General features: G+C 51.1%; 48 protein-coding genes and 1 pseudogene (1 of these 49 running past the window's edge). 32 read left to right on the top strand and 17 right to left on the bottom strand.

Going from position 1 to position 57,671, the window contains the following annotated elements; all coding sequences use genetic code 11:
* The 5 genes from HY774_02160 to HY774_02140 all read left to right on the top strand — a co-directional run.
* A protein-coding gene (locus HY774_02160; protein ID MBI4747262.1) for an NCS2 family permease crosses the window boundary here: on the top strand, nucleotides 1-940 show its 3' portion. 434 nt of this gene lie to the left of the window's left edge; 940 of the gene's 1,374 nt are visible here — the last part of the coding sequence; its start codon lies off the left edge, out of view; its stop codon occupies nucleotides 938-940.
* 379 nt (nucleotides 941-1,319) lie between these two features.
* Entirely contained in the window at nucleotides 1,320-1,793 is a 474-nt protein-coding gene (locus HY774_02155; GenBank protein ID MBI4747261.1) for a hypothetical protein, read from the top strand.
* A 213-nt stretch (nucleotides 1,794-2,006) separates the two neighbouring features.
* Nucleotides 2,007-2,564: a ClbS/DfsB family four-helix bundle protein gene (locus HY774_02150; protein ID MBI4747260.1), complete on the top strand. Its 558-nt coding sequence runs from the start codon at nucleotides 2,007-2,009 to the stop codon at nucleotides 2,562-2,564.
* Nucleotides 2,565-3,488: 924 nt separating this feature from the next.
* Nucleotides 3,489-4,235: an SDR family oxidoreductase gene (locus HY774_02145; GenBank protein ID MBI4747259.1), complete on the top strand. Its 747-nt coding sequence runs from the start codon at nucleotides 3,489-3,491 to the stop codon at nucleotides 4,233-4,235.
* An 86-nt stretch (nucleotides 4,236-4,321) separates the two neighbouring features.
* On the top strand, nucleotides 4,322-5,062 hold the full coding sequence (locus HY774_02140) for an MOSC domain-containing protein (protein MBI4747258.1): 741 nt from the start codon (nucleotides 4,322-4,324) through the stop codon (nucleotides 5,060-5,062).
* Nucleotides 5,063-5,375: 313 nt separating this feature from the next.
* Here the strand turns inward: HY774_02140 and HY774_02135 are convergent, their stop codons facing one another.
* Together HY774_02135 and HY774_02130 are read right to left on the bottom strand one after the other, a co-directional pair.
* Complete coding sequence (locus HY774_02135; protein ID MBI4747257.1) at nucleotides 5,376-6,650, bottom strand: helix-turn-helix transcriptional regulator; 1,275 nt, start codon at nucleotides 6,648-6,650, stop codon at nucleotides 5,376-5,378.
* Nucleotides 6,651-6,731: 81 nt separating this feature from the next.
* Entirely contained in the window at nucleotides 6,732-8,273 is a 1,542-nt protein-coding gene (locus HY774_02130) for a long-chain-fatty-acid--CoA ligase (GenBank protein ID MBI4747256.1), read from the bottom strand.
* Between the two features lie 286 nt (nucleotides 8,274-8,559).
* On the opposite strand from HY774_02130, the gene HY774_02125 reads away from it, so the two are divergent.
* The 5 genes from HY774_02125 to HY774_02105 all read left to right on the top strand — a co-directional run bounded on the left by HY774_02125 (nucleotide 8,560) and on the right by HY774_02105 (nucleotide 12,950).
* Complete coding sequence (locus HY774_02125; GenBank protein MBI4747255.1) at nucleotides 8,560-8,697, top strand: hypothetical protein; 138 nt, start codon at nucleotides 8,560-8,562, stop codon at nucleotides 8,695-8,697.
* A complete protein-coding gene (locus tag HY774_02120) occupies nucleotides 8,698-10,038 on the top strand; it encodes an aldehyde dehydrogenase family protein (protein ID MBI4747254.1) in 1,341 nt (446 codons plus the stop codon).
* Complete coding sequence (locus tag HY774_02115; GenBank protein ID MBI4747253.1) at nucleotides 10,038-11,354, top strand: aspartate aminotransferase family protein; 1,317 nt, start codon at nucleotides 10,038-10,040, stop codon at nucleotides 11,352-11,354. The genes HY774_02120 and HY774_02115 overlap by 1 nt, the downstream gene beginning before the upstream one ends.
* A gap of 497 nt (nucleotides 11,355-11,851) precedes the next feature.
* The gene (locus tag HY774_02110) at nucleotides 11,852-12,199 is read left to right on the top strand and encodes a DUF5335 family protein (GenBank protein ID MBI4747252.1); all 348 of its coding nucleotides are present in this window, start codon (nucleotides 11,852-11,854) and stop codon (nucleotides 12,197-12,199) included.
* Nucleotides 12,200-12,458: 259 nt separating this feature from the next.
* Nucleotides 12,459-12,950, top strand: a complete 492-nt coding sequence (locus HY774_02105) for a hypothetical protein (GenBank protein MBI4747251.1) — start codon at nucleotides 12,459-12,461, stop codon at nucleotides 12,948-12,950.
* A 292-nt stretch (nucleotides 12,951-13,242) separates the two neighbouring features.
* Here HY774_02105 and HY774_02100 read toward each other — a convergent pair whose 3' ends face one another.
* The 5 genes from HY774_02100 to HY774_02080 form a co-directional block, all read right to left on the bottom strand.
* Entirely contained in the window at nucleotides 13,243-14,229 is a 987-nt protein-coding gene (locus HY774_02100; protein ID MBI4747250.1) for a ChaN family lipoprotein, read from the bottom strand.
* 285 nt (nucleotides 14,230-14,514) lie between these two features.
* Complete coding sequence (locus tag HY774_02095; protein MBI4747249.1) at nucleotides 14,515-17,202, bottom strand: response regulator; 2,688 nt, start codon at nucleotides 17,200-17,202, stop codon at nucleotides 14,515-14,517.
* A gap of 391 nt (nucleotides 17,203-17,593) precedes the next feature.
* Nucleotides 17,594-18,607, bottom strand: coding sequence for a metallophosphoesterase (locus HY774_02090; protein ID MBI4747248.1), 1,014 nt, complete (start codon nucleotides 18,605-18,607; stop codon nucleotides 17,594-17,596).
* A 276-nt stretch (nucleotides 18,608-18,883) separates the two neighbouring features.
* The gene (locus HY774_02085; GenBank protein ID MBI4747247.1) at nucleotides 18,884-20,218 is read right to left on the bottom strand and encodes a glycosyltransferase; all 1,335 of its coding nucleotides are present in this window, start codon (nucleotides 20,216-20,218) and stop codon (nucleotides 18,884-18,886) included.
* A 119-nt stretch (nucleotides 20,219-20,337) separates the two neighbouring features.
* Entirely contained in the window at nucleotides 20,338-20,997 is a 660-nt protein-coding gene (locus HY774_02080; protein MBI4747246.1) for a TetR/AcrR family transcriptional regulator C-terminal domain-containing protein, read from the bottom strand.
* 76 nt (nucleotides 20,998-21,073) lie between these two features.
* On the opposite strand from HY774_02080, the gene HY774_02075 reads away from it, so the two are divergent.
* The 5 genes from HY774_02075 to HY774_02055 all read left to right on the top strand — a co-directional run bounded on the left by HY774_02075 (nucleotide 21,074) and on the right by HY774_02055 (nucleotide 25,137).
* Nucleotides 21,074-21,808 carry a sterol desaturase family protein gene (locus HY774_02075; protein ID MBI4747245.1) on the top strand — a complete coding sequence of 245 codons (735 nt, stop codon included), beginning with the start codon at nucleotides 21,074-21,076 and terminating at the stop codon, nucleotides 21,806-21,808.
* A 594-nt stretch (nucleotides 21,809-22,402) separates the two neighbouring features.
* On the top strand, nucleotides 22,403-23,089 hold the full coding sequence (locus HY774_02070) for a sterol desaturase family protein (protein MBI4747244.1): 687 nt from the start codon (nucleotides 22,403-22,405) through the stop codon (nucleotides 23,087-23,089).
* Nucleotides 23,086-23,733, top strand: coding sequence for an acyl transferase (locus tag HY774_02065; GenBank protein MBI4747243.1), 648 nt, complete (start codon nucleotides 23,086-23,088; stop codon nucleotides 23,731-23,733). Before HY774_02070 ends, HY774_02065 begins: the two co-directional genes overlap by 4 nt.
* A 360-nt stretch (nucleotides 23,734-24,093) precedes the next feature.
* Nucleotides 24,094-24,579: a hypothetical protein gene (locus tag HY774_02060; GenBank protein ID MBI4747242.1), complete on the top strand. Its 486-nt coding sequence runs from the start codon at nucleotides 24,094-24,096 to the stop codon at nucleotides 24,577-24,579.
* 351 nt (nucleotides 24,580-24,930) lie between these two features.
* Nucleotides 24,931-25,137: a hypothetical protein gene (locus HY774_02055; GenBank protein ID MBI4747241.1), complete on the top strand. Its 207-nt coding sequence runs from the start codon at nucleotides 24,931-24,933 to the stop codon at nucleotides 25,135-25,137.
* A gap of 135 nt (nucleotides 25,138-25,272) precedes the next feature.
* Here the strand turns inward: HY774_02055 and HY774_02050 are convergent, their stop codons facing one another.
* The 4 genes from HY774_02050 to HY774_02035 form a co-directional block, all read right to left on the bottom strand.
* Nucleotides 25,273-26,010, bottom strand: a complete 738-nt coding sequence (locus HY774_02050) for a Uma2 family endonuclease (protein ID MBI4747240.1) — start codon at nucleotides 26,008-26,010, stop codon at nucleotides 25,273-25,275.
* Between the two features lie 141 nt (nucleotides 26,011-26,151).
* Entirely contained in the window at nucleotides 26,152-26,526 is a 375-nt protein-coding gene (locus tag HY774_02045) for an ATP-grasp domain-containing protein (GenBank protein ID MBI4747239.1), read from the bottom strand.
* 718 nt (nucleotides 26,527-27,244) lie between these two features.
* Nucleotides 27,245-28,177 (bottom strand): HlyD family efflux transporter periplasmic adaptor subunit, encoded by a 933-nt coding sequence (locus HY774_02040; GenBank protein MBI4747238.1) that lies wholly within the window; start codon nucleotides 28,175-28,177, stop codon nucleotides 27,245-27,247.
* A 342-nt stretch (nucleotides 28,178-28,519) separates the two neighbouring features.
* Nucleotides 28,520-29,386 carry an SDR family oxidoreductase gene (locus HY774_02035; GenBank protein MBI4747237.1) on the bottom strand — a complete coding sequence of 289 codons (867 nt, stop codon included), beginning with the start codon at nucleotides 29,384-29,386 and terminating at the stop codon, nucleotides 28,520-28,522.
* 434 nt (nucleotides 29,387-29,820) lie between these two features.
* Here HY774_02035 and HY774_02030 point away from each other — a divergent pair, with 434 nt between their 5' ends.
* From HY774_02030 to HY774_02005, 6 genes and pseudogenes are all read left to right on the top strand, one after another.
* The gene (locus HY774_02030; protein MBI4747236.1) at nucleotides 29,821-30,693 is read left to right on the top strand and encodes a CoA transferase; all 873 of its coding nucleotides are present in this window, start codon (nucleotides 29,821-29,823) and stop codon (nucleotides 30,691-30,693) included.
* Between the two features lie 191 nt (nucleotides 30,694-30,884).
* Nucleotides 30,885-31,898 (top strand): hypothetical protein, encoded by a 1,014-nt coding sequence (locus tag HY774_02025; GenBank protein MBI4747235.1) that lies wholly within the window; start codon nucleotides 30,885-30,887, stop codon nucleotides 31,896-31,898.
* Between the two features lie 203 nt (nucleotides 31,899-32,101).
* Complete coding sequence (locus HY774_02020) at nucleotides 32,102-32,890, top strand: ParA family protein (GenBank protein ID MBI4747234.1); 789 nt, start codon at nucleotides 32,102-32,104, stop codon at nucleotides 32,888-32,890.
* A 165-nt stretch (nucleotides 32,891-33,055) separates the two neighbouring features.
* Complete coding sequence (locus HY774_02015) at nucleotides 33,056-33,883, top strand: ParB/RepB/Spo0J family partition protein (protein ID MBI4747233.1); 828 nt, start codon at nucleotides 33,056-33,058, stop codon at nucleotides 33,881-33,883.
* A gap of 369 nt (nucleotides 33,884-34,252) precedes the next feature.
* Entirely contained in the window at nucleotides 34,253-35,326 is a 1,074-nt protein-coding gene (locus HY774_02010; GenBank protein MBI4747232.1) for a Glu/Leu/Phe/Val dehydrogenase, read from the top strand.
* A gap of 193 nt (nucleotides 35,327-35,519) precedes the next feature.
* Nucleotides 35,520-35,651: pseudogene (locus tag HY774_02005) on the top strand (YHS domain-containing protein).
* Nucleotides 35,652-35,780: 129 nt separating this feature from the next.
* Here the strand turns inward: HY774_02005 and HY774_02000 are convergent.
* From HY774_02000 to HY774_01975, 6 genes are all read right to left on the bottom strand, one after another.
* A complete protein-coding gene (locus HY774_02000) occupies nucleotides 35,781-37,331 on the bottom strand; it encodes a serine hydrolase (protein ID MBI4747231.1) in 1,551 nt (516 codons plus the stop codon).
* Between the two features lie 256 nt (nucleotides 37,332-37,587).
* Nucleotides 37,588-39,585, bottom strand: a complete 1,998-nt coding sequence (locus tag HY774_01995; GenBank protein ID MBI4747230.1) for a cation:proton antiporter — start codon at nucleotides 39,583-39,585, stop codon at nucleotides 37,588-37,590.
* Entirely contained in the window at nucleotides 39,585-39,761 is a 177-nt protein-coding gene (locus HY774_01990) for a hypothetical protein (protein MBI4747229.1), read from the bottom strand. The genes HY774_01995 and HY774_01990 overlap by 1 nt, the downstream gene beginning before the upstream one ends.
* Nucleotides 39,762-39,830: 69 nt before the next feature.
* Entirely contained in the window at nucleotides 39,831-40,313 is a 483-nt protein-coding gene (locus tag HY774_01985; protein MBI4747228.1) for a hypothetical protein, read from the bottom strand.
* Between the two features lie 492 nt (nucleotides 40,314-40,805).
* Entirely contained in the window at nucleotides 40,806-44,171 is a 3,366-nt protein-coding gene (locus HY774_01980) for a TonB-dependent receptor (GenBank protein MBI4747227.1), read from the bottom strand.
* Between the two features lie 250 nt (nucleotides 44,172-44,421).
* Entirely contained in the window at nucleotides 44,422-47,610 is a 3,189-nt protein-coding gene (locus HY774_01975) for a tetratricopeptide repeat protein (protein MBI4747226.1), read from the bottom strand.
* Between the two features lie 393 nt (nucleotides 47,611-48,003).
* Here HY774_01975 and HY774_01970 point away from each other — a divergent pair, with 393 nt between their 5' ends.
* The 11 genes from HY774_01970 (at nucleotide 48,004) to HY774_01920 (ending at nucleotide 57,473) form a co-directional block, all read left to right on the top strand.
* A complete protein-coding gene (locus HY774_01970) occupies nucleotides 48,004-48,453 on the top strand; it encodes an Lrp/AsnC family transcriptional regulator (GenBank protein MBI4747225.1) in 450 nt (149 codons plus the stop codon).
* A gap of 26 nt (nucleotides 48,454-48,479) precedes the next feature.
* A complete protein-coding gene (locus tag HY774_01965; protein ID MBI4747224.1) occupies nucleotides 48,480-49,472 on the top strand; it encodes an EamA family transporter in 993 nt (330 codons plus the stop codon).
* Nucleotides 49,473-49,989: 517 nt separating this feature from the next.
* The gene (locus HY774_01960) at nucleotides 49,990-51,012 is read left to right on the top strand and encodes an ankyrin repeat domain-containing protein (GenBank protein MBI4747223.1); all 1,023 of its coding nucleotides are present in this window, start codon (nucleotides 49,990-49,992) and stop codon (nucleotides 51,010-51,012) included.
* Between the two features lie 129 nt (nucleotides 51,013-51,141).
* The gene (locus HY774_01955) at nucleotides 51,142-52,638 is read left to right on the top strand and encodes an NCS1 family nucleobase:cation symporter-1 (GenBank protein MBI4747222.1); all 1,497 of its coding nucleotides are present in this window, start codon (nucleotides 51,142-51,144) and stop codon (nucleotides 52,636-52,638) included.
* A 4-nt stretch (nucleotides 52,639-52,642) separates the two neighbouring features.
* Nucleotides 52,643-53,515 carry an acyltransferase gene (locus HY774_01950; GenBank protein ID MBI4747221.1) on the top strand — a complete coding sequence of 291 codons (873 nt, stop codon included), beginning with the start codon at nucleotides 52,643-52,645 and terminating at the stop codon, nucleotides 53,513-53,515.
* Nucleotides 53,516-53,685: 170 nt separating this feature from the next.
* Nucleotides 53,686-54,486: a Uma2 family endonuclease gene (locus tag HY774_01945; protein MBI4747220.1), complete on the top strand. Its 801-nt coding sequence runs from the start codon at nucleotides 53,686-53,688 to the stop codon at nucleotides 54,484-54,486.
* A gap of 92 nt (nucleotides 54,487-54,578) precedes the next feature.
* Complete coding sequence (locus HY774_01940) at nucleotides 54,579-55,958, top strand: NAD(P)-dependent oxidoreductase (GenBank protein MBI4747219.1); 1,380 nt, start codon at nucleotides 54,579-54,581, stop codon at nucleotides 55,956-55,958.
* A 9-nt stretch (nucleotides 55,959-55,967) separates the two neighbouring features.
* Nucleotides 55,968-56,216, top strand: coding sequence for a hypothetical protein (locus HY774_01935; GenBank protein ID MBI4747218.1), 249 nt, complete (start codon nucleotides 55,968-55,970; stop codon nucleotides 56,214-56,216).
* A gap of 39 nt (nucleotides 56,217-56,255) precedes the next feature.
* Complete coding sequence (locus tag HY774_01930; protein ID MBI4747217.1) at nucleotides 56,256-56,693, top strand: cytochrome P460 family protein; 438 nt, start codon at nucleotides 56,256-56,258, stop codon at nucleotides 56,691-56,693.
* 129 nt (nucleotides 56,694-56,822) lie between these two features.
* Entirely contained in the window at nucleotides 56,823-57,071 is a 249-nt protein-coding gene (locus HY774_01925; protein MBI4747216.1) for a hypothetical protein, read from the top strand.
* Nucleotides 57,072-57,101: 30 nt separating this feature from the next.
* A complete protein-coding gene (locus tag HY774_01920) occupies nucleotides 57,102-57,473 on the top strand; it encodes a cytochrome P460 family protein (GenBank protein ID MBI4747215.1) in 372 nt (123 codons plus the stop codon).
* Nucleotides 57,474-57,671 lie beyond the last annotated feature (198 nt).

The raw sequence follows: 57,671 nt of genomic DNA, 5'->3' as shown, positions 1-57,671 counted from the left end.
TGGTCTGTATGAAACCGGCATTGTCACCAGTTTTGTCGCCGGGATGCCGGCTGAAGCGCTGCTGACGCCCGGAACACAAATTCTCCGAACACCAGATGTCCCGGTGAAAATTGGTAACCTCCGCGATCCACAAACGTTGCTGGCGATTTTTGGCTTTCTCATTATGGTGACCCTGCTCTATCGCAAGGTCCGGGGCGCGATCTTTCTTGGAATTGCGGTTACTGCTGTTGTTGGGGTCCTGCTTGGGTTTGGGAAAGCCCCAACCGGGATTGCGGCCATTCCGTTCACTGGTGAGTACAGCCTGGCGCCGCTGGCATTCAAACTCGATCTTGCTGGTGTACTCCGGTTGAGCTTTCTGCCATTGTTACTGACCTTATTTCTCATGGGATTTTTGGACACGCTTGGCACACTCGTCGGAGTTGGCGCGGCGGCAAATATCCTTGACGAAAAAGGCGATTTCCCTGAAATTGAACGCCCGATGACAGTTGATGCACTGACGTGTATGTTCAGCGGTTTGATAGGAACATCAACGAGCGGTGCCTATATTGAATCGGCAACCGGCATCCGTGAAGGTGCACGGACTGGTTTGGCTGCGATTACCACGGCGGTACTCTTTGCCGTGTCACTCTTCTTTATTCCACTGGTGTCTCCACTGCAACAATTGCGATTTGCCTACGCTCCGGCACTGATTGCGGTCGGATTGTTGATGGTGGGATCAATTACCAAAATCAACTTTGACGACTGGACCGAACTCGTCCCAGCCTGTGCCACCATTGCCATGATGGTGTTTACCTACAACATCGGGAATGGACTGACGGCGGGACTGGTTTTGTATCCGGTTCTGAAAGTGCTCACTGGTCGTGCCAAAGAACTCAATGGCGGCTCAGTCGTCCTGGGCGCCTTGTGTTTTATCTACTATGTGTTTGGACTACCACACTGAAAACTAAATGAAGAATTGAGGAATGAAGAACGAAGAAAGTGGTTAGTGGTTAGTGGTTAGTGATTAGTAATGCGAATGAAGAGTTGAAAAGAGAGCGGATTTGAGCCCAGGAACTCCCGCGTAGGTATGTAGCCCAGGTGCAAACCCTGGGAAAACGTCGCCTCCTCATCCCCGGCTGGCCGGACAGGGAAATTTGGAGATGACCCGCATCCGGTGGTGGCGCGTCCAAAGCGACGCTGACCACCGGCTCACCTGACTCCATCCCAACGGGGATGAAAACCAAAAAACACTTCAACCCTTAACTGGCATCACTAATCACTAATCACTAATCACTAATCACTAACCACTTTCTTTGTTCTTCATTTAAAAAGGGAGTTTTATGCTTTTGAAAGTGTTGAAATTCATCCAGTTGCCACTGGTGATGATTGTAATTTTTACGATTGGCCGGTTCTGGCTCGGGTTAGCTGGTGTTCCCTATGCACCACGAGGAACTGGCACGTTTTCAATCGTTGTGTTGACCGAAATCAGTGCGATTTATTATGGCGCGATGTCTGGGAAAATAGCGAAGATGTCCTGGATTGAAACGGCGCTGGTCGGGGTGATGCTCGGGTTGTTTGCCCAGATCCTGATCTTTTCGGCCACATTTGCCAGCTATGCCTTAAATTTGAATACCTACTTTGTTCACTGGGACGCGCTCAATGTGAAGGAAGGAACGGTTCTCACCATGTCGGAAGGCATGATGCGACGGGCACCAGCCCTGGTGGTTGGTTCAATTTTCACGATGATTTTTGCCTTGCTTGGACGCGGGGTTTTTGGATTTTTTGTGACCGACCCGAATAAATCCGAGGGCTGAAAACCAGGGTTGAAGACTCGCAAGCTCCGGGCTGAAGAAAACGGGCTTGGGGCTGAAGAAGTTGGGCTGAAGAAAACGGGCTGAAGAAAATGGGACCAGGGTTGATTGACCCGAAATCTTCAGCCCAATATCTTCAGCCCGCTTTTTTCAATGGGTTTGTCGTCGAATGATGCAAAGTGTGAAGCGGATACCCAGGAACAGGAGTTCGCGACGATGCGATATGAGTCAAAACAGGCGTTGATTGACGATATTCAAACGGAACACGATTCGCTTTGCGCGCTGCTTCGGGAAATCCCGGAAGCACGGTTCCAAGAGCAAGGTGTGTGGGGCGATGGATGGACGGTGGCTGATCTTGTTGCTCATCTGGCGGAGTGGCAGCACCTGTTCCTGACCTGGTATGAGGATGGGCGAAAAGGGGAAATGCCTGAGATGCCGGCCCCTGGCTATAAATGGAACGAGACCCCAAAGCTCAACCAGGCGATTTGGGTGAAACATTGTTTGCGGTCTCCGGCGGAAGTCCAGGCCGACTTCGAATCTGGATACCGTCAAATCCTCCAAATTGTGGAGGACCTGTCCCCTGAGCAGCTTCTCAAGAATGGACATTTCGAGTGGACGGGCAAACATCCCCTGACGACCTATCTTGGTCCAAACACCGCGAGCCACTATCGGTTCTCAATCAAGGTGCTCAACCGCTGGTTGAAACGCACTGCGGCGACCAAAACGTCCGTCAGGCGGACGCACAAACGTAAACCAACCCCGCAATCAGCGTAGCGTCGAATTACCGCCATCAAATACTCCGCCAAAAAGTCTTCGATTGGACGCCAGTTCAAAACCACACATCCAGGGCCAGGGTTAAAGCCAATAAACCGACAGCACTGAGAACAACTCACAAAACACGTTTTTTGAGCAGGGACAGCCTGAATTGATCTAACCAGGAAAAGCTTACTCAAATAACATGGAAATACATATTTCAACGACAAGACTTTTCATCTATCCGGATGTTGTATTGATTTGTGATGAATCTAGGTTTTACTATGTTAAGCAAAGTATCTTTTTCAATCTACGGATAGTCGTCAAAATGCTTTCGAATTCAGCTAATAATGATGACTGGTATACAATTTAGACAGTATCAAAATGTTGGAATAACTACAGAATATGTTTTAGTGCTATATCAACGACTGAAGACCGAAATGATTCGCTCTCTCTATATATAAATTGTTTATATACAATTATTTTCTAAATCAGTGCCTCTCCAAGCTTTTCAGATTTTATATCGCTTCCCACTTACGGATATCTCTAATAAGGTGATATTATTGGACGTTTGATACCTGGCATAAAGTGTTAGATAATCGCTGATCACGATAATACCTGGCAAATTGTGTCTTCCCACTTATCCGGCATAGTAAATAGTTTGGATAACTGCCTTTGATAAAATTTGATTTGGCAATGACAGGAATTCGGCTCAAATCAATTTACAAACTTGCTTGCCAGAGTCAGTTTTTATTCATAATATGCCGTCACACCGCAAAAGTTTGAAAAGATCCCTCATACGCGTGTTGGACGACTGAAAGCCGGAAAACATGCTCAATACCCCTGTTATGCACCATTGTGGCGCATAATCACTGGCTAGGTGTCCTCTGATGTGCGCATCGAAGATTTCCACGCAGCAAGCAACCATCAAATGAGGAGAGCTATATGAAAATCATCGTCATCGGCGGTACTGGACTCATTGGAGCCAAAGTCGTTAAGAAGCTTCGCGACAAGGGTCATGAAGTTGTGGCTGCCTCACCCTCGAAGGGAATTAACGCGGTGACCGGCGAAGGGCTGGCTGAGGCGCTCGACGGCGCAAAAGTCGTCGTTGATGTCGCGAATGCACCCTCCTGGGAAGACAAGGCAGTTCTGGAGTTTTTCGAAGTGTCGAGTCGAAACCTCCTGGATGCGGAAGCTGCGGCAGGTGTCGGTCATCATGTAGTGTTGTCAGTGGTCGGCACCGACGGCTTGCTTGAGAGCGGGTACTTTCGGGCGAAGATGGCTCAGGAAAATCTGGTCAAGGCTTCCCCAATCCCGTACACCATCATTCGTGCCACGCAGTTCTTCGAGTTTGTGGGCGGTATTGCCCAGGCAGCGACTGAAGGGCAAATAGTTCGACTTCCACCAGTTTTGATGCAGCCCATTGTGTCGGATGATGTCGCCGACGCCATGGCCGAAGCAGCCCTCGCGGAGCCAGTGAACGGCATAGTTGATCTGGCCGGTCCTGACCCGATCCGTCAAGACGACCTCGTGCGACAATTTCTGAACGCGACTGGAGACGCACGAACGGTCATCGCTGATCCCACGGCACTTTATTTCGGCATGGCACTCAACGATCAAAGCCTGATGCCTGGCGACAATCCGCGCCTCGGGCCGACGCGGTTCTCGGACTGGCTCAACCGCAACACTTAATCCTCGGCTGCGGCGACCGGCAGGGGGCGTCGCGATTGCAATCGGTACCGTCGTCGCTGAGCCGGGGTGTGACAGGGAATGACTCTATGATGAAAGAACTTGGACACGTTTGCGAACTTGTGCGATATCCCGTCAAGTCCATGGCTGGTATTGTGACGGAGTCGGCATTTCTCGGGTGGCACGGTCTCGATGGTGATCGGCGCTTTGCCTTCCGGCGACTGGGAGATGACAGCGGCTTTCCCTGGCTTTCAGCGAGTCGTGTTCCGGAACTCCTTCTCTACCAGCCCATTGGTCTCAACGAACGTTCCGGCGAGCCCCTGCCAACGCACATTCGAACACCATCCGGAGCGCAGATGGAACTTCACAGCCTGGAACTCCAGCGCGAGATCGCCGAGCGGTTTGGGGGCAGTGTGGAATTGATGAAGCTCAAGCACGGGACCTTCGACGATGCTCCGATATCGGTGATTAGCCTTGCAACCATTGCCGGAATCGGTGGCGAGGTGGGAATGAACCTCGACCGCAGGCGCTTTCGAGCCAACATCGTGCTTGAGACTCGCGACCGCGAACCGTTTCACGAGGATAAATGGGTAAGCGGGACCCTGGTATTCGGCACCACCGAGCCACAGCCAGCCGTGAGGGTGACGGCGCGTGACGTCCGATGCATGATGATCAACCTCGATCCAGACACGAGCGTGCAAGACAAGCGGGTGATGAAGACCGTCGTCCGACTCAACCAGAACAACGCGGGCGTCTATGGAACAGTGGTGCAAACCGGGACCATCCGCGTTGGCGAGCCAGTGAACCTTGTATGGGATGCCTGGAGCTGAAGAAAACGGGCTGAAAACCAGGGCTGAGGGCCATAAGCGCCAGGATAAGGAAATGAGAGCCTGTTTGAGACAAGGAGAAGAAGAGACAAGGAGAAGAAGAGACAGGGAGAAGAAGAGACAGGGAGACAGGGAGACACCGAGGCAATTTCACAGAGTGTGTCAGCTTGAACGGACTCCGGTTGGGAGCGGAGGAATGAGACTCTTGAAGGTGTCTCCTTGTCTGCTTGTCTTTGTGTCACCTTGTCCAGATCAGACGTTGTTCCCTTATCCTGGCGCTTATGGCCCTCAGCCCTGGTTTTCAGCCCTGGTTCTTTCAGCTTCGGAGCCACGAAATAAACTTGGCCCGCAATGTCGGGCCAATTTGTTTTTCAGAGACCCGTCCGCTTTCAATTTTGGAAAGGTAGGCTTGCCCAATGCCAAGTTCTTCGGCGAGTTGAATTTGGGAAAATCCACGATCTTTGCGGGCCTGCCGGAGACTCTTGCACAAGTCAACCGGTTCGGCCAGGAGGGCGGCCACCGGGTTCTCGCGTTCCATTTCCTCTTCGATCAGGACGTAATGTTCTTTGAGGGCGTCGGGGGCTTCGATCACGACCGGGGCTTCAAACCATTTTTCACGCCAGCCGCGTTCGGTGGCAATCTCCTCATCCCATTGCCCATATTGCCAGTCACAAATGGCCCCATCGGCTTTTAATGTGTCGAGGGCGCGTTCAAAACGGTCGCGGGTTCGATGGGCTCGTTTTCCAACCACATCATCACCAACTGCGGCCAGGAGTCGCGACACCCGAAATTCCTTGGTCCCGCAATCGCTGCCTTCACATTTCCAAATCCAGGCCAGATACCGAAGCAGACGTTTTTCCCACTTTTGTCGGTACGGGTCATATTTGAGTGCCTGGGCACTCAACAAAGCTACCTGTCGCCCTGGGCCTTCAAGAAAATAGCCGAAGACTTCGCCGGGGCGGGCCACAAAGCGCTGGACATCCATCAAGCCGTCAATTCGGCGTTGCCCCAACACGTCAGTAATCACAAAGGCCCGGCTTTGAACGGTGATGTTTTTCTTTCGCCCACGCCCGCGAGTGGCTTTGCCATTGGGTTCATAAATCGTCATTTCCGACATTTCGATCCAGATGGTTGAGAGTCGGTCAAACGCGGAGAGCATTTCCCGCCGTTGTTCCTGCTCAAACCCACCGCGTCGGCCCTGTCCATTGACCTTTGGTTTGAGACCACGCATTTTCAGGCAGTCATCAATGTCAATCACGACACCACCTTTGGGTGTTTTCTGACCCGTCAGCCACGAAGCACACAGCATATCGAGGGCATCCGCTTCCAAATCAGTCAATTTTTCTCGTTGGGCCCACATCGCCTGCGACAGCCGCGCCAGTTCATCCGGAGGAATCAACGGACGTTCATCGAGCACGACGGGACGCATCTCAATCGTGCCACGCGCGTCTTTGTGTTCGACACTGGCTCGTGGCCAGGGATACCCTTCCTCTTTTTTGAATGATTCCTTGCTGACAATCGCGCTCCGGGTAGCCTGGGCGGCGACACAGCCAAAAATCTGGTGGTATTTCTCGTCAGATTTGTTGGACATAAATCACTCCAGGGCTTGGGGCTGAGGGCTGAGGGTAAAAATCGTTGAACCCCTAATTCCCTATCCTCTATCCCCCACTCCCTATCCTCTGTTTTTCAATTGTTTGGCTAATTCGCGTTTGAGAACTTTACCGGTTGGACCTTTGGGAAAATCAGCCACAAAATACACCACTTTGGGGCATTTGTAATCTGCTAATTCCCCACGACAAAATTGGAGAATGTCTTCTTCCGTAGCGTGGCAGCCATCTTTGAGGACAATAAACGCCGCCACATCTTCGCCGTAAAGCGGATCGGGCATTCCAACTGCCGCACCAGCCGCAACCGCTGGATGTGAGTACAGAACTTCATCAATTTCACGCGGATAAATATTTTCACCACCCCGGATGATCATGTCCGACTTGCGATCCACGATGAAGTAAAAGCCGTCCGGGTCGCGGTAGCCGACATCTCCGGTGTGAAACCAGCCGTTGCGAAAGGCGATGGCGGTGGCATCCGGGTTCTTGAAATAGGCTTTGAAGATATTGTCGCCCCGCATCACGATTTCACCAGCTTCGCCATCCGGAACATCCTGGTCATCTTCGTCAACCACCTTCATTTCATTGCCGATGGGCATTCCGCAGGAGCCAGGTCGGCGGCGGGTATCAGGCGGATTAAAGGTCGAACGGCAGGTGGATTCGGAAAGCCCGTACCCTTCAATGATGAGAAAGCCAAAACGTTCTTCAAACTGGCGCATCACTTCAGCCGGAACTGGCGCCGACCCACACAAGCCAAACCGGAGTTGAGCGGTTTTGAACTCAGGTGGAATTCCATCGGGGTAGGTTTTCAGAAGCATTGACAACATTGTCGCTACCGAGCCAAACGAGGTGATCTGGTAGTCAGAAATGATTTGCCAGAATTTGGTGGCTGAAAACTTTGGACTGACGACACTTGACCCACCCGCAAACAGTGCCGTGACCGTTGTGACGGAAACCGCATTCATATGAAACAGCGGCATGATCGTCAGCAACCGGTCCGATTCGTCAAAGCCAAGCCAGGTTTTAATCTGGCGCGCATTGGCCAGCAAATTGCCGTGGGTCAACAAACAGCCTTTGGGTTTTCCGGTTGTGCCTGAGGTGTAAATAATGATGGCTTCGTCTTCGCGGTCAATCTCGGGTTCCGGGCACTTTTCCACTCGAAGATCAGCCGTGGCGTCTGATTCCAGGTCAAACCGAATGATGGATTTCAGGTCAGGCAAGTCGTGTTTGATCTCATCAATCATCGGCTCAAACTGACTGTTGACCAGGATGGCTTTGGCTTCCGAATTACCGATGACATAGGTCAGTTCGTGGGCTTTGAGCAATGAATTGACCGGCCCCGCGAGTGCCCCAAGCTGAAAACAGGCAAAGTAGGCAATCACATACTCGACGCTGTTGGGCATCAGCAAACTGACCACATCGCCTTTTTGAATTCCATGACCAGTAAGCAGATGGGCTGTCCGGTGAATCGCCGTGGTAAATTCGGCATAAGTGAATGTTCGGCCATCAATTTCTGAAATGAGGAAGGTTTTGTCGGGTTGTCGGCAGGTATGAAAATGAACCAGTTCAGGGAGATTTCGGCACTGGTCAGCGGTTGTGTGATTGATCATTTATTGTCGGTCCTCGCGCCAGGTGTGGTATAGTTGCCGCTCGCCAAAATTGAAATGTGAATACCGAATGAAGAAAAACGAATAAGTTATCTCCTTGAATTCCAAGTGGTTAACAAATTCTTCATTCTTCATTCCCCATTCTTCATTTCGATCACGCTCGCTTTCCAACAACATCATACACCATTCCGGCAACCACTGGGCGCACACTTTTTTCACCACTTGAACCCCTTTCCCACTGGCGCTTCGTCGGTTGCCGATCATTTTCCCACGAGGCGAAATCGAGGCTATGGAAACTTATCGCAATTTTATTAACGGCGAGTGGGTCGAAGGCACCTCCTCACGCACCGCCGAAAACCTGAATCCAGCCAATATTCAAGATGTGATCGGAACGGTGCGGCTGGCTTCGCGCGAAGATGCCCGGTAGGTGGTCGAAGTCGCCGTCGAAGCCTTACGCTGCTGGCGGTCAACACCGGCCCTGGCGCGCGACAAAATTGTCGCTCGGGCTGCCAGTCTGCTCGAACAACACAAAGAAGAACTGTCGCGCATCCTGACCCGCGAAGAAGGCAAATGCCTGTCGGAATCACGGGGCGAACTTCAACGTTCGATCAATGTGGCCGATTTTTGTGCTGGCGAGGCCCGCCGCATGAATGGTGAGACAATCCACTCTGAATTGCCCCGGAATTTTATCTACACGGTCAAACAACCGCTGGGCGTGGTGGCTTGTGTGACTCCCTGGAATTTTCCGGTGGCGATTCCAATCTGGAAAATCTGTCCGGCACTGGTAGCTGGAAATACCGTGGTTTTCAAACCGGCCACGATTACCCCCGGCACCGCTGTGCGGATGGTTGAACTTTTTCAGGAAGCCGGGATTCCGAAAGGCGTCTTAAACCTGATTATCGGCGCGGGTTCCGATGCTGGGGACGAAATCATCAACCACCCGGCGGTCAAAGCGGTGTCGTTTACCGGTTCAAACGAGGTCGGCATTCGGTTGTATGAAAATGTCTCGCGGCGCGGTGTGAAAGCTCAGTGCGAAATGGGCGGCAAAAACCCGGTGATTGTGATGCCGGATGCCGATATGGAACTGGCGGTTGAATCAACCGCCCAGGGCGCGTTTGGCTCCACCGGGCAACGCTGCACCGCCACCAGCCGGGCGATCATTCACGAAGCCGTCGCGGATGAATTTGTGGCCCGCCTCCGGAAAAAAGCTGAAGCCCTGGTGTTGGGCGATGGAATGGATCCAGGGACTCAGATGGGGCCGAGCGTGGATGAATCCCAATTTAAAACCGTGCTCCGCTACATTGATATTGGAAAAGAAGATGGGGCCACGCTGGTTTGTGGCGGCGAACGTCCGACCGATGACCGCCTCCAAAACGGCTATTTCGTGCAGCCAACCATCTTTGACCATGTGACGCCGGATATGCGCCTGGCCCGTGAAGAGATTTTTGGGCCGGTCTTGTCGGTGCTGCGCGCCAGTTCGTTTGAGCAGGCCATGGACTTTGCCAACGATTGCGAATATGGCCTGTCGTCTTCGATTTTTACCAACGATGCCAATTATGTGTTCCGCTATGTGGATGAAATTGAAACCGGGATGACCCACGTCAATTCACCTACCACTGGCGGCGAAGCCCACGTCCCGTTTGGTGGCATTAAATCAACCGGGATTGGCGACCGCGAGCAGGGTTCAACTGCTCTGGATTTTTATACCGAAATCAAAGTCGTCTACATTGACTACACAGGACGCAAACGAGAGGGGAATCTGTACTAATGAGCACACCAGAACCAAAACCAGCACAATCCGAAATCGTCCGCAAACACAAGGAATTTTTGTTTCCCGCCGTGACGATGTACTACAAAGAACCCGTGGCCATTGTCCGAGGCGAAGGCATGCACGTCTGGGATGATTCAGGCACCAAATACCTTGATTGTTTTGGCGGCGTGTTGACGGTGTCGGTGGGCCACGCCCATCCGAAAGTCACCGAAGCCTGGGTCGAACAGGTCAAAACGTTGACCCATATGTCAACGCTCTATGCCAACAAACCACAGTCGGACCTGGCTGAAAAACTGGCTGAAATCACTCCGGGCAAACTGAAAAAATCCTTTTTTACCAGCAGCGGCACCGAGGCTGACGATACGGCGATCATGGCCGCCAAACTCTATACCAAACGCCATGAAATCGTGGTGTTACGGCATAGCTACAGCGGACGCTCGGCCACGTCGCTTTCCGCAATGGGTCATGCCCCCTGGCGATTGCTCCCAACGCAAGTAGCCGGGTTTGTTCACGCCGCGGCGCCCTATTGCTACCGCTGCCCGTTCAAACTGACCTATCCAAGTTGCGAACTGGCCTGTGCCAATGACATCGAAGAACTCATCCGGACGACAACTTCCGGCCAAATTGCAGCCTTTATGGCGGAACCAATTCTTGGCGTTGGTGGGTTTGTGGTTCCTCCACCAGGGTATTTTGAACGCGCCGCCGAAATTGCCCGACAATATGGCGGCTTGTTTATTGCCGACGAAGTCCAGACCGCCTGGGGCCGAACCGGCGACAAATGGTTTGGGATTGAACATTGGAACGTGGAACCCGACATCATCACTTCCGCCAAAGGCTTGGGAAATGGCGCCCCGATTGGGTTGACGATTGCCACACCTGAAGTGGCAGATGCCGTTCCAAGTCCAACGTTTTCAACCTTTGGCGGCAACCCGGTTTCGATGGCGGCAGCTCTGGCAGTCATCAAAACCATTGAAGAAGAAGATTTGCGCACCCACGTCAAAGTGGTCGGCAATTACCTGCGTGAAAAGCTCGACGGACTCAAGGAAAAATACACCATGATTGGCGATGTCCGGGGAATGGGCTTGATGCTTGGCCTTGAGCTGGTCAAGGACCAGACCACCAAGGAACCAAATCCGCAAGGACTGGCCGAAGTTTTTGAAGAAACCAAGAAACGAGGTGTCTTGATTGGAAAAGGCGGACTGTACGGAAACGTCATCCGCACCGGTATGCCGATGATTGCCTCAAAAGACAACGTAGATGAGCTGGCCGAAGCCCTCGACGCCTCGTTTGCGGCGGTTTCCAACCGATCCTGATTCCTGTGGAGTGCGGCGGGCTTTGCCGCTTTCAACCGCAACCTTGTGCTGTCGCACTCCACCAACCTGTTTCGTTGTTATTGAAGGGCATTCTTGTCGGGCTTGGGTCTTGTCCTGGCCGTGACCGTGGGCTGCGCACCACGGCTATTACATGACGACCCTGCGGGCCTCAACTCTTTCTCCTGGCACGTATGCCTTGTCCCCTTGTCCTCTTGTCCTCTTGTCCCCTTGTCTTCTTGTCCCCTTGTTCCCCTTGTCCAAGATCAGACTCCGCTCCCTTCTCCTGGCGCTTATGCTCCACCAACCTCACCCGGTGCGCACTTTTTCCCGCCTGCTGAATTTTTCCTCATTTCCCGTTCCAAATTCCCCCCAAACCGGTGATATCCCGCTCGTTTCGTCCTGGCATAGAGTTTGCTCTCTTGAAGAACCGCAGGCACCCAATCTGAAAAATCCACAGTTCATCAACCGCTTTCGGGCCGTCCGGAGGGAGAGAATTTATGTACACATCGGTCATTCCATCCGAAGAATGGGTTAATTTCTTTAATAGCTTTAGTTGCGAACACCACGGCTGGCTGGTTTCAATGGAAGTGTTTACCGAGGAAATCGGCGCGCAAGTTGAAGCCAAAAATGTGCCGTTGGCTGGAATTGCGGTTGATATGAAAGGAAGTGGTGCCAATAACATCCTGATTACAGTCGGCGAAAAAGCCGGGGCTCAGGTGACGCATACCATTCGAAATCCAAAGCAGGTGAGTCTTGAACGCTCAAACGGTGGGTGTGACGAAGCGCTGCAAATTGAATCTGTCTCAGGTGAACAAACCTTACTCCGGTTTTGTGGAGCGGATTAAAGCGAACTCATACCATTTTGGGCTGAGGGTATCGGGCTAAGGGCTGAGGGAAATACAATTTTTTCAATAATTTAGATTTCCCGTAGTACGAGGCGCTCATTCCAAAATGGTCTTATAACCAATTTTATCCAAACGATTAGAAATATCGGTTATGCAAAACCAACTGCAACTCAAATCAGCTCGACCTTTTGAATGTCCGGAAATTCCCTCCGTGTTGCCCCAAGTTGAAAGACGTCAAGTTGAGAAGCGAGAGTACACTATGTTTTTCCTTCATCATTTGCACACCATGTACTTTGATGCGGTGCAACTGGCTGAGCTTCTGGATCATATCCCCGACGATTGTGCCTTTTGGAAAAAAGGCCCCGATCAAACCATGCACTGTACCAACCTCAAACAGGAACCCACCATCGGCGAATTTCCGCTGTGTATGTGGTCATTGGGGCAGTTGACCACGGTTCGGGAGCAAATGAATGCCTTGAATGATTCGTTGGAGCGGGAAATTGACCAGCTCCACCCGGAAGATGTCAGCCGTGGGTTGGAATCGCAGGTTTTCCGGTTGCGTCGGATTTTGATTCGAATGCGGAGAGCGATGGATGACGTCAGAGACTGCCTGGCTGGGCTGTACGGAAAATGCGGAGAGCAAGAGCGAAACAAGTTAACTGAGGCAACACGCAATTTTCGGCGGAGTATTTCCGACATGGAATCAATTTTAGAAATTTCACAATCACGCAAAGCCTCGATTGTTGCCTGAACAACATTCGAACCCGTGGGGGCACTGGCTTGTCGTGCGCCCTTCATTAAACGCTCAAATTTTAGAACAACCCTGAAATCGACAGTATATCCACCGCTGAAACGGAAGGGATGAGACGCAGTGCATTCCTGTCAGATTTCAGGGTTTTTTTCTTTTAGGGCTGAGGGCTGAGGGTATTGAACCCGTTTTCTTCAGCCCTGAGCTTGCGAGTCTTCAGCCCCAAGCCCCAAGCCCTGGTTTTTTCTTTTTGTTGTCTTCAGCCCCAAGCCCCAAGCCCCAAGCCCTGGTTTTCTCATTTATCCTCATAACTCCGGGGCAATTTTGAATCCGTCAAAATGACAAAATCCCCCAGTCCTTTGTGTTTTTCAGTGAAAGCGGTGATGTCATCGGCAGGCTCAACCGTGACGACCAGAAATTTTGTCCCTGGCCGATAGCGAAGCAAATGGTCAGGGATGCCCATCCGATTTTCACAGTGAAATTTTCCAACCACGTGAACAATCAAGGAATTCGGATGACGTAAGAATTCTTCCGCCATGGAGAAGGCCATGGTGGCATCCCAGAGCGACTGGGCATCCAGTGTGTATTGCAAGTTTCCCATTCCGTGTTGGAGCGACCCTGTGCTCGACAGACTCGGTGGGAGCGGTTTTCCAGGTTGAGCAAACAGGGCCTCAAATTTTGCTTTGTACGCTGGGCTTGGGAATCCATATGGAACCGGCGGCAACCATTGGGCAGCTCGGGGTAAGGCGGCGCTCAGCGCATTGCGCCCCTGACGCGAAACCAGGTTGGCATAGCGTTTGGGTGCATTGGCGGCTAAAACCGAAAGTTTCTGTTCGCGAGCAAATTCCACGAGTGGACGATAGTCGCCCTTATAGTTTGTCCAGGGACGACTGCTTTCCAAAAAATGGCGCTCTGAAATGATACCGGCCAGATATTCATCCAGAACTGGTTGGGTGTCCCGTTCAAACATCTCCATTGATAACACGGCATTTCGTCCACCGGCATCGCTTGGGCTGGATGAAGCGGCTTCATGCGCCCGTTTCAAAATGGCCAGTTCCAGACTGTGAGCCATTGGGTCATTGTGTGTTTCTCCCACAAAGACAACGTCAACTCCGGCCATTGCCTGGGAAATATCAGCCATTGCGACGGGTTTTCCATCGCCGGTAAAGACGCGAAAATAGGGTGAAAATTGCGGCGAGTTTCCCTCTTGCTGACTGTGAACTGGGAAAATTGAAGTCAACGTGATCAGGCAGGATAAAAAGAAAATGGTGAGTAATCGCATAGTTTTTTCATTCGAATTGAGATCAGTGACAAAATGACAAGGTGACAAGGTGACAAGGTGACAGGGTGACAGGGTGACAAGGTGACAAGGTGACAAGGTGACAAGGTGACAGGGCATAAGCGCCAGGATAAGGATTTCAGGCCCGCAGGGTCGTCGTGTAATAGCCGTGGTGCGAAGCCCACGGTTCCGGCCAGGACGAGACCCAAGCCATGCAAAGAATGACAAGGGGACAATGGGATTTTTTCAGCCCTCAGCCCTTTCAAAAACCCGGAACCCGGCTTTGGATTATCCCTTTCGCTGTTTGATTTCCTTGAGAAAGTCCTGAATTTCTTCAACTTTATAGCTGCTCAACAGGAGTTTCAACCGGGCGACCAGTTGTTCATTGTCAAATTTGACCTCCTCGAGCAAAGCCATTGACAACTCAATATCACCCTCATCGAGAGCGTTGTTCATTCGATCAATCCAGTCATCAGGCAGGATGGGGTTTTCATTTGGAATCGAAATCGGGTCGGAATTGATGACCCCAAACATGTCGGGCGAAAAGGAAACATCCTCTTCATAGATAAACTCAAGGCCGAGATGGTGTTCAAGGAGTTCAAACAATTCGATTTCGTGAAAGGGTTTGGCCAGGAACGCATCACACCCGGCTGACAGAATTGCTTCCCGATCAGTATCAAACACCCCCGCTGAAATAGCAAAGATCGAGGTTTGGGGAGCAAAGGCCCCTGGATTGGGAGTCTGGGTCAATTCCAGACGCCGGATAGCACGGGTTGCTTCGTAGCCGTCGGATTCCGGCATCCGCACATCCATCCAAATCACATCCGGGTGCCAGGACTTGTAGATTTCAACCGCTTCCAGCCCGTTGCGGGCCTCACGAACTTCAAACCCAATCGGCGTCAAAATCTCTTTGAGGAGCAATCGGGAATCGTTTTGATCGTCCACCACCAGCATTTTTGGAATCATTTGATTATCGCCAAGGCACACCACCCGCCGGGCTTCTTGATAAAACGTATCTTTCGACGCCGGCACCAGCATTACCTCAAAATTCACCGTGGTCCCACGTCCAGGAGAGCTTTGAATCCGAATACTACCGTTCATGAGACGGACATAGTTTCGGGTGATGGTCAGTCCAAGGCCAGTTCCTTCCGCCGATTTCACGCCACTTTCGGTTTGGGTAAACGGCTCAAACAGGGTTTGGATTTCGTCAGCATTCATTCCAAGGCCAGTGTCGGTGACCTCGCATTGGAGCTTGTCGGCCAGCCACTGAGCCCGAAGGGTAATGCCACCACAGGCCGTAAACTTGACCGCATTGTTCAGCAAGTTAATCAGGATTTGACGGAGTTTTCCTTCATCTCCATATACATAGCGCGGTAAGTCCTTTGATAACTCAAAGTTAATCACCAGTCGCTTGGCCTGGGCGCGGATCCGAAACATGTCCTCCAGGGTTTTAAGCAACCGTGGAAGCTTAAAAACGGTTTCGGTCAGGGTGACTTTTCCGGCTTCTATTTTGGAAATTGAAAGCACGTCATTGATGATTCCAAGCAAATGCTCACTGCTGCGACGGATGATGCCTAAATGCTCGCGATCATCAGCCTCACGGGGTTCCTTGCGCTGCAGCATCTGCACAAATCCGATAATGGCGTTGAGTGGGGTTCGCAACTCATGGCTCATATTGGCCAAAAAAACGCTTTTAGCCCGGCTGGCTTCAAGGGCTTTGCGTTCAGAGAGTTGCAACTGGTCAACGGTGAGATTCAGGCGTTCGACCAGCCGGGCCAGTTCGAGGGTGCGTTCCTGGATTTTGGCTTCGAGCATTGTCTCACGGGCTGCAATTTCACGTGCCATTTGGGTAAACACCCTGGCGAGGCGACCCAACTCACCTGGATGGGCCGTGACTTCTTCGAGCTGACTTGGGTGAAAAGCTCCTGATTCAACGGCGGCGGCGGCGCTGGTCAATTTCGAAACCAGTTGTAAATATTGCAGTTCTTGATCGTGGAGGCGCTTTTTTTCAAGGCAGGCATCAATGCGGGCCCGCATCAGCATGGAATTAAACGGTTTCGGGAGGTAATCCTCCGCCCCCATCTCAATACACCGGGCAACGCTTTCGATTTCGGTCAGGGCTGAAATCATAATCACCGGGATATATCGCATTTTCTGATCGGCTTTTAACCGCTTGAGGACCTGAAACCCATCCATTTCGGGCATCAAAATGTCGAGCAAAACCAGGTCAAACTCCTTTTCACCCAGGATCTTGAGGGCATCCAACCCGCTTTGAACCGTTTCCGCCCGATAGCCCTGGCGGACCAGTCTTCGCGCCAGCACATCACAGTTGAGTTCGTTGTCGTCAACCACCAGGATCGTGCCTCGAAACACCGTGGAGGGAAAATCCTGATGTTTGATCGCCTCGCGCATGGCTCGAACGGCTTCACTCAGGCTGGCAGGGGTGACAACTGATAAATGACTGGTTTCCAGGCGCGACAGACGGGAAACCTGCTTAAAAAAATGGAGCATGTGTTCCGCTGCCGAATGAACATTCATCAAATCAGGCACTAGCAGTCGCAGCTTTTGCGCTTCGGCCTGTTCCAACAATTGCTCGCTGGTGCTGCTGACGGTCAGGAGTGAGGTCCGAACTTCCTGATACAAATCGGAAATACATTCTTTTAAATCGAGTTCCTGGGTTGCCGAAAGCTGTCGTGAGGTATTGAGCCGTTGAGCCACCAGCGTGACCAGTTCTTCACCAAGCGCTTTGATTTGTTCAAGTTGAGGTAGAAATTCCACCACCATCTGGGCACGCACTTCATCAATTAAAATGTCGGTATAACCAAGGATGATGCTGATCGGAGTCTGTAAATTATGGTGGAGGTTCTTCAGAAACGTTTCTTTGGCAGCCTGAGATTCCGGCTGCGGCCCTGCTTTGTCCGGCTGGGTTTTGTGATACCTCTCGGGAGATCGAATATCATCATCGGCAGAGTTCATAGAGTTCTTCTCCGATCAGAAGTGTGCGACGAGCAGCGAACTAAAAGCGAGTAGCGAGTAGCGAGTAGCGAGTAGCGAGTGATAAGAAAATGGTGTCACTGCTTTCGCTTGCTCATAATCTAATTGAGCATCATCACAATAGTAAGGAAGTACTTTAAAGAATGAACATAAAATAACTCATCAACGGAAGTTGATTGATAGGAAAATGAAATCTCACCACAGAGGACACAGAGGAACACAGAGGAACAGGCAGATTCAGAATGAGTAATTTTTCGCTGTGACCGCTGTGGTTCAAAAATGATGAAATTGTTTTGGTTCCAATCCTAACACTACAGCGAGGGGTTTGGATTGACTCCTTGCTACTCGCCACTCGCCACTCGCTCTGAACTTGCTATTTGGCCAGTATCGAGTGGGTGTAGGCAATCTGATATAAGTGGTCTTTTCCGGCAAAAAATTCCAAATTGAATACCGTCGGCGTTACCCGAAACCAGGCAAACCCCAGGTCACTGGCGGCAAATTTGGTAAACGGGGTCAGGCCGACTTTGCGAGTGAGTGCGCCGCCACCGCTGACCACATAGTTCATTTTTTCAAAAACAATATGCTGCAAGTCATGGTCGTGCCCGCACAGGTAAAGGTCAACTCCATATTTCTTCAACAGCTTATCAACCTTGACCATATGTTCGCTCCGCGTGGAACCGTGTGCTCCGCCGGAAACAATGGGGTGATGGCCAAACACGATTTTCCAGACCACTCTGGGTGACTTTTGCGTTGCCGCTTTTTTCAATTCGGTTTCCAGCCAGGTCAATTGCTGATTGATTTGGGCGGGTGTCATGGGCTTTTCGGGTTCTTCACAGAGCGGGTCGGTGTCGAGTCCAAAGAACCGGACTTCGGACTGGTCATCCAGTTTTTTTGAGAAGGCATAGTACCGATCCGGCATTTTCCACCGGGTGCCAGGCTTTTTCGAGTATTCGACCTCCGCATCTGGGTTCAGTCGGTAGTCATGGTTTCCGAGCACGGCATAAAAATCAACATTCAGACTGGGTTGTGAATATATGGATTCAAACTTGGTTTGCCATTGTGGGTCATCCACACTCTGGACTCCGGCGGGGTAGAAATTATCTCCTAGAACCAGCGCAAATTGAACTGGTGCCCGCGTGGCCTTGGCAGCCATGGCTTCAGCAACCAGTTTTTGGTCGGGTAGGGCGGTGCCAAAATCGCCAAAGGCCAGGAACTGAATGCCTTGACTTCCTTCAAGTTCAGGGATTGGTGGGGCTTCAGGTTTTGCAGGTAGTGCCGGAGTCGTCGGAGCAACCGTCGGAGGTGTGGAGGTGGGTGACTGACACCCCACCGTTACCAGGACGCTGAGCAAGGTGAGAGTAAGGAAGAAAAGTTTTTGATTCCGCATGATTTCAAAACACAAAAAATGGTTGAAGTGGTCTTATACCATTTTGGGCTGAGGGTATCAGGCTAAGGGCTGAGGGAAATACAAGTTTATCAATAGCTTAGCTTTTTGCTGGTGCGATAGGATCATTCCAAAATGGTAGTAGAATGGGTATGAATTGATTCTAAGGGATGAACCGGGGGCACTGCACTGTGGATTTGTCCCCAAACAAATATCTTGTTCTACACAAACTTGCAACAACTCATTGGAAACACTCTCGGACCAGAATAGCTCAGAGGGTTAAAGACTGGAGAAAATCCTGGCCAGGGAGCGCGTTTGGTCATAGCGGTTGAACTGATTCACGAGTTTCTCGGACGGAGGTGGGCAAAGCGTTCCGGCCTGCCACTCTGAAAACAGAGTTTCAATCGCAGCTTCAATTCCGGCCTGATCATCCGGGGCGGCCACCAGCCCCAGATTGTGGTCACGGACCAGGTTTGAAGCCTCGCCTTCCGGAACTATGGCCAGGAGTGGTTTTTGGGCCGCGACATATTCCCCAAATTTCCCGCTCAAAATGCTGTCATTCCCAAATTTCTGATCAAAATTGATCAGAAGCACCAAAACATCGGCGGCTCGCATATGGTCAATGGCTGTTTTATGAGAAACAACACCGACAATTCGGCACATTGACGCGACTTTATATTCCTGGAGCATCTGTTCAAGCGGAACGTCATAGACCAGACCCACAAATTCAAGGCGGGCTTTTTCCCGAAAAGCCGGGTTTTTTGAGGCCAGCGATTGTACTGCCCGCAGCAGGATCTCTGGTGTTCGACGGGGTTTAAGCGAAAGCGAGCCAACGTAAGCAATGGTAAATTCGCGTTTTTGTGGCGGGCCGGTGTCCCGGTTTTCAAAGTCCGCCGGGTCAAATCCATTGTAAATCGTATGAATTTTTTGGCGAATGTCGGGGTAATCGCGGCAGAAGTCCTCAACTGTCCGCGGGGTGGTGCAAATAATGCGGTCCGCATTGCGGAGAATCAGGCGTTCACAGCGTCGGTCAAAAGCCCGCCGCACCGCCGAACTGGCCACAAACATCTCAAATTGCATCCAGCCGTCGCGGAAATCCGCAACCCAGGGAAGTCGAAATCGCTTTTTCAACGCCCAGCCGAGCAGATGGACATTATGCGGCGGCGATGTGGTGAAAATCAGGTCAATTGACTCGCGCTGGATAATCCGGCATGCCTCGGACCAGGCGTGGGGAAGCCAGAAAAAACCATAATCCTGGATAACGCGCAGATTTTCAGGAATCAGAGCTTCCAGAATCTGGCGAAGGTGGTTGCCATTTCCTCTGACTGAAGAAGTCTCGGTCTTTTGGCTTGGAATCTGGAGTTGATAGGGACCAATTGAGGTCCGAGTCCGATACATCGGGGTCGAAACTGGGATTTCATCGAGTAATGATTGATCGAGCAACGCTGGCGGATAAAAGGCCGGATCAACGGTCAACACCACTGGCCGCCAGCCAAAAGACTCCAGATGTTTGACGAATTTGAGGGCTCTGATGACCCAGCCTCCACCCAGCGGAGGAAAATCATGCACGATAACCAGAACATTTTTCGGTGCCGCCTGCGAAGTGACTGGCATGAAGTGAACCTGGGGGAATAAAGGTGTGGCTGAAGGGAAACAGGTCTTTACCAGTGAATGACCAGAGTTGCAAGAATTTTGCGTCTATTGAAAGCTGAAAAATCCAGCAAGCGTCCGTTTCAAGGTTGATCTGAAGCCATTCGCGGGGCGTTCCGAACCTGTGCCAGAATCAGTTCTAAGGCAAAGTTAAAATAGGAATCAAAATAGGTGTCTCCCAAATATGGAGCGACCGCCTGAATGTGACGAAAATGGTCGGAAATGACCACGGCGGTCGGTTCGGGCTGCAGATGTCGAAGCGCAATTTCGTTTAAAAGTGCCCCATTGACGAAATGGCCGATCATTCGCACCATTCGCACCCGCATGAGTTCGTCAAATCCAGCCAGCTTCAAGATTTCCAGATTGGTTTCAAGAAATTGAAATGACTGATCAGAGTTAAATCGGCGTGTGGCCAGCAAGATAAACGCTTTTGGATGGCGTTCGGCGACTTTCCGGTAGGACTGGGCAATCGTCCGCAACTGCAGTAACCAGTCCTGTTCGCCAGGCACAGGCAACTCAATTTCTTCCATCAACAAATCAACAACTAAATCCAGAAGATGCCCTTTGCTCGGAACGTGGTGGTACAACGACATCGCCTCACATTTGAGTTCCGCTGCCAGCCGACGAATACTCAAAGTTTCCAAACCATCACGATCAATCAAGCCCAGTGCCGTTCGGGCAATTCTCAGCGGAGTCAACGAGTCAATTGAAGTTCTTAGCTTTTTGGGAGATTGAGATTTCATAGCCATCACCTTACAGCGTAAGGTGATTTTTGAAAACCACTTTGATTTAACCTGAACTTTGGAGGAACGCCTGTTTATGAAAACTGAAGATTTGTTGGGACTACTGATTCCCGTTACTTACGTGGTCATGTTGTGCATCGAACTGTGGAAACCAGCCCGGATTTTTCCCCCTATTCGCTGGTGGCAAGGCATTGGGGCAGTCTTTGTCATTATTTTAATGGCAATCAATATTGTGTTGCCCTCGTTGCTTCCAGTTGAATGGATTGCTGGCCACAGTGTGATTCATGGTTCAACCCTTCCGCTTGGAGTACAGATTGGACTTGGTTTTGGGCTGGTGACACTGGCGAATTATTCATTTCATGTGATTCAACACCGATTTACCATTCTTTGGCGATGGCAACACCAGCTTCATCACAGTCCGCAACGGGTGGATATTTCCGGTGCGGCATATACGCATCCATTTGAAGTGATTACTTTTACCCTGATGTTTTTGACCGTAACCGTTTTCATTCTTGGACTTTCCCCGCTTGCTTCAGCCTGGATTGGATATTGTGGGGCTTTCCTGGCAATGTTTCAGCATTGGAATATCCGCACTCCCCGCTGGCTCGGCTATTTTATTCAGCGCCCCGAATCGCATTGCTGGCACCACGAACCAGGGCAGGCCCGGTACAACTTCGGCGACCTTCCGTTGTGGGATCTCATCTTTGGTACTTTTTATAATCCGGAAGAATTTTCAGGCCCGGTTGGGTTTGAAGAATCAGTCGCCAAACGGGTCAAGGATATGCTGCTGGGTCGTCAGGTTTCGTTTTGAGCATTTCAGAAATCATCAATTTTTAAGCAGCCGGAAGCTTTGTCTCAGGTTTCCGGCTGAACTTTTTCCTTCTGTAAATTTTTCCGTGATGGATTCGATGAATTGGAAATTGAGGGTTTCAACCTGCGAAGCAGGTGGGAGACAGTAGCCCCCGGTGCAACCGGGGGATTCGGTCGGTCGTTCCTCCCAGCCTGCGAAGCAGGTGGCAGAAAGTGCCTGAGGAAGTTCACGGCAATCAAGGGATTACCGGTGACGGCACATGACCTGGCGAGTGTTCGTTTTTCTCTGTCACCTGCTTCGCAGGCTGGGATGTGGCGGCATTCGAATCCCCCGGTTACACCGGGGGCTACTCTCTTGTACCTGCTTCGCAGGCTGAACCTGAATTTCCACCTTGTTCCAAAGAAACCCATCACGGAAAAATTTACAGAAGGAACTTTTTTATAAAGTCACACCTTCTTTCACTTTCCAGGAACTCTCAGTCATAATTGCTCAATCCTAAACTCTCTTTTTTCGCTGTCACACTCCATGCTGGTATTCCTGACCTTTTGTGGATTGGTTTTGGCCACGCTGCTCAGCCCAGTGGCGCGGAGTTGGATGCTGTCTCGAACTGCAGGTGAGTGGGTACTTGACTCGCTGGGATTGTGGGTTCAGGGTGTGGTGATTCCATTGCTTCAAGTCTGGCTAGTGGTGCGTGGGTGTGCCGGGCTGTTCCCATCCCTTCAGGGATGCCTGCGCCTGCCCTTCTGGCTGGCGTTTTTGCTTAATTTCGTCGTGATTGATTATGCCTATTACTGGAATCACCGCCTGTTGCACAGTCAAAGATTTTGGCCAATCCATGCAGTCCATCACTCGGCGACCCGCTTTGACGTCTTGATTACCAGTCGCAATACCCTCTGGGCATCGCTGGTGATTGTGTATGTCTGGTTCAATGGGATATGTACTTTTTTGCTGGCTGACCCAGGTCCGTTTCTGACAGCGGTGGCACTCACGGCGGCGCTGGATTTATGGCGGCACACGCGGGTTACTCCTCCTGCCGGGAGCCGCTGGCACCGGATGCTGGCCAGCCTCTTGATTACCCCGCTTGAACACGAATGGCACCACAGTACAACGCTGGTAAATCGGAATTTTGGCGCCAATCTCTCAATGTGGGATCGAATCCACGGCACGTACCACTGGTCTGTCGCTTCACCCGAGACACTGGGTGTTGCAGGTTCACTGTCGCTGGTTCGGCAACTGGTCTTCCCGTTTCAAGTGCCTGAAAAGGAGAATCCTGCCCGATGACACTCCTGGGAAGGTTCATGGCACTCTATCCCACCTTGTTACTCTTGCTTCTGCTTGGGTTAATTCTCTGGTTTGGTATCCGTCCGTCGGTTGTTCAACCCTGTTTGATGGTTCTGGTGGTGTATGTGCTCCCGCCCGTGACGCATCGGTTCCACTCGCTGTTTTTTCCATTGCGGGAAAAGACCTCTGATCTCAGTAAACCGGAATACTCCCCGTGGTGGGGGAGCCATCAAATTCAGGTGATGTATATTGCCCTGCCGGGGCTTGAAGCTGTACTCCGACTTGTGCCGGGTCTGTATAGCGCCTGGTTGCGATTGTGGGGTGCCAGGATTGGGAAAAATGTCTACTGGACGCCGCTGGTCCAAATTACTGACCGGACACTGATCGAGATTGGCGACAATGTCCTGATTGGTCACAAGGTTGAGTTCCTCTGCCATGTCATCAAGCCCAACCAAACCCGGATGGTGCTCTATCTCAAGAAAATCAAAGTGGGAAACAATGTGTTTCTCGGCGCCGGAAGCCGACTGGCACCGGGGGTTGTGATTGAAGATGGCGTGTATTTACCAATTTTGTCTGATATTTACCCAAATCAAAAAGTTGAGCAATCAGACCTTGAACAAGAGTCAGTAGGCAGTGGTCAGTAATCATATAATCGGTAAGTTTATTTAATGAAATGAGTTGTAGCATTTTAGGAAATGATTTTTGTTTAGAATTCAAGCTTTAGCTTGCGAAAACCGCCCGTTCGCATCATTTAACTCCATTGCGGAAAAGGTCAGTTTTCGCCTTCCAGGCGGGGAGTGGAACAAATCGAATTTCACTCTTTATCTTAATGAAACGTGTACCAGGTTCATTCAAAAATTGGACAGTTCCTCCTTCAAGCGGCCCCGGTGTCCCTTCAGACCAAATTTGGGATACAAACCCCGCCTGAAGGCGAAACTCTTCACTCGTTCTTCATTTCCAAACGAAGAATTGCTGAACCTCATTCAAACACTCTGGAGGAAAACATGAGGCAAGCCGTTTTCATTACCTGTCTGATTGTTTTGGGAGTGATGCCGCTCTTTGGTCAAACACCCACACCGGAGGCAAGTCAGCTCTCCACGCAACATGTTCGATATGGCTCGGAAGTCATCTGGTTCATCCCCAACAAATTCACCCTGACTCGAACGGCATGCCGTCAACTGGATGCCCTTGCCAGACTCATTCCCCAAGATGGCAAGTTTATAGTTGTGATTGATGTCCAGGTAATTCGCAAAACCCAGGCCGAGCGCCGGTACAGTTTTAGTGTTGAACAGGCTCGCGCTGATGAAATCAAACGCTATCTTTATTACCAGAAAGAAATTGATCTCTATCGGGTAAAGGAACAGTTCACTTCGAAAGTTGATCCCCAGGCACCCAGATCCGAGCGAGACACGATCAAGGTTGAAATCTGGTCTGGACCGCCTGAAACATCCCTTCCATCGCCACCAGTAACGCCGACACCTGACCATTAACGGGAATGCGCGGTCCCAAAATTGACACAACATCAACTTTCTCTCACCGGGTTGTTGTGGGTTCAACTCCTGCCCTTATTGAGCAAGTCAAAAGCTGAACCCCTGAATTGTTTCAATATTTTGTATTTTTTCAGGGGAAGATGACCGTTTCTCCCCAGGCTGTGGAACGCCAGTTGTGCAGACCCAACCAGGTCCACCATGATTTCCCCCCGATAGTCAATTTATTGATTCTATTTGCCAGTGACCATTTTCAATTCTCTCCCTTCAACAAGCGGTTCGAACAGGATTGAAAATGGGGCATTGCCAGATTGTCTGATGACCAAATATCGAGGGAACAACATGGAAACGAGAGTGCAAGATTTGGTTTACAACGTGCGGATGTTATTGAAAAACAAGGTTTCAACCGTGATTGCGGTTGGGTCGCCGGCACCTGGCATTGGCGTAGCGGCAACCATCTTTAGCGTAGTGAATGCCCTGTTGATGCGTCCGCTCCCATTTGCCAGCCTTAATCAACTGGTGATGGTGGGTAAAGTGATGCGCGGGCAGGGCCTGGGCTGAGAACCAAAACGGCTTCAACTCTTAACTGGCATTACTCACTGGTATCACTTTGGATTTGGCGGAGCCCGGAAAGATAGTACTTTGCGGCAATATCGTAGCCGCTTTTTCCCGCCAACGAACTGTACTTCAAGCCATTCATTTAGGGGGTGTCGCTGGACTTTTTGAAGTTCTGGTTTCAACCAGGGCTCGATGTTCGTCTGAAGCCAGCCCTCGATTTAAGACGTCAAGGGCCTGAGCTGCATTTCCGGCAAGCAGATTCTGGGCATCAATCCACAACCCTGGAAACTGACGACTCCGAAACATCCCGTTGTCATTTGGAAGCGGCTGGTACACTTCGTTTTCAAGGATAAACCAGTCAATTGCCTGATCCAATACTCGCCAAATGACATATTCAAAGACTTGATTGCGACGATAAATTTTGATTTTGTCGTGCAGGTCATAGGAAACACTGCTGGCGGCAACTTCCAGGATCAATTCCGGTGCCCCCTCAAGATAATCATCCTGGCTGATTTTGACACGACCACCGAAATCAGACGACAGAAACAACAAGGCATCGGGCTGAACTTCATTGTCTGGATCTAATCGAACTGAGGCATTGTCGGCAATTTCAACGCCAGGTGTTTGGGAAGCATAGGCAAAAAGCAATCCCATCATCAGAGCATGGGGTTTGGCATGGCTTTTGAAACGAGTTGGAGATGGCATATACACAATTCCTTCAATCAGTTCAGCTTTTTTGACATCCGGCATCGCGTGATAGCGAGCTTCGAATTCATGGCGTGTCAAGCGGTCGCCAGTTTCCAGCAGTTGAATCAATGAAGGGGGAGAGACGGAAAGTTCCGCCTGAGACGGTAAATGTTTGATCTCGGTTGCCATAAAGCTGCGCTCCGGAATTGTTGAAGTTGGGGAGTTTTGAGATTGTACCGGAACCCTGGACGGAAGAGGTATCGAATTTCAGACAAAGAAACCAGGCTGGGAGCGCTGGCATCTTGCCGGCACCAGGCGGTGAAGGCTCAATCAATTGCCGGCAGGATGCTGGTGCTCCCAGGGAATATTTATCTCACGTTTTATTCCACTTGCTGTGGCCAAAACCTGCAAAACCTGGGTTGGATCACATCCATACATCCCGGATCCAAACGCGGCGTTCGCTTCAACCACGGCCCAGCCTTTTCCAGAGATGACACCCACATCAATCACCACGGCTTCGGGAACCGAGACCGCCGGATCATTCAAAAGTGAAGTTGTAAACTGGCGTGCCTGTGCAATTTCATCAGGTGTCGCGGGCCAGTTGCCGTTTGAGTCGCGAGCCAGTTGCCGTTTGAGTCGCGAGCCAGTTCTCCACATCGGGAGTAGGGCGAAAGCGTCGCAATCGTTCGATGATGGACAAAACATCGAAATTCGACTTCCCAGGTGACTGGTTCGGAGGCCAGAACTGGAACGTCATCCTCCAAATAGCCAAAAGCGGTTAATTCCGAACCCGATTGATACACCTTTGCGGGGAAGCATTTGTCATCCGCCGGTTTGAAAAACGTCGGGTGATTGATCAATTTGGCTTCGCCAAGTGACAGGAACTCAATGTTTCGTTGGCGATATTGAACGGGAAGCGTCGTCAGCCAGTGAAAGGGTGGTTCAACCAGCGTCAGACCTGATTCGTTGGCGATAACCGCAGCAAAGAGTGGTTCGCCATACAAAACAATGGATTGTGCTTTCAACCCGTCATTTGGACGCCAGTTCATACATCGTTCGACCGTCCATCCAAGTTGGGTTGCTGCCCCAGCCAGGGCAATTGAATCTGGAGTAAACCGTGGTGACAGCACCAGCGTGGGAAAAACCATTTGAAAAACCTTTTGGGGTGAAACAGAAAATAACCCGTGATCCAGCACCATTTTTGCAGACCGTGGGCTTCGCACCACGGCTATTACACAGCGACCCTCCGGGCCTGAAATCCTCTAACTCTTCACTCGCATCACCAATCGCTAACCACTAACCGCCTTCTCATACCATTTTGGAATGAGGTCATCGTATTATGGAACAGTCAAGTTATTCGATCAGATGGAGTTAGTGGACTACTGACTACGATCTACCGACTACAATCTAGTATCATTCTTCATCACTTTGTTTCTAACCGAACCTCAGCCGCCATACCGGACTTGAAAATGTTCTCGGGATTATCCACCCGGACTTTCATGCCAAACACTTGATGATTGCGTTCGTTGCGGCTCTGGACGTTGCGCGGGAGAAACTCAGCCTGATCTGAAATTTGTTCAACCGTTCCCGAAAAAGGACGGTTGGGAAAGGTATCAATGGTCACACTGGCCTTCTGGCCGACTTTCACCCGGCCAAGTTCAGGTTCGGGCACAAAAACGCGAACCCACAACTGGTCGCCTTCCAGCAAAACGGCAATTGGTTTGTTTGGCGGGAGCAAGTCACCGGGGCGAACGCTGAGCACTTCGACGCGAGAGGTGACCGGAGCTTTGACGATTCCTTCGGCCAGTTGAACCGCATTGCCTTCAAGGAGTGCTTTGGCTTCATTGAGCCGGGCCGTGGCTTCGGCAATATCTTCTTTTCGGGCACCGCTCCGCATCATGTGCAAATTTTCCCGTGCCTGGCGCAGCCGCTCGTTAGCGGCACGCAAGTCTTCCTGACGTGTCCCGGCTTCAAGTAAGGACACCCGTTGTTTGAGTGATTCGAGCCGTTCAGCCGCCGCCTGCTTTCGAGTTTGGGCATTGTCAAGCACCTGTTTTGAAACGTCCCCTGACTGGTAGAGTCGGTTGACTCGATTCCAGGAGAGTTCCGCATTTTCCAAATCAGCCCGTGCCGCCGCCATATCCGCCCGAGCCTGGGCAATTTCCTGTGGACGCGGGCCATTTTCAAGACTTTCCAGGACAGCTTTTTCGCGTTCAACCGCCGCCTCGGCCTGGGCAACTTCTTCGACCCGAAATCCATTTTTGAGCTTACTGACCACTGCCTCGGCCTGGGCAATTTTGGCAAGGAGTTGCTCCCGTTGGGCTTCGAGTTCGGCCACGTCAAATTTGACCAGCACCTCACCGGCTTTGACGGTTTGGCCTTCGACAACGGTAAGCTCAAAAATGAGTCCAAAAGCCCTAAAAATGGCCTGTTTTGAGCTGTTTTACCTGTTACCCACAAAAACGTGGGTTAGCTAAGTCATTTGTTTTCAATAGAGGACTAATCACCCTACAAAATCCGGGGGGATTAGCAGGGTTCAGGGTTCAGGGTTTGGAAACCTGTGTTTAAAAGATCTGATATTTCTTGAAATTCTGAAAGGTCATGGTGATCAACTGCTTCAGATTCAACACTTTTGAACCTTGAACCCTGTCTTTCAAAATCTGAACCCTGAACCCCGAACCCCGAACCCTGATTGGTATTACCGCACGGGTTTGGTTTTAAAGATCTTGTGAAAGGCTTTGGAAAAAATTGCATTTGCGGCCCAGGCCGGGAGCAGTCGTTTCAACGCGTAGACCTGCTTGGCATCCGTGCCACAGCGAACCCGCAACGGCATGGTCTTCATTTCGGCCAATCCGGCAATCGCGTTAATAACAGGTGTGACTGGATTGCCTTTGCCCGTGACCATTTTATTGCGGAGTTCGTGGTAGGCCGCGGTTTGGGCAGCATAAGGGGAATCGGCCTCAAAGCAGCCTTCACCCCAAACCTGCTTCTGACCAAAATCGGTTCGAAATCGCCCCGGCTCAACAATTGCCACCTGTACGCCGTGGGGCTGAAGTTCGTGATAAAGGGCTTCGCTCAATCCTTCGACCGCAAATTTGCTCGCGCAGTAAAGTGACGAGAGCGGCATGCCCAGATAGCCGAGCACCGAAGAAATGTTGATCACCCTTCCTTTGGCTTTGCGAAGCGTCGGGAGCAAATCCTTGGTCAACAGGAGCAACCCAAAAAAGTTGACATCCATAATCTCCCGGATTTGAGCTTCGGAGAGATCTTCCATCGCCCCAAACAACCCATAGCCGGCATTGTTGACCAGACAATCGAGCTTTCCCTGGCAATGGGTTTGAATGAGTGCGGCGGTGACTGCCCGGTCCCCAGCGTTGGTTACATCCAGCGAAATAATCCGCAACCGGTTGCCATATTTGGTTTGCTCAGATTGAAACAACGACTGGCGTTCATTGGCCCGACGCATAGTGGCAATCACCGTCCAGCCTTTTTCCAGAAAGACGGACACCAGTTCGCGTCCAAACCCGGAAGAGCAGCCGGTAATTAAAATGGTTCGATCACTCATTGGCAATTTTCCTTGAGAGTGTTTGATGTCGTTTGGGGTTCGGGGTTCAGGGTTTCGGGGTTGTTGAATATCATGAAGTCGTATACAGGAAAGCCCTATTAAATGTATACACTTTCGGAAACAAAAAGTGAGCGAACGGTGTCAACCTCAAGGTTTCCAGCCAGAGATTATCCTGGCTCACACGATCAGTTTGTTGTGCGAGCGAAGTCAGGATTTATCAAATGACCCAGGCGGGGTAGGGGATGATTTGGTTCATTTGACCTCTCGGACTCTCTTCCAATTGTGTCTCCCCTTTGCCTGGGACCAATTGCACCTGATTGTTCTGGTTACTCTCTTAGCTGGATCATTTTCCTGATACCTCACAGTATATCCAATTTATGACACTTTCCGTGTATATGATTTAATGATACTCAACAACCCTGAACCCTACGCCTATGTCCAATCTCATTCTTGATCTCACTCGATTATTGCCGGGACCGCTGGCGTGCCGGATGCTTGGTGAACTTGGTTTTGAAGTGCTCCGCGTGCTGCCACCCAGTGGTGATATGGCTGACGTCATGATGCCGGAACTCAGTGCCTGGCTCAATTCAGCTAAACGCACTGAGATCATTGATTTAAAAACTCCTGAAGGCTGTCAACGACTCAAGATTCTGGCCTCCGAAGCCCTGGCACTGGTTGAAACCAATCGGCCAGGCGTGATGGAAAAGCTCGGGGTCGGGCCGGAAATATTGCGCCAGATCAATCCGAACTTGACTTATGTCCGGCTGGCGGGGTTTCGCGATCCTGAACAGCGAGCCGAACCAGGCCATGATTTAACCTATCTAGCGGCAACTGGACTCCTTTCTCGCTTTGAACCGGCATGGCGGTCCGTCCAACTGGCTGATATCAGTGGCTCTTTTTGGGCGGTGATTGCCACACTTCAGGGGTTGCGGCACGGGGGAGGCTTTTATGAGGTTTACCTGGAGGAAGCCGCGTTTCCGTTTTCTTATCCACCACTGACGTTTTTGGATGGCAGCATTCTGTGTTACCGAGTTTACACCGCACGGGAAGGTCAAGTTGCTCTAGGTGCCTTGGAGCCACACCTCTGGGTCAGGTTTTGCAAAGCCGTCAATCATCCCGAATGGCAGACCGAAGGATTTTCGCGTGCCGAACCGACCAATGCTACATTTTTGGCGATTTCGGAATTCTTTCTCGAAAAAACAGCCCAGGAATGGGAAACTGTGGCGCGGCGAGACGGATATCCATTGCGTGCAGTACAAACCTATTGCCCTGCCGATCATCTTGTTCCGTGGAATCACACAGAATGAAGAAACCAATTAGTGGTTAGTGGTTAGTGGTTGGTGGTTAGTGGTTAGTTTTTTGTGCCTGGTGCCTGGTGACTGGTAACTGGTTCTTCTTCAAAAGAATTGATTTCTAACCACTAACCACTAACCACTAACCACTTGCTTCAGGCTTCATCCACCAATCAACCAATCTTTTATTTGGGAAGTGTTCAACCATGCGTTATCTGGCGATTCTTTCCCTCCTGTTTTGCACTTCGTGTCATATGGGAATTCCAAAATCTTCAACTGCGGTGGCAAATGTGTCGTCGTTGACACCTCCTTCGACAGTTGCTCCACCCCTGGTGACTCCAGGCTTATCAGAATCTGGGAGGGAAAGCGGAGCATCGTCAAGCAAACGGACAAGCGTGCGAGTTGGAGGCGGTGATATTTCCATCGTGTTTGACAGTGACAGCTATAGTTTGACCAAAGAGGAATTAACATCCTGGGTTGGAACTGGTGCCAGGGCGGTTTCGGCATATTTTGGACGGTTTCCCGTGAAAAATCTGACCGTTCGAGTCCGCTCATCACGCGGCAGCGGCGTCCATCACGGAGAGGCTGCCGGATATCATGGGCGGCCTTCGATCAAGGTGGCGGTTGGGTATTACTCTGATCAGGAAGACCTCAAGTCAGATTGGGTGATTACCCACGAGATGGTTCACCTTGGCTTTCCCTGTGTGGCTGAACGACATCACTGGATTGAAGAAGGAACGGCCACGTATATTGAACCAATTGCCCGCGAGCGAATCGGTGTGATTTCACCCCAGGAAGTCTGGCGGGATCTGGTCGTAAATCTTCCCAATGGGCTTCCAAAACGAGGTGATCGGGGGTTGGATTACACGCCAACCTGGGGGCGGACCTACTGGGGCGGGGCTTTATTTTGCCTGCTGGCGGATGTGGAAATTCGCAAACAAACCCATAATCGCCAGGGGTTGGAACATGCCATCCGCGCCATTACCGAAGCCAACGGGGTCATCACTGAATATTGGGACATTCGAGAGGTGCTTCGCACCGGGGATAAAGCGACTAAAAGCACGGCCTTGGAGACGCTTTACGACAAAATGCGTGACAAACCCGCTCCAGTAGACCTTGATGCCTTGTGGAAACAGCTTGGCGTCGAACTCCGAGGCAATACAGTTGTCTTCCACAACGACGCACCGCTGGCACACATCCGCAAAGCCATTTGTGGCTAGATAAGTGGCAAGGTAGTGAAGTAGTGAAATCGTGAAGTAGTGAAATCGTGAAATCGTCATTTAGTCAAAAGTTGCTTGCTTTTCCTGGGCACGATTCGGTATTCACTTCCTGCAATTCATCACACAAAAAATTCTGCTTTACTACTTCACGATTTCACTACTTCACGACTTCGCTACATTGCTTCCTGGAGCTTCCTTTCTTTATGACCCGTTCGATTGCGGTGTTTAACCATGCTGGTGGTGTCGGAAAAACCACGACCACCCGCGACCTTGGCTATGAAATGGCCTCGCGAGGCCGCAAGGTGTTGCTCATTGATGCTGATCCACAGGGAAGCCTGAGCGATTTTCTTGGCCTTGATCCGCATAGCCGACCACATCAGGAGATATTCTGGCAGGCGCTCCTGGGTGAAACCGGAGATGCGACTGACCTGCCGGCACCGCCGCATTTAGAGTCGGCATTTGGCATGGATATCGGTTTGGCCAACCTGCTGGTGTTCCAGATGGAACAACGGCTGGCCGAAATGAAAAACACCCAACGATTGCTGGATGTGCTGGAAAGCATTAAAGATCGGTATGATTTTATCCTGATTGATTGTCCGCCGAATGTTTCAGAAATTACGGTTCAGGTGTTGATGGCCGTGGATGAAGTCCTGATTCCGGTTCAAACCGAACATAAAGCCACCATCGGACTGGTCATCGTTCAGAATGAAATTTTAAAAGCCAATCAGCGGCGCCGTCGAATCCGACCTGAATTGCAGATTTCAGGGATTGTTCCAACCATTTTCAGCAGCACAAAGACCGAACATCGAAATTACCTGCAAGCCATTCACGACTTTGCCAGACAGCTTTCCCGTCGCGTGCTCCCGCCAGTGTCAGACCGCATCGCCGTGGCCGAAGCTTCGTCTGCCGGAAAACCACTCAAAGTCTATGCCCCAAATTCTCCAGCCAATGCCGATATTGAACAAATAGCCAATTTGGTGTTTGGCAGCTAATACTGGGGCTAAGAGTTAGGGCTGAGGGTTTGGGGCTGGGGGCTAAGGACAATTGAAGGGATGAGGGATGAAATAAAACAAATTCTTCAGCCCCCAGCCCCAAACCCTTAGCCCCAAACCCTCAGCCCCAAACTCTCAGCCCCAAACCCTCAGCCCTAAACCTGTATGAGCAAAAAGAAACCTCCGGTTCGATTACCGAAGCAATTGATGACCAACCTTGCCTATCAATCTGTCGCCAGCCAGAGCGGTGATGTGTTGTTGCACGTCGAAACCTCGCACATTCGTCCAAATCCGCACCAGCCGCGAAAAATATTTGACCCTGAAACAATTGCCGAACTGGCCGCCAGTATTCGCGAGCATGGCATTTTAGAGCCACTCATTGGCCAGGAAGCCTCGGACGGAACGTACACCTTAATTGCCGGTGAACGCCGGTGGCGGGCCGCCCAGGAGTTGAATCTGAGCCGGGTGCCGATGGTGCTGCGTGGTGGAAGTCAGACGACTGATACCGGACTACTGGCGCTGGTCGAAAACCTTCAGCGAGCCGATTTACATCCCGTCGAGGAAGTTCAGGCACTGGCCCGGATTGTCGAACAATGCGCCACTCAGGACGAAGCGGCCCAACTGGTCGGGTTTCAGCGCTCGACATTGGCGCGATTGATTCGACCAGCCGGATTGGAAGCTGAAATCCTTGACCTGTGTTTAACCATTCCACAAGTGACCCGCAACACGCTTGCCAGGCTACTTGATTTGCCAACGCTGGCAGCCCGGCTGGCTTTTCTGGAGAAATTTAACCCCAAAGAGCAATCAGCCGAAGTCTCGAAACGTCGGCCATCCGCGAAGGTAAAACCAAATCAATTTCGGTTCTCGCAAACCCAGGCTGGGGCTTCGTTTCAGGTTGAAGTCAAATACCGCAAACGTGAAGCATCGTTGCCAGAGATCATATCTGCTCTGGAACTGGCTCTGGTTGAAGCAAAGCGCCAGGCAAGTGAATAGGTGAATGTGTGAGAAATCCTCTGATTTAGAAAATGTTCAAGGTTGAACAATGATCTAAATGCTGTATTTCAAATAAATTCCAGGGATTGGTTTGTCTTCAAACAACCGGGCAGTGTCAAGCGTTCCGCCTTCAGGCGGGTTTAGTATCCCAGCTTTGGTCTAAACGGGTGCTGGAGCCGCCTGAAGGCGGAACGTTTGACTTTTGGCTGCTTTTTTCTGCGCAAAAAATTTGCTTTATTTTTCTGGTTGGGGCGTGTATAGGATAGGTATCTCAACTTTTCGGGTATCACAAGAAATGTTACCCTGCACGAGCCGTCACCTATTTCATTTCATTTGATGGTTATAAATCTTGTCAGCCAGGAGGTGTATATGAAGCTATTTCAACAGTTGGAAGAATTTAGCCACGAGCAGCTAGTGTTTGCTCAAGATTCAACCATTGGATATAAAGCGATTATTGCCATTCATAGCACAGCCCTTGGCCCCGCCGTCGGCGGGACCAGATTTTGGAATTATGAAACCGAGGAAGACGCCACGATTGATGCCCTCCGGCTGGCACGTGGGATGACTTATAAAAACGCCATGGCCGGTTTACAGCTTGGTGGTGGAAAGTCAGTTTTGATCGGAGACAATCGCCGCACCGACCGTGAAGTCTTGTTCCGGGCCCATGGGCGCTTCATTGACGGGCTGGGCGGGAGGTACATCACGGCGGAAGATGTCGGCACCAGTCCGGCGGATATGGAATTGATTCATCGGGAAACCCGCCATGTCGCTGGATTGGCAAGCCGTAACGGAGATCCGTCTCCCTGGACCGCTCGCGGTGTCTTTCGGGGAATCCAGGCAGCGGCCAAATATCGCTGGGGAAGTGATGATCTGGCTGGACGGCGGATCGCGCTCCAGGGACTTGGCAATGTCGGCCATCATCTGGCCCGGCAACTCCACCAGGCTGGCGCCAGCCTGATTGTGACAGATGTGAGTCAAAATCGAGTCAAACGTGTTGTGACCGAACTGGATTTCCAGGCAGTTGACCCAGCCGATATTTTTTCAGTTGAGGCCGATATCTTTGTTCCCTGTGCCTTAGGCGCGGTGATTAATCCAGAAACCATTCCGCAGTTGAAGGTTGAAATCGTCGCCGGTGCCGCCAACAACCAGCTTTTGGACGCTCAAAGCGGTGATGAACTGGAAGATCGGGGGATTTTGTACGCTCCCGATTATGTCGTGAATGCCGGAGGAATTCTCAGTGGCAGCGTGGATCTGGTCGGTTGGACGCCTGATTTTGCCCGTTCCAAAGTCGAAGCCATTTACCAGACGGTGCTTGAAGTGTTTGAGTACGCGGAACGTGAAAACATTCCGACGTACAAAGCGGCTGACCGACTGGCTGAACAGCGGATTGCGCTCGCCAAAGCCACACCGCCGAAAAAAGCTCGCTCCGTTCCTGGAAATTAGGCTGGCGCAGATGGGCTAAGATGAGAATAATTAACGCTTTTCATCTTTTCATTCCTATTTTTCAGGAGAACCAACCATGTTTCGAAAGTTAACGCTCGCCGCTGTGGCAACCCTGACCCTGTCTTTTTCAGTTCCGGCTTTTGCTCAGGACCAGACCAAACCCGAACCCAAACAAGAAAAAGAAGAAGTCGTGATGTGCCCGGTGATGAAGGAAGAAGTCCTGGACACGGCATCGGCTGCCTTTAGCGAGTACAAAGGCAAAAAGTATTATTTCTGCTGCCCCGGCTGTAAGCCAAAATTTGACAAAAACCCTGAAAAATACGTCAATACTTCACTACTTCACTACTTCACTACTTCACTACTTCACTACTTCACTACTTCACTACTTCACTACTTCACTACTTCACTACTTCACTACTTCACTACTTCACTACTTCACTACTTCGCTCTTTCGCTATCGCCTCAATTCCAACTCCCCAAAATCAAAATCCGGGTTCGGACAATCAATCTTGAGTTCAGTTGGCTTTCCACTGGCATTGATGGTGAAAGTCACCAATCCCTTTGGAAACGGATAGCTGACACTGGGCCGCCATTTCAGGCGGAAGGTATCCAGGTGCCAGTGTTCCAAATCTCCGACAAAATTTGGCGCTGGAATGAGCCGAAGCACCAGTTGGCCGTTTTCTTCCGTGATGGTGGCATTACCATAGAGCGGCCCCGAATATTTCCCAGCATATTTGGCCAGGGGAAGCGACGGCTGAGTATTGGGAATGCGGGAGGCTTCGATGTGCTGGGTTTCCAGTTTTTCGACTTCTTTGCGTCTCCGGGTCAGCTCCAGGAATTCAGCACTCCAGTCACGCTGGGGAGCACCCAAAAACACATCGAAAATTTTGTTGGAAACAATGGTTGCCAATGATGTTTCGCTGTTGGTCAGAACCACCAGCCCAAGATTTTCTTCTGGAATCATGGCCGTGCGCGAGATCATCCCATCAAGTCCACCACCATGCGAAATGACTTTGCGGCCCTGATAGTCGTTGAGCGACCACCCAAGACCATAAGCACTGAAATGTTGGGTTGGATTGAGTTTCTCAGCCACCTCACTGATGGGTTGAAGGGTGTGCGCCGTCCACATTTCACGAGAATTTTTGGCGCTGAAAATGACTTTGCCCTGATATTTTCCACGACCCAGTTGCAGTCTGAGCCACTCAGCCATATCCGCCACGCAGGAGTTGAGCCCGGCTGCCGCCGCACCACTGTCAACGTTGGAATAGCGAATCACACGCATTGCTCCGTCTAGCTCATTGTGCGGGGCGGCAATGTTGTCGCCGGGTTTGAAGGCGGTGACGGTGGTTGTGGTCGAGGTCATTCCAAGTGGGGCCAGAATCCGTTCTGTGACAAATTCGCTCCAGCTTTTACCGGTCACCACTCGAACAATTTCACCAGCGGCAATAAACATATTGTTCTGGTAGCCAAACTGACTCCGAAAACTTGAGGTTGGTTTGAGATAGCGCACCCGGCGCAGAATTTCCTCGCTGGTGTAAGTTGTTTCATACCACAGCAAATCACCGCTAAATGTCGCCAGACCACTCCGATGACAGAGCAGGTCCCGAACCGTCATTTCGTGGGTGACATAGGGGGTATACATCTGAAACCAGGGCAGATATTTCGTCACCGGGTCATCCCATTTGACCTTGCCTTCGTCCACCAGAATGGCCAGGGTGGCAGCGGTAAAAGCTTTTGAATTTGAAGCAATGGCAAACAAGGTGTGGTCGTCAACCGGAGTTGATTCACCCATTTTTCGAACGCCATAGCCTTTGGCCCAAACGACTTTGTCATCTTTGACAATGGCCACGGCACAGCCCGGAACATTCCAATCCTGAGCGGCTTTGGCGATATAGGCGTCAATTTCGGTCAGTCGCGGGTCGGCGGTCTGAGCCTGAAGGGGAACGGAAATCAGAAACAGGAGCGCAAAAAGAAAGAGAAAGGTCCTCACACGAAGCGATTTCATGCAGCCAGTACTCCATCATAAAAGAGTTGATATGTGCGAATCGGTGACCCGAGGATAGTTTGAGATGCGGCATTTCACCAGACAAAAAGTTCGGAGTTCAAAAAGTTTAGAGTTCCGCCTTCAGGCGGTTCCATCGTCCTTCAGCACAATGTAAGGACTTTGAAACCGCCTGAAGGCGGAACTCTAAACAAGAATCTTAAACCGCCTGAAGGCGGAACTCTGAACAAAAATCTCAAACCGTCTCCAGGTGGAACGCTCACTTCTTTTTTGAACTGGATTCAATCAAATCAATTGCTTGTTCGATGCTGGCTGGTGAACCAAGCAGCACCACGATATCGCCTCCGGCAAAGGCGTACTCTGGGCCTGGATTGACCGTTGTGAAATTATTGCGCAGGGTTGCAATCACGCTCGCGCCGGTCTTTTTCCGAAGGTGAAGCTGGCCAATGGTTTTTCCCCCAACTGACGTTTTTTCAGGGAGTTGATACATCACGGTCGAAGTCTGGCTCAGAATCGAGGCAATTTGACTTAATTGCCGGGGGGCGTCAGCAGGTTCGCGGAGCAACCTGTACCCTTCCTGCCGAATTTCAGCCGCTTCTTTATGGATCATCAGATCGGCAATGCCATATTTGGCCAGGACTCGGGAGAAAATTTCGATGCTGGTTTCAAACTCTTCGGGAATGACCTGATCTGCCCCAAGCTGGTACAACGGCTGGAGTTCGAGCATAAACCGGGTGCGGACAATGATATGCAGATGCTGATTCATTTCACGGGCAATCGCAACGGTTCGCCGGGTGGCTACCGGGTCGGAAATTGCAATCACCAGCACGCGGGCGTCTTCGACCTTGACGGAATGCAGCACTTCGCGTTGGGTGCTGTCTCCATAATGGATTGGCTCTCCGTGGTCGCGACATTTGCGAACGGTATCGGGGTTGAGTTCAAGAATGGTGTATTCCACTCCAACCTTGCGCAGCACACGCGAAAGGTTTTTCCCGTTCAGGCCATACCCGACAATCACAACGTGTCCTGACACGCCGGCTTTCCCGTTGGATTCGCCTTCATCCGCTGCTGGAGGCTCACCTCCTGAAACCAGTTTTTGAAGCCAGAACCCCGCTTTGGGCGCTGCCTGGATTAAAAACGGAGTGGCAATCAGCGTCAAAATTGAAGCGGCCAGAAATACCTGATAGCCAGTTTCGCTCATCAGGTGCTGTTCCAGTCCGGATTTGGCGAGGATAAATGAAAATTCTCCGATCTGAGCCAGCCCCAAACCAGCCACCAGCGCCACCCGCAATGGTTTTCCAAGGGAGAGGGTGACCAACCCGACCAGCACCAGCTTGATGATCACGAGTCCAACGGCAACCACCAGCACCACACCAAGATTTGCCATCAGGGCCGCGATGGAAAGCAGCATTCCGACCGAAACAAAGAAAATACTGTTAAACACATCCCGAAACGGCAAAATATCGGCCACAATCTGATGGCTGTATTCCGAATCTGCCAGAACCAGCCCGGCCAGAAATGATCCAAGTGCCAGCGACAGACCGACTTGCGACGTAACCCACGCCGTTCCAAGGCTGATGAGAACCACAAACCCGACGAAGACTTCGCGGCTGCGGAGTTTGACGATTTGAAACAACGCTTTTGGAATCAGGTACTGGCCGGCCAGAATGATCACCACCACCGTCAACACGGCGCTCCCAAGTCGCAGGCCCAGGTTGACAACCGAGGCACTTTCTTTTCCGCTGAGAATCGGCACCAGGAGCATCATCGGCACCACGCACAAATCCTGAAACAGCAGCACGCCAAGGCCGATGCGTCCGTGAGGCGTGTCTGTTTCAGCCCGGTCCGCATACGTTTTTAATACCAGCGCAGTGCTCGACAGCGTGCATAAAAATCCATAAAAAATGCCTTGATTCAACGGTTTGCCGGCAAACCAGAAAATGGCGGTGACCACTACCGTCGTGGCCACGACCTGGAGCCCGCCACCATTCAAAACGATCTTGCGCATTTCAAACAGCGACTTCAGGGAAAATTCGAGACCGACGGTGAAAAGCAGCAACACCACGCCGATTTCGGCCAGAATCTCAACGGCGTGAACATCCCGGATCAACCCGAGGCTGTGCGGTCCGATCAGAATTCCGGTCAACATAAAGCCAATCAGCATCGGGACTCGAATGCGAAAACAGATCAAAGAAACCACAATCGAAGAGGTTAACAACACCAGCAAATCGCGAATCAAGGGCAGTTCATGAGGCATCAGCGTTTTTCCTTTCCTTTAAAGACAAAGTGGCAATGACGGCAGACGTAGGTGTGGTTTCGATCTTTGGGATAAAGTGCCGTCCGGCCACAAGCCGAGCAGGATTGGAGTGTCTGACGAAGCGGAGGTCGTTCAAGAAGGGTATTGAGCAGCCAGACCAGAAAATAAAAATTCATACACCAGTCCTCTCAGACACTTTTGGAGTGCGGCGGCTTGACGCCGCTTTTCAAGAGATGCAGTGTGAACTACTGGCAGGGTGGTGCTCGGGGGGCAGATGAACTTCCGAAAAGAAGAAGCTGGTATTTGGACGATGAAGAACTCACCAACAACAGGTTGAGCGTTTTCACTACAACCGTGAAGGCTGGTGCCGGAATGGTGCCGATGGTTTTGGTCTGAGGTGAGGCCGAAGACTGATCGCAGGTCGGGGACACTCGCACGTCAACAACATTGGGAATGGTTTGACTTGAAGATGTCGTCGAGATCGTTCCTGCATCAGGTGTTGCCAGCCAATGGGCACTGGTTGATGGGGAGTGTGACCGTTGAAGAGTGGGTTGACGGAAATTTTTCACCAACTGCAAGGCAGGCGGTGTTGACCCCAACCAACCTGGCGTGGGTTGAGCCTGAGTAGAAAAACCTGCCTGTGGTGGGTACGCAGCAACGCCGACACTGAGGCCAAGCAGGCAGAAGGCGACGCCGCAAATGATTCGATAGCAAAAGCTTGTCAGCATCGGCGTGCCCTCCTTTTGTGTGGGGTTCCGGGTTCCGGGTTCTTGTCATTACCCAAATTTTTTCTGCTCTCTAAAATTGGGCCTCAATTGCCTTTGTAAGTTGTTGATTCTGGGTTCTGGGATTTTTTGTAAGTTGTTGATTCTGGGTTCTGGGATTTTCAGGATAATCAGTGGTCAACTCAGACAATAGCCGAAAAACAATTTCAGTAACTCTTTAAATTTGCTGAGGTTTAGAGGCAAGTCAAAAAAATTTGGGTAATGACAAGGTTCGGGGTTCGGGGTTCCGGGTTCTTCGAAAGGATGAGGGGGTGAAAGAAATCACCTTGTCACCCTGTCATTTTATCCTGGTTTTCGCTGCGTAGCGGTGGTTGATTCGAGGCAGGTCGTTACGGCCTGTAAATTAGGACCAAAGTTCGAAACCCCGAACCCCGAACCCCGAACCCCGAACCCCGAACCCCGAACCCCGAACCCCGAACCCTGAACCCGATCAACCTAAAACCCAACCCGGAGTGACATTTGTACTGTTCTTGGTCCAGCCAGGTCAACGCTTTGGGTCGAAGTAATTCGCCCAAAACTGGGTGATGAGACATTGAGCGATGATGGAATGTCGAGGTTGGTGTGATTTAACAGGTTGGAAATCGTGGCTTCGTAGCGCACAAATACCCGTTCCGTCAGATTGAATTTTTTGGCCACTGAGAGCGAAAAGACTTTGGTTCCAGGGCCTTCCAGGATTCCAACACCCGAATTTCCAAACCGCCCGATGTTGTTGCCGGGAATGATAAACGCCTTCGGGTCGAAGTATTGCTCACGGGTTGGGTTTGAAAGGTTGCCATTTCCAATCCGGTCTGGTCGCTGGGTTGTGGTCACCCCCCGCACCAGAACACCCGTTCCAGAAGGATCCGTCCCGCTAAAGGTTGGCGTTAAAAACGCTCCAGATTGAAACAGGGTAATGCCTGATAATTGCCAGCCACTGACCAGCGCGTTGAGAAAGGGTTTCAAATCTCTGGCATACGCCCGGCCAGTGCCAAAGGGCAATTCCCACAAAAACGTGCTCAGAAACCGGTGTCGTCGGGTAAACGGCACATTTCCATAATCAGCGCCAATGTCGAAATAGTTGAGTGTCGTCGGTCCATTTTCGGCTGAAAACACGGTTGGCGCCGGGCCGAGTGCATTCGACAAATTTTTGGCCCAGGTATAGGAATTCTGGAAACTGAAGCCGCGATGGAGTTTGCGCGAAACTTCCGCCGTAAACGCGTGATAGGTAGCACTCGGGCCGTTGTCGCGGGTCAGCACGGCGTTGAAATTTCGAAATGGCCGCGTGTCGCGCACACGATCATAACCCAGCCTGTTGGGTGTAACCTGATTTAAATCAGGGCTATGCACCAGATTGATTGTGCGCTGGCCGGTGTAGGAAAGTCTCAGTCCAGTCCAGCCGGTGAGTTCTTGTTCAACCGTTAGACTCCACTGCATGGCATATGGGTCTTTGAAATCAACCTGATTGGCCCGGCGATAATCCGGCAGCCCGCCGCCACTGACCTGACCCGTTGGGAAAACATCAGGGAATTGCAGCACTGGGGTTCCATTCACAATCGCGTTTGAAAACACCGGGGCATTGCTGGTCGCCACCCCAAGCATCGAATACAGCACCGAACCAAGCACCGTTACCGTGTAAATACCAAACCCGCCACGAACCACCGTTTTGGTATTTTCAAGTGGACGATAAGCCAGCCCAATCCGTGGATTGAAGTTGTTTTTATCCGTTTCCCGGAGTGCTTCGGGGAAACCCGCGTCGCTTGAAACCACAATCGGCGTGTTGCCAATCGCATCTTTGAACGATTGCGCCACCAGGCCCAGGCCAGTTCGATTTTGGACCACGACCCGTCCGCCAGGAAAAAAGCGGTCAAAGTTGGCAAGCTGGTTGGTTTTGTCTTTGAACGGCAGGTGCAGTTCGTAGCGCAGGCCCAGATTGACAGTCAGCTTTGGCGTCATTCTGATTTCATCCTGGACAAAAAAGGAAATGTTGTGGGTAAAGGGGTTCCCGTCGGGCCCGTTCTGGGCATAGGTCGTTGAAGCCGGCAGCCCAAGCAGAAAATCACCAAAGGCGTTTCCGGTAAACTGCCCGGTGAAGTTGTATTCGCCAAATTCATCGCCATTGAAAAAGGTCAAAATATCTGAAAATTCAAGGTACTGGTAATCCACACCGAATTTCAGGGTGTGGCGGCCTTTGACCCACGAGAGATTATCGGCAAGCTGGATGGTTCGATTTGAAATCGTGCGCGGACGACCTGGGCTGGTTGAAATAAAGGTGCCGTCGGTGAAGTTGAAATTTGGAATGCCTCCTGAAGCGGGTGTCGGTGGAAGTCCCGTCAGGCCAAGGGATTGAATCAGGTCTCCGCCATCAGCCGCCAGCGGGTAGGTGGTTCGAAACGTTGACCGTGACAATCCAGCCCGAAATTCATTGAGCACATTGGGAGTGAAAATCCAGTTGAACGAACCCGCCAGGTTCCGAACTTCGGTGATGCGCGAAAACGTCCCGTTTTGAAGGTTGTAGCTTCCGGTGCCGTCCGTGCCGGTGTCGGTGACATTTTTGTGGCTATAGCGGGCAAACACGGTTTTGCGTTCGCTGAAAGCATGGTCGCCGCGCACATCAAAGCCGTTCACGCCGTAGGCGCCGGGGACGTTGGCGACAAAATTGGGCTGAATCGCGGTTCCCGTGGCTTGATTCTGACGAGGGTAGAGCAATTCCAAAATTTTGGCTGATGTTGGGTTGACCGGAACCTGATTGCGGGCAAAGGGTTGGCCCGAAAAAGGATTGATCAACGGGGAGGAAATGCTCAACAGGTCGCCGGTTCGAAAGGCATCTGGCGGCACGATTTCTGAAAGTAATGTCTGATTTGGACGCCGGACGCCCTCATAATTGAAGAAGAAAAATGAACGGTTGCGTCCATCGTAAAAATTCGGAATTGAAATTGGCCCATTCACATTTCCGCCGAAACTATTGGCCACCAGTGCCGGTTTGAGTCGTTTTCCAGGTCGGGCCGGGTCGCTCGGAGCAAACGGGTCGGTGGCATTCAACGCCCGATTTTGATGAAACCAAAAGGCCGAACCGTGAAATTCGTTTTGTCCGCTTCGTGAAGTGGTGGTGAGGTCGGTCACCTGACCAAATTCGGCATTGTTATTAAACGAACTGACTTTAAATTCCGCGATGCTTTCAACCGACGGAAACAAATCCCTGACCGGGCCATTGAACCGGCTGTTGAGCGTGGAAATTCCATCAATTGAAACCGACGTCATGTAGGGCAAACTCCCGGCAATGCTGATGTTGCCGTCACGGTCCTGTTGCACACCCGGCGCCAGCGTGGCCACGACAATCGGGCTGGTGTTGTTCGTCGCCCGGAAATTGAGGGCGAGTTCGTTGATTTCGCGACCGGATTTGGAATCTGAAATGGTTGGAGAGTCGGTGGTTGTCGGTGTACCAGGGACATCAATAAATATACAATCATCTGAAGTACTCAAAATAAAATCAAATCTGATAGTTTGGCGAGCCAGTAACTGAACAGCAGGCCAACGCAAGGTCTTAAAGTATGGGGCCGAAACAGTTATTTCATAGAGGCCAGCATCCAGATTGATAATCAAAAGATTACCATCCGCATCGGTATCAACAGTTCGCGTGAGTCCTGTTTGCTCGTTGGTGATTTCGACTTTTGCACCGCCAATTCGGGCCCCGGTTTCATCAGAAACCGTTCCCACAAATGATCCATAGGTGGATTGAGCAACAACCGAATCAGAAACAAACCCAAACGAAGGCCAGACCAGATAAAGGCCCACAACCAGACAGATTGCAACAAATCTGAGCATAGGGAAGTGCCTCGGTACTGAATGATTCTGAATTTGGCGGAAATCAGAGGATGCACCGACAGCATAGCCTGTCTTTGAATCAAAGTGCCAGAGTTGTGGACAAGTTGGGGTTCAGGGTTCAGGGTTCGGGGTTCAGGGTTCGGGGAAATCAAAGGACAAAAAGGACGAAAAAGACGAAAAGAAGGGAAAGACGGAATTGCTTTGAACCGTGCTTCGAAAACCCGGAACCTGGAACCCCGAACCCTGAACCCTATTTCTTCCTCACCCCAGCTAAATTGGCCCATTCCCCGGACTGGATAAATGACGCCCAGTAGAACGGATGACGCCGTTTGGGGTCGTTGAGCATCTTGAGCTGGACGTTGCGGAGAGCATCGCCGCGGCCTTCGCCAGCTTTGAGTCGGGTGTAATACTCAACCATCAATTCCCCTGTAGCCCGGTCTGAAACTGACCACAGGCTCATCATTTGGGATTCGCTGCCGGCCAGAACCAGCGCCCGACGAAGGCCATACACACCATCACCGGTTTTGGCTTCGCCGACACCGGTTTCACAAGCCGAGAGGACGACCAGTTTTGTGCCCCACAAATCGAGTTGGGCGGCTTCGAGGGCCGTCAACGTGCTGTCAGTTTCGCCAGCATCGCTGCAATTGGCACCGGCAAAAAACAGCCAGGAGCGCAGGAGCGGATTCTCCAGCTTGAGTTGTTCGGCATTTCCTTGTGGTTCAACCGGTACCAGCGAGCGTTGTGCCATCTGAGGGAGTTGAGGTTGGGGTTTATCTTCCAGAAAACGCCCGTGGGTGGCAATGTGCAGGATTTCAGGTCGCTTTACTTCTTTCAGTGCTGGTTTAGAGGCTTGAGCCTGCATTTTGAGATCAGCTTTGGGAAAGAGACTTTTTAGGGATTGTCCTTCAACTTTCGTTCCAATGAGTCGGGAAAGCGGCTTATATTGTTTCCCAGCCAGAACTGGCCCTTTGCCGGTGGAGTAATCCGGGTCAGCCAGAATGACCGGGGAATGATGACTCTCAACTTTCACCGCCAGCCGAAGCAAATCACGCCCGCTGGTTAAATATGTGAGCTGGTATTGTTCAAGTAGAAACGATCCGGTTTCATCTACCAGAGCCGCAAAGGGAATCAAACTCAACCCACCATCAGGTGAGATAAGCAACTGGCGGGCATTTCCGATGAGAGACCGAATTGGTTTGAGAACCAACTGATTCAGGTCCTGGGCAGCCGGTTTGAGTTCATTTTCAAGATCTGACCTGGAATTGCTCAAAAGCTGACGCAGTTTCGCCACGCTTTCGTCAATGTGTTGGACTTCCCCGAGGTCAGCGACATTGATTTTTCCCTGTTGATCAAGCGAATACACCACATAACGCGCAGGACCAAAGCGATTGACTTTGGTGTCATAGGGCCGATACACGGCATATTCGAGCAGGACGGCCTGGGCCGGGATGAGCTTTTGAACGCCTTCAAGTGTGACAGGAATGGTTTGGGCTTGAAATTCCTTGCTGCGACGGCTGATAGCGGCTTCCAGTTTTTCTTTTTGTTCTTCCAGAGACTGCAAGTAGGCCAGATGGTCTTCTGGTTTTTGTTTTCCGGGACCGCGTAAGGTAAGAACCGAAATTTGACTGGTCAGGCGTGCATAGTCATCGAGCAGGTTCTGGGTTTCCGGATCCTGCTTCTGACGCAAGGTTTCGATAGCTTGAGTTAGCGCATCGAGTGCCCGTCCTTTGCGACGCAAGAGAACCGTCAGAGCAACCTGGCGGGCCTCAAGGTTCTGAGGTGCTGCTTGCATATTGAGTGATAGGGTTCGCTCAGTGATGGTTGCGGTCTGATTCAGGTAGAGCAACTTCTGCCGTTCAGATCCCGATACCAGATTGCGCATCAAATCACGCTCGCTGACTTCATTACTTCGGGACTGATAGAGAATGGCCTGGGAAATGTCGCCTTTTGCCTGGTACAGAGCCGCCAGATGAAACAGTGCCTCTGCCACTGCCGGGTGGTTTGGACCAAATGCTTTTTCACGAATTTCAAGCGTCCGTTTCAAGAGTGGTTCGGCGGTGGCGTAATCGTCTTTGGTTTCATAAAACTGGGCCAGGTTGGCAAGACTGGACGCGACGGTGGTGCTATGTGGTCCCTGTGTTTTGGTGTAAATCTCAACCGCCCGTTGGAAAAGCGGCTCAACCGTGGACGTTTCACCTCTGGCCGTGACAATCAAGGCCAGATTATTGAGACTTTGGGCCACTTCGGGGTGATCCCGGCCAAGGGCTTTTTCCCGAATCACCAGAGACCGCCGGGCAAGCGATTCGGCCTGGGCATAGTCACCCTTGGCACGAAACACCAGCGCCAGGCCATTGAGGCTGGCTGCAACATCTGGGTGATCTGGGCCAAAGACTTTCTCTGAAATCGCCAGCGACCGTTGGAAGAAAGGCTCTGCTTTGACGAAATCTCCTTTGAAATAATAGAAATACGCCCAGTTGGAAAGGGCAATCGCAATTTCTGGATGGTCTGGGCCAAGCGCTTTCTCTTTGATGGCAAGGCATCGCTGATAGAGCAGCTCTGGTCGGTCATAATCACCCCTGGTTCGATATAACACCGCGAGGCTGTTCAAGATACTGGCCACCCAGGTGTGATCGGGCCCCAGGGCTTTTTCATAAATTCCAAGTGATTGCTGATACAGGGCTTCAGCTCGAAGAAAATCGCCCCTGGCCTGATACAGGACTGCCAAATTGTTCATTGTTTTGGCGACATTCGGATGATCGGGCCCCAGGGATTTTTCCATAATCAGGAGCGACCGCTGGTACAAGGGTTCGGCTTTCGCATAATCGCTTTTGATTCGGTACAGTTCGGCCAGAGTGTTGAGGCTGTCTCCCACGGTATAATGATCGGCACCTAAGAATTTTTCGCACTCTTCGATGGCCTGTGGGGCAAGTTGCAAAGCTTCATCATATTTTCCAGCCTGGAAAAGATGCGTCAGTTGATTGTTCAATTTGGTGGCTTCATAGCGAAATCGTCCCTGTTGGGAAGCGGCTTCAAATTCCTCAACTTTGAGTTCATAGCTCCCAGCAGCAGCGGCCTGGTTTGGTGAGACCACGTTCAGATGGTAGGTCCCGGCCTGGTCAGCGAAGGTGATAAGTGTCTCGGGTCCCTGTATTCCAGTGGGGCTGTCAACTTCGTCCAACACCGTTCCATCCGGTCCAAGCCAGCGCAGGACAACATCAATGCCACGTTGTTCGATCACCAACCTCATCAACTCATTTGCCTTGAGCTTGAAGGTGTAGGTGTGAGTTTCACCACCTCTCATCTCACGCTGGGTCGGGTTTTGAAAATCATAAGCCGCAGACTGCGATTGGGATTGAACTGGTGAGTGGTGAGCACCACCAGCCACGAGCAGCAACCCAATAAAAAACAGACCGATGGAACGTGAGAGCCAGCCTGGCATAGGGGAAATCTCCGGTGGGATTTGGGTTCAGGGTTGCGGGGTTTAGGGAAATCAAAGGACAAGAAGGACAAGAAGGACGAAAAGAATGGAAAGGCGCCGTTGCTTTGAACCAGGCTTCGAAAACCCTAATTTCTGACCTCCATAAGCGCCAGATCCTGGCACATGGGGAAAACGATTGAGCTTCAGGAGTTTGAGACGTTGAAGGGGTGCGGAAATTACAGTGTCAGACGAAGGTTTCTTCAGCTATTGTGCCTGGATATTTTCAATTCGAAAAGGTTCGCACCGCAACCACCACCTGGCTATTTTTCAGAAAGGAAGGGTTGACAAGAGAACTTTATTCTCTAAAATATCGTTTTATGAGATGATTGTTCTTTAATATGCCTATTTTTAAGTATGATTGATGAAATTGATAGTAAAATACTGACGATTCTTCAAAAAGAAGCGCGAACTTCAAATGCCGAGATTGCCCGACAACTTGGCATGGCGCCATCGGGGATTTTAGAGCGGATTCGCAAACTCGAAGAACGCGGGGTGATTCAGGGCTATCGCGCCGAGATCAACCCGAAAGCGTTGGGGTTGGGTTTGCTGGCTTTTGTTGCGGTGCGCAGCAACGACCGGGTCAACGACATTGCTACCGGAAAGTTGCTCGCCCAGATTCCAGGGGTGCTCGAAGTCCACGACACCGCCGGAGAAGACTGTTATCTGGTCAAAATCCGGGCCGCGGATACTGAATCGTTAGGCAAGATTATTCGAACCCAGATCGGCACGATTCCTTCGGTGCTCACCACGCGCACCACCATCGTTTTGGAAACCCTCAAGGAGTCAACTGAAATGCCGATCTGACCTGCATGTGAAGGAGGTTTATCGGCATGCAACTCTTTACGAAGGTAGCTCGGTGGAAACTGGTTGTGGCGTTTGCCGCCATCTATTTGATTTGGGGCTCGACCTATTTAGCCAATCGCTTTGCCATTGAAACACTTCCACCGTTTGTGATGGCTGGCGTTCGCTTCCTGATTGCGGGAGGACTGCTGTTTGGCTGGTCCATGTGGCGAAATCGGGAACGATTGACGCTTGCCCACTGGCGCTCAGCCACAATCATTGGCGCGTTGCTCCTCCTGGTTGGCAACGGAGGCGTCGTCTGGTCAGAGCAGTTTATTTCCTCAGGATTGGCTGCCCTCCTGGTTGCGACCGAGCCATTGTGGATTGTTCTGTTTGAGTGGCTCCAACCACAGGGAAATCGCCCCAGCCGTGGGGTCATCTTTGGTTTGCTGGCTGGTTTGATTGGCATGGTGATTTTGATTGAACCGTCCCAGCTTGCCAGCGGGCACGGCATCCACCTCGGCGGAATTCTGGCTGTCACGGCGGCCACAATTGCGTGGGCGATTGGTTCACTCTACTCAAGAAAAGCTGACTTACCAGCTTCCCCAACGCTGGCAACGGCGATGACGATGCTCACGGGTGGTGGGTTGCTGTTACTAACTGGAACCCTGACCGGAGAGTGGCGACAGGTTCATCTGGACCAGATTTCAACAAAATCGTTGATTTCCGTCGGGTACCTGATTTCCTTTGGTTCGGTGGTGGCCTTTTCGACTTATACCTGGCTGCTCCGGGTGTGCGCACCTGGGCAAGTTGCCACCTATGCCTATGTGAATCCGGTGGTGGCCGTCGCCCTCGGCTGGGCCCTGGCCGGAGAAATCATCACTGGTCGCACGCTGATTGCCTCAGCCGTCATTCTGGCTGGCGTGGCCTTCATCACTCTGTTTCAAAACAACCCCACTCCAATCGGGAAAACAAACATCGAGAACGAGCCCAGCCGTTCCGAGCCCAGTCTTGGGTTTTACGGTCTGGTGGAAGATCACTGACTTTAATAGCGAGATAGCGAGATAGCGAGATAGCGAGATAGCGAAGTCGTGAGATAGTGAAGTCGCGAAATAGGGCTCACAAATGGGGAGTCAATCCAAAGGCAATGAGAATCAATAACACTGCTCGAATTGAGCCGGGCAGGTATGCAATCTGTTCCCTGTAAATCTTTGGAAAAAAAAGAGATAAATTATTGTTCAACCTTGAACAATTTCCTGCCTCACTCTTGAGTAACTCCTCACTACTTCGCTATCTCGCTATCTCGCTACTTCACTATCTCACTATTTCGCTACTTCACTACTTCGCTACTTCACTATCTCGCTATCTCGCTATCTCGCTACTTCACTATTTCGCTACTTCACTACCCTACTATTTCACCATTTTGCTATTTTTTTCTTTTTCCCAGCCTTCCTTTTAGTGTAAAAAGTACCAGCCACAAGACTTCACTTCGGATGTTCCCCGAAATACTCCAAACTATTTGATGCATCCAGGTGCCTGGTGCCTGGAGATGGGGGTTGTATGTTTTTGAAAATTGCCACCCTCCTGGCGTTTTGTCTCTGTGTTATGCCGGTGCTGGCACAAAAGCAGGGGGCGAAAACGACGGTGGGCCAAAAAGATATTTTTCAACTTGTGGCGAATCGCAATCTTTCCGAACTTGAAGCGCTCATCAAACGGGGCACAAACGTCAATGCCAAAAATGGGCAAGGGCAAACGGCGCTGATGCTGGCGGCGGCGGCTGGAAATCTTGAAATGGTCAAATTGTTACTGGCTCGGGGCGCTGATAAAACCCTGACTGATTCAGAAGGGTTTACGGCACTCAACCACGCGGGATTTGCTGGGTTTGCCGACGTGGTGAAAGTGCTTGCTGACCAACCCAAAGAAATTATTGCCTATTCAGTCAATTCACGGCCTCAGAGAACTGTCCTGACGAATGATGATTTTCCAAGCGGAGCCAAAGAGCATTCGACTGAAAAACCCAAACCGCCAAATCCGATGGATCCCCGAATGGCTGGTGGGCCTGAAATGCCACCAGGGATGCCACCTGGCATGCCTCCTGGGGGAATGCCGCCGGGAATGTATGGCTATCCTCCGATGGGACCCGGAATGCCACCAGGGATGTATGGGTATCCTCCAATGGGGCCGGGAATGAACTCTGACGGATATGGTGGGTATCCTTCATCGGGACCACGGTCGGAAGAACAGGAAAAAGCTTTTCAAAAATTGATGTTCAAGCAACGTGCCCGGGCCTTAACCCAGCGAGCGCAATCGCTCAGAACCCAAATGGCTCAAACCCAGGAGCGCCTGTCTCGGTATCAACGGGGCGAATGGGGAGCGTCTTATCCCCAATCAAAAACCACGCCGGACCCAAACCGCCCAACGGGCTGGTATATCATTCAACAGGGGCCGAGCGAGCAGGAAATCCTGACCCAGCGTCTGCAAAGTTATCAAGAACAACTCAATCAAATTGATGCCGACTGGTTTGCACTCCAGGAAGAAGCCCGCCGGGCCGGGTTTCATCCCAACGAAATCGTCGGCCAATAAGCAGTCAAGCCGTCAGGATTGCAAGTTTTCAGTAAGGGGGCGCAGTTCAAAGCAACAGCGCCCTTCCGTCACCTGGTCACCTGGTCATCTGGTCACCTTGTCACCTTGTCACCTTGTCAGGTTTTCTCTATGCCCCACCATCACGATTTTGAAGAACTCACCACGGACGTTTCCGCCAGTTCGCTCTGGAATCCGGACCTGGCCCCAACCACGATCAAAGAGCGAACCTGGTCAACCTGGAATATTGCCGCCTTGTGGATTGGCATGAGCGTGGTGATTACCACCTACACGCTGGCGGGTGGATTTATCGAAGCCGGGATGAACTGGTGGCAGGCAATGATCACCATTTTGCTTGGGAATACCATCGTGTTGATTCCAATGGTGTTAAATGCCCATGCCGGCACCAAGTACGGAATTTCGTTTCCGGTTTTGTGTCGGGCGTCATTTGGCACCAAAGGCGCCAACGTAGCGGCCATGGCACGTGCGATTGTGGCTTGTGGCTGGTTTGGAATTCAGACCTGGATTGGGGGAGCGGCGCTGGATTCACTTTTTTCAGCCATGTCCGGCAGTTGGGGACAGCTTTTTGGAGGAAGTGGAGTACTCGGGGTCGCATTCCACACCTGGATTGCTTTTTTCCTGTTCTGGGGTATTGAGGTCTTTATCATTTTAAAAGGTATTGAAGGGATCAAATACCTTGAAACCTGGTCGGCACCACTGTTGCTTTTTGGTGGCGCCGTGCTGCTGTGGTGGGCTTCATCACGGGCAGGGGGATTGGGCAGAGTTTTGGAGGAATCAAGCGCGCTTCAAAAACAACAGAATGCGTTTTGGACAATTTTTCCAGGTGCGTTGACAGCTTCGGTTGGATACTGGGCCACGCTGAGTTTGAATATTCCCGATTTCACGCGCTATGCCAAATCCCAGCGGTCCCAAATGATGGGGCAGGCGTTGGGACTCCCGTTGACGATGACCGCGTTTGCCTTCATCGGCGTCACCGTCACCAGCGCCACACTTTTGATCTTTGGAAAACCAATTCCCGATCCGGTCGAACTGGTCTCACGATTTAACAGCCTGTGGGTCATTTTGTTTGCCACAATTATCATTTTTGCAGCCCAGTTAACGACCAATATGGCGGCCAATGTGGTTTCCCCATCCAATGATTTTTCAAACCTGAATCCAAAGCGGATTTCCTATGTGATGGGCGGAATCATTACAGCCGTGATGGGTGTGATGATGATGCCCTGGAAATTGCTTGGATCAATGGGGGCATATATTTTCACATGGTTGATCGGGTATTCTGGTCTGATGGGGGCCATTGCCGGTATTATGATTTGTGATTACTGGGTGCTCCGGCGTCAGCGGCTGTCACTGGCTGAGTTGTTTAACGAGAAGGGGCGGTACAGCTACACCGGGGGGTTTAACTGGTATGCGTTAATCAGTTTTGTGGTTGCAGTGATACCGGTTGTTCCTGGATTTTTGCGCGCTGCCGCCACACCGGGGGGCCAGGTAGCGAACCCTGGTATGCTGGACACGCTCTACACCTATGCCTGGTTTGTCACGTTTGCGATTGGATTTGTGCTTTATTTTATCTTCATGCGAAATCACCCAAGTCTCATCAAGGAGTCCTAAATCTATGTCATCCCGCATCATCAAATGTGGTCTCATTCAGACGACCAATGCCGGTTCAACCGAGGCACCGATTGAGGAAATCAAGCGGTTAAACATCGAAAAGAACCTGGCACTGGTCGAAGACGCCGCCAAACAGGGCGTTAAGATTCTGTGTTTTCAGGAAGTATTTACCACTCCCTACTTTTGTGCCGAACAACAGACCCGCTGGTACGAAGCGGTTGAGAAAATCCCGGATGGCCCAACCGTGCGCCTGATGCAGGATGTCGCCAAACAACACGGGATGGTCCTGGTGGTGCCGATTTATGAAGAGGAAATCACCGGGATTTACTACAACACCGCGGCGGTGATTGATGCCGACGGAAAATACCTTGGCAAATATCGCAAAAATCATATTCCGCACGTCGCACCAGGTTTCTGGGAAAAGTTCTACTTTCGACCTGGAAACATGGGCTACCCGACGTTTGAAACTGCTTTTGCCCGGATTGGGGTCTATATTTGTTATGACCGGCATTTCCCCGAGGGGGCCCGCATCCTTGGTTTGAACGGCGCCGAGATCGTCTTTAATCCATCGGCAACTGTGGCCGGGCTGTCAGAATACTTGTGGAAACTCGAACAACCCGCCCATGCGGTGGCCAATGGGTATTTCATCGGTGCCATCAACCGCGTTGGAACCGAAGCCCCGTGGAACATCGGCGAATTTTATGGCCAGAGTTATTTCTGCGACCCGCGCGGGCAGTTTCTGGCGACTGGACCACGAGACCAGGATGCTCTGGTCGTGGCTGATCTCGATCTGGATATGATCCGTCAGGTCCGCAATACGTGGCAGTTTTTCCGCGACCGGCGGCCTGATTCGTATGGGGCTATCGTGCAGGGCTGAGAAAACCAGGGCTGAAAAGACCAGCCTTGGTCTTTTCAGCCCTCAGTTTTCTGGAATTCACTTTGTAATTTTGTTTAAGAAATTTATACTTAGTTTTCCCTATTCTTTTTTGAATCAACTCTTTCATCATATTGACGCTGGCCATTTTTCAAGGCAGCCGGAGGTGAGTTATGGCAGCCGTGATCGAACAACCCCAATTACTTAACCCAACTGAAGCCAAACCGGAAATTTTTTATCCAGAATGCGACGGGAAGCCAATGGCCGATAACACCAAACAATTCCGTTGGATTGTGATTATCAAGGAAAACCTGGAACTGCTCTATCTTGATGATCCAAACGTCTTTATTGCCGGTGATTTGTTGTGGTACCCGGTTGAGGGCAAGCGCGATATTCGCCAGGCACCAGATGCCATGGTGGTGTTTGGGCGGCCTAAAGGTGACCGAGGGTCATACCAGCAGTGGAAAGAAGGCGGAATTGCCCCGCAGGTGGTTTTTGAAATTCGCTCTCCAGGAAACCGGCTCTCCGAAATGGAGCGCAAAAAGCTATTTTATGAAGAGCACGGCGTTGAGGAATATTACCTCTATGACCCTGACCGGGAAGACGCCAGCGGTTGGATCCGGAAAGAAGCAAGATTTGAGTTAATTCCTGAATTAAACGGTTGGGTCAGCCCCCGGTTGGGGATTCGATTTGAAACTGGAGAGAATATGTTTCGATTATTCCGACCTGACGGTGAGCCATTCTTGACATTTGCCGATTTGGAAATCCTTCGTAAACAAGCCCAAAAACAGGCTGAAGCTGAATCCCAGCGTGCCGAAGCTGAATCCCAGCGTGCCGAAGCTGAATCCCAGCGTGCCGAAGCTGAATCCCAGCGTGCCGAGGCTGAACGAATTGAAAAAGAGCAGGCTCTGCAACGACTCGAACTACTGGCTGCTCGACTCCGAGAAATGGGAATTGACCCTGATCAACTGTAATTCCTTGTATCATCCTTGGGTCTTTAATTTTTGAGAAGACCGCCTTTCCCAATCCGAAACCGCAGAAAGAAAAATATTGAGGAGTAGTGTCCATGTCCACTCACCCAACCCCATTGCTCGACCATCAAACCATCGAACACAATTTTCGGGAACTTGAACCATCCTTGTCGGACGCCGAAGCGATTTTGGAATCCAATCGCTGTCTGTTTTGCTTTGATGCGCCTTGCACCCGAGCCTGTCCGACCCATATTGACGTGCCGAAATTCATCAAAAAGATCGCTTCCGGGAATTTGATCGGATCGGCACGAACGATTTTTGACGCTAATCCGATTGGCGCGTCTTGTGCGCGGGTGTGCCCGGTTGAAGCCCTCTGTGTCGGGGCCTGTGTCGAAAATGCGCTGGCCCACCAGCCGATTATGATTGGTCGGTTGCAGCGATATGCAACTGATGCAGCCATGAAAATTGGACGCGACCTCTTCAAAGCAGGTGAGTCAAATGGAAAATCAGTGGGAATTATCGGGTCTGGTCCGGCTGGGATTGCCTGTGCCGCATATCTGGCCCGCCTGGGATATGACGTGACGATCTATGAACGCCGGGCACTCCCTGGCGGACTCGACACCTATGGCATGGCCGAATACAAAATGACCCAGCGTGTTTCGCTTGAAGAAGTCCAGATGATTGAGCGGTTAGGTGTCAAGATTCTGGTCAATACCGAAATTGGGCGTGATATCTCAATCGCTGACCTGGAAAGCCGCCATGGAGCAATTTTTTTGGGTATTGGATTGGGTTCAACCATCAAGCTGAGCATTCCAGGCGAAGGCTTGCTGGGAGTGTATGAAGCGCTTGATTTCATTGAGCGCATTAAAACCCGCGAGTGGGCTCACGTCCCAATTGGAAAAACGGTGGTGGTGATTGGGGCTGGAAACACGGCAGTGGATGCGGCAACCCAGGCCAAACGACTCGGAGCCGAAGAGGTTTTGATGATTTATCGCCGTTCAGAACGGGAGATGCCGGCCTATAGCTACGAATATGAACTGGCCAAGCAGGACGCGATTGAATTTCGCTGGCACACGGCCCCAGTTGAGATTCTGGCAAATGACGATGGAACGGGCGTCAAAGCCGTGTTGTGTGTCCGGACTCAGCTTGGGGAACCAGATGAAAAAGGCCGTCGCAAATTTGAGTTCATCCCCGGAACTGAGTTTGAAATCAAAGCCGATATGGTGGTAAAGGCCCTCGGACAGCAAAAACTGGTGACGTTTTTAAGTCAAATTCCTGGGATTGAACTTGATGAACTTGGTCGAATCAAAGTCAATCCAGAAACAAAACAAACCGCCAACCCGAAATATTTTGCTGGCGGTGATTGTGTCAATGGTGGCCGGGAAGCCGTTGATGCGGCCCAGGCCGGAAAACACGCGGCCCAGGGAATCCACGAACTTTTATCAGGAGAAAAAGTCAAATTTGCCGGTGCATAGGAGGTTTGTATGCGACAAGGCAGCCAGTGGAAGGTCATTGGAAAGAATGTTCGGTTGGTGGTGTGTTTGTTCTGGCTCCTGGGAGCCTGTTTTCTGCTCGGTGTGGTGGACTTAATCCAACCTTCACCAGCCGTCAGCGCCCAAAGTTTTCTTCTGGATGAACCCATTCATTCAGAGTCACGAGTGAACGAATACAAACGCTGGTTTCGGCTGACTGAGGAACCAACCTATGCCCCAATGGCAATGCCCACTGGCTGAAATTTGACCTTTGTCATCGGTGATGACAACCAACCTGAAATGAATGAGGAAAATGCAAAGATCTTTGGTGCCAGTTATGGGCATGTGTATATCAATCCAATCGGATTTGCGCCGTTAAAGGCTGGCGTTCCAGTACCGGCAGGAACCACAATCGTTCGGGAGAAACTCCCCACCAAAGATAGTACCGATCCCGAGCTTCTAGTTGCCATGGTGAAACATGCTCCAGAGTTTGATTCATTTGGGGTGGTCGGTTGGGATTTTCTGGTTTTTGATAAGAAGGGAATACCTGCCCAACGCCGTGAAGCAAATAACCAATGCTATAATTGCCATAAAAGCCAGCACCAAAAGGATTTTCTGTTTGGTCGGTATTTTTTGGAGACCTTCAAAAAGCGAACACCCGATCCGTCAAAAACCAGTTTTCTGGCTCGAACCAGGTCACTGATCAACCACGACGAAGATGGAAGAATGAAGAATTGAGAAAATGAGCCGTTTTGAGCGCAGAAACCGGGCCAACGTGTCGGGGTCTACTTTGTGGACTGAGAACCAAAACCACTTCAATTCTTCACCTGGGAAACCACCAAATTTACCAGTCCGTCGGAGGTTTGTATGCTGCAACACAAATTTGGGGGCAACAGAGTACGAGTACTTGCTTTGTTGCTTTGTGTCATCGGACTGGCTGGACTCTACTTTGGATTGGTTGCTTTGGATTTATCCAGGTCAGCATCTTCAGCAAAGGCGCAAACTTTCATTTTGGACGTACCCATTCAGCCAGGACCTGGTTTTGCGACCTATAAAAACTGGTATCGGCTAACTGAAGAACCAACCTTTGTGCCAAAAGCCAGGCGAACTGGCTGAGATACCTACTTCGTCGGGTCCGACGGAAACATACACAACAGTGGTGAAGAAGCTGAATCAGGTTACGGGCACGGTTACGTCAACTTCATCGGTTTGGCCCCTTTAAAAGCCGGTACCCAGTTACTGCCTGGTACCATAATTGTTCGGGAAAAGCTCCTCTCGAAAGAAAGCCAAAGCCCAGAACTACTGGTGGCCATGGTCAAACGCGAGCCAAAGTTTAACCCAAATGGCGGGGATTGGGAGTTTTTGGAGCTAAACAGCCAGGGTACAACCATCATCCGTCGTGAAACGCAGGGTGAGTGTTATGCATGTCATAAAACTCAGGAGAAACAGGACTTCCTGTTTCGTCAATACTTCCAAAAATCGTTGAAGAAAGAAGCCCCCGGTACAGCAAAAGAATGAAGAATGAAGAAAGTGGTTAGCGGTTGGGTCTTCTTCGAAAGCATTGATTTCTAACCACTAATACTACAGCGAGGTTTCGGTTTTAACCTGCGAAGCCTAGATTTTGTGCAAACAGGATGGGTCACCAAGGTGACAGAATGAAGCCTGGCTTGCTCATCAAAATCCAGCCATTTAAGTTATTTTTCCGGTTTTGTCTAT

This window comes from Acidobacteriota bacterium, from assembly GCA_016208495.1.
Classification (GTDB): domain Bacteria; phylum Acidobacteriota; class Blastocatellia; order Chloracidobacteriales; family Chloracidobacteriaceae; genus JACQXX01.
Note: the sequence above shows the minus strand (reverse complement) of the source record. Positions and strands in the feature narration are given on the sequence as shown.

Bases quoted from the DNA above. Each gene is read 5' to 3' on its own strand.
- HY774_02155 (MBI4747261.1), top strand. From the start codon at position 1,320: ATGCTTTTGAAAGTGTTGAAATTCATCCAGTTGCCACTGGTGATGATT.
- HY774_02150 (MBI4747260.1), top strand. From the start codon at position 2,007: ATGCGATATGAGTCAAAACAGGCGTTGATTGACGATATTCAAACGGAA.
- HY774_02145 (MBI4747259.1), top strand. From the start codon at position 3,489: ATGAAAATCATCGTCATCGGCGGTACTGGACTCATTGGAGCCAAAGTC.
- HY774_02140 (MBI4747258.1), top strand. From the start codon at position 4,322: ATGATGAAAGAACTTGGACACGTTTGCGAACTTGTGCGATATCCCGTC.
- HY774_02135 (MBI4747257.1), bottom strand. From the start codon at position 6,650: ATGTCCAACAAATCTGACGAGAAATACCACCAGATTTTTGGCTGTGTC.
- HY774_02130 (MBI4747256.1), bottom strand. From the start codon at position 8,273: ATGATCAATCACACAACCGCTGACCAGTGCCGAAATCTCCCTGAACTG.
- HY774_02125 (MBI4747255.1), top strand. From the start codon at position 8,560: ATGGAAACTTATCGCAATTTTATTAACGGCGAGTGGGTCGAAGGCACC.
- HY774_02115 (MBI4747253.1), top strand. From the start codon at position 10,038: ATGAGCACACCAGAACCAAAACCAGCACAATCCGAAATCGTCCGCAAA.
- HY774_02110 (MBI4747252.1), top strand. From the start codon at position 11,852: ATGTACACATCGGTCATTCCATCCGAAGAATGGGTTAATTTCTTTAAT.
- HY774_02105 (MBI4747251.1), top strand. From the start codon at position 12,459: ATGTTTTTCCTTCATCATTTGCACACCATGTACTTTGATGCGGTGCAA.
- HY774_02100 (MBI4747250.1), bottom strand. From the start codon at position 14,229: ATGCGATTACTCACCATTTTCTTTTTATCCTGCCTGATCACGTTGACT.
- HY774_02095 (MBI4747249.1), bottom strand. From the start codon at position 17,202: ATGAACTCTGCCGATGATGATATTCGATCTCCCGAGAGGTATCACAAA.
- HY774_02090 (MBI4747248.1), bottom strand. From the start codon at position 18,607: ATGCGGAATCAAAAACTTTTCTTCCTTACTCTCACCTTGCTCAGCGTC.
- HY774_02085 (MBI4747247.1), bottom strand. From the start codon at position 20,218: ATGCCAGTCACTTCGCAGGCGGCACCGAAAAATGTTCTGGTTATCGTG.
- HY774_02080 (MBI4747246.1), bottom strand. From the start codon at position 20,997: ATGAAATCTCAATCTCCCAAAAAGCTAAGAACTTCAATTGACTCGTTG.
- HY774_02075 (MBI4747245.1), top strand. From the start codon at position 21,074: ATGAAAACTGAAGATTTGTTGGGACTACTGATTCCCGTTACTTACGTG.
- HY774_02070 (MBI4747244.1), top strand. From the start codon at position 22,403: ATGCTGTCTCGAACTGCAGGTGAGTGGGTACTTGACTCGCTGGGATTG.
- HY774_02065 (MBI4747243.1), top strand. From the start codon at position 23,086: ATGACACTCCTGGGAAGGTTCATGGCACTCTATCCCACCTTGTTACTC.
- HY774_02060 (MBI4747242.1), top strand. From the start codon at position 24,094: ATGAGGCAAGCCGTTTTCATTACCTGTCTGATTGTTTTGGGAGTGATG.
- HY774_02050 (MBI4747240.1), bottom strand. From the start codon at position 26,010: ATGGCAACCGAGATCAAACATTTACCGTCTCAGGCGGAACTTTCCGTC.
- HY774_02045 (MBI4747239.1), bottom strand. From the start codon at position 26,526: ATGTTTTGTCCATCATCGAACGATTGCGACGCTTTCGCCCTACTCCCG.
- HY774_02035 (MBI4747237.1), bottom strand. From the start codon at position 29,386: ATGAGTGATCGAACCATTTTAATTACCGGCTGCTCTTCCGGGTTTGGA.
- HY774_02030 (MBI4747236.1), top strand. From the start codon at position 29,821: ATGTCCAATCTCATTCTTGATCTCACTCGATTATTGCCGGGACCGCTG.
- HY774_02025 (MBI4747235.1), top strand. From the start codon at position 30,885: ATGCGTTATCTGGCGATTCTTTCCCTCCTGTTTTGCACTTCGTGTCAT.
- HY774_02020 (MBI4747234.1), top strand. From the start codon at position 32,102: ATGACCCGTTCGATTGCGGTGTTTAACCATGCTGGTGGTGTCGGAAAA.
- HY774_02015 (MBI4747233.1), top strand. From the start codon at position 33,056: ATGAGCAAAAAGAAACCTCCGGTTCGATTACCGAAGCAATTGATGACC.
- HY774_02010 (MBI4747232.1), top strand. From the start codon at position 34,253: ATGAAGCTATTTCAACAGTTGGAAGAATTTAGCCACGAGCAGCTAGTG.
- HY774_02000 (MBI4747231.1), bottom strand. From the start codon at position 37,331: ATGAAATCGCTTCGTGTGAGGACCTTTCTCTTTCTTTTTGCGCTCCTG.
- HY774_01995 (MBI4747230.1), bottom strand. From the start codon at position 39,585: ATGCCTCATGAACTGCCCTTGATTCGCGATTTGCTGGTGTTGTTAACC.
- HY774_01990 (MBI4747229.1), bottom strand. From the start codon at position 39,761: ATGAATTTTTATTTTCTGGTCTGGCTGCTCAATACCCTTCTTGAACGA.
- HY774_01985 (MBI4747228.1), bottom strand. From the start codon at position 40,313: ATGCTGACAAGCTTTTGCTATCGAATCATTTGCGGCGTCGCCTTCTGC.
- HY774_01980 (MBI4747227.1), bottom strand. From the start codon at position 44,171: ATGCTCAGATTTGTTGCAATCTGTCTGGTTGTGGGCCTTTATCTGGTC.
- HY774_01975 (MBI4747226.1), bottom strand. From the start codon at position 47,610: ATGCCAGGCTGGCTCTCACGTTCCATCGGTCTGTTTTTTATTGGGTTG.
- HY774_01970 (MBI4747225.1), top strand. From the start codon at position 48,004: ATGATTGATGAAATTGATAGTAAAATACTGACGATTCTTCAAAAAGAA.
- HY774_01965 (MBI4747224.1), top strand. From the start codon at position 48,480: ATGCAACTCTTTACGAAGGTAGCTCGGTGGAAACTGGTTGTGGCGTTT.
- HY774_01960 (MBI4747223.1), top strand. From the start codon at position 49,990: ATGTTTTTGAAAATTGCCACCCTCCTGGCGTTTTGTCTCTGTGTTATG.
- HY774_01955 (MBI4747222.1), top strand. From the start codon at position 51,142: ATGCCCCACCATCACGATTTTGAAGAACTCACCACGGACGTTTCCGCC.
- HY774_01950 (MBI4747221.1), top strand. From the start codon at position 52,643: ATGTCATCCCGCATCATCAAATGTGGTCTCATTCAGACGACCAATGCC.
- HY774_01945 (MBI4747220.1), top strand. From the start codon at position 53,686: ATGGCAGCCGTGATCGAACAACCCCAATTACTTAACCCAACTGAAGCC.
- HY774_01940 (MBI4747219.1), top strand. From the start codon at position 54,579: ATGTCCACTCACCCAACCCCATTGCTCGACCATCAAACCATCGAACAC.
- HY774_01935 (MBI4747218.1), top strand. From the start codon at position 55,968: ATGCGACAAGGCAGCCAGTGGAAGGTCATTGGAAAGAATGTTCGGTTG.
- HY774_01930 (MBI4747217.1), top strand. From the start codon at position 56,256: ATGAATGAGGAAAATGCAAAGATCTTTGGTGCCAGTTATGGGCATGTG.
- HY774_01925 (MBI4747216.1), top strand. From the start codon at position 56,823: ATGCTGCAACACAAATTTGGGGGCAACAGAGTACGAGTACTTGCTTTG.